This is a genomic window from Kitasatospora sp. NBC_01302 (genome assembly GCF_035976515.1).
In the GTDB taxonomy this organism is placed as follows: Bacteria; Actinomycetota; Actinomycetes; order Streptomycetales; family Streptomycetaceae; genus Kitasatospora.
This window is the reverse complement of record NZ_CP108404.1, coordinates 679,095-735,020: the sequence shown is the minus strand read 5'-3', so window position 1 is coordinate 735,020 and position 55,926 is coordinate 679,095. Positions and strand designations below refer to the sequence as shown.

Genomic DNA, 55,926 nt, shown 5'->3' with positions numbered 1-55,926 from the left:
CTCGCCGACGACCAGCGGCCCCTGGGTCGTGCCGGAACGGTCCCCGGGAGCGGTCGGGTCACCCGCGTCGAGCAGGCCGCCGGGCGCCGCGCACCGCCGCAGCACCGCGGTGAGCCGGGCGACCAGCTGGCCACCGGAGAAAGGTTTCACCAGGTAGTCGTCGGCGCCCGCGTTGAGCAGCTTGATGATCTCCGCGTCGTCGTCGCGGGCGGTGGCCACCAGCACCGGGACCTGGGAGAGACCGCGGATCATCCGCAGCGCATCGGCACCGTCGATGTCGGGCAGCCCCAGGTCGAGCACGACCGCGTCCGGCTGCCACCGGGTGATCTCGCGCAGCGCGCCGAAACCGTCGGGAGAACTGCGCACCAGGAGTTGGTGGCTGGTCAGCACGTCGATCAGCGAGGCGCGGATCGTGGGGTCGTCTTCTACGACGAGGACGGACGTCATGGCGCACACCGTAGCCGAATTCCCGACCGGGCCGAGAGCACTTCCGGCCTGCGGTTTCCGTGGCAATCCGCTCACCTGGGAGGGAACTTAAGCGGAATCTTAGGTGTTCATGTGTGCCAGCTGTGAGAAACGATTCCGGCGCCGGATCGCTGCTACGATCACGCCGGTCGGATATCCGCGAGACGGCCCGCCGCCCGGGTATTACGGCTGCCCGCCTCGGCAATCCCCGGGTTATTCGCGGTGCGAAGCCGGGGGAGCGGGGGAAGCCGGGCGAGGCAGGGCGAACGGGCGGGGCAGGGCGAACCAGACCTGCTTTCCGTAGGCCGTGCGGCGCGAGCCCCAGCGGCCACCGGAGAGCGCGTGCACGATCCGCAGGCCCCGGCCGCTCTCGGCGCAGGCCTCCTCTCGGGTCCCGGCGCGCGTCTTGGTGAGCGGGGGTAAGCGGCCGTCGAGGTCGCTGTGCCAGCGCCCCGGCAGGTGCGGGTCGCCGTCGTGGGCCTCCACCCGGACCGTCGTGGCGGTCACCACCAGGTGCAGCCGCCCGGCCCCCGGGGTGTGCCGGTGGACGTTGGCGACCAGCTCACTGGCCATCAGCACGGCGTCGTCGGCCGTCTCCGCCGGGACGCGCAGCGCGGCGAGCGCCGCGCGCAGCCGCCGCCTGGCCGGCGCGGCCGGGTTCGGCTCCGCCGCCGTCCACGCGTACAGGGTGCGGTGGAGCTGCCGGTGCCGGTGCCGGGGGCGGTCGGGCGACTCACCGGTGGCCGGGTCCGCGCCCCGCACCGCGGCCCGGGCGGGGCCGGGCGCGGGGCGCGGTGATGGTCCGATCAGCATGCTCACCTCTCCTGGCGGAAGCGGATGATCAGATCAGGGAGCGGGGCGTCAGGGCCGGTCGGTTCTGACGTCGGTGGCGCGGGTGGCGGTGCCGACGGTGCGGACCGCGGTGCCGGTGCCTCCGGCGGTCGCGGGCGCCGGTGCCTTGCTCGGCGGCATCGGCGTCGCGGTCAGCAGGACCTGGGCGTAGAGGCCGCCGGAGGCCATCACCAGGCCGACGATGACCGGCCAGCGCACATTGCGGCGCGCGGGCAGGCTGAGCAGTCGGTGCAGTTCGCCGCCACGGGTGCGAGTGGCGGCCCGGCGGCGACGGGGTGCGGCACGGCGGCTCAACGGCGCCTCCTCCTTGAGGTCAGGGTGCGCGGCATCGGCCCGATCCGGCCGATGGCGTCGCGGTAGTCGAGTAGTTGACGCGGCCGGTCGAAGGCCACGGCGGCCACCAGCTGGCTGCCGGTCGCGGTGTCCCGGTGGTAGGTCGCCACGAAGCTCTCCGTGCGCAGCGATCCCTCGACCACCTCCATCCGCTCGCCCAGCGCCGGCATGCCGACCGCCTGCAGCCGGGTGCCGTGCTGCTCCGACCAGAACCGCGGGACGGGGGTGAAGCGCGCTGCCTGCTCGGGGCCCGCGAGCAGCGCGTCGGCGGCGTGCTGGCCCATCTCGACCGCGTGGATCAGGTGCTCCACCCGCCGCGGTGTGGCGTCGAAGCGTGCGTTGGGCCAGCGGGCCACGTCGCCTGCCGCCACGACGCCCGGCACCGGGCGGCCCGCCACGTCCAGCGCGTGGCAGGTGGTGTCGCACAGTACGCCGTCGGCCGTGTCCAGTGTGCTGCCGCGCAGCCACTCGGTGCGCGGCACACTGCCCAGCCCCAGGACCACGAAGTCCGCCTCCAGCAGCTCGCCGTCGTCCAGCTGCAGGCGCAGCCCGGTGCCGGTGTCGCGCCAGTGGCTGATCCGGGTGCCGAGCCGCACGTCCACCCCGGCCCGGGCCTGGATCCGGCCCACCACCTCGCCCAGCTTGCTGCCCAGCACCCGCCGCAGCAGCGGCGCGCTGTGCACGACGAGGGTGACCTCCATGCCGAGATCCCGCGCGGTGCAGGCCAGTTCGCAGCCGACGAAGCCGCCGCCCAGGATCACCACGTGGTGCGCCCGGGCCTGCTGCAGGGCCTGCTGGATCGCCGCGGCGTCCGCCAGGGTGCGCACCGTGCGGACCCGGTCGCTGACCACCGGCGTGCTGGGCAGCCGCCTGGCGTCGACCCCGGTCGCGACCACCAGGCCGTCGTAGGGCAGCCGTTCACCGCCGCGCAGCTCCACGGACCTGCTCTCCGTGTCCAGGCCGAGCAGCTGGGTGCCCAGCAGCCAGTGGGCGTCGAGCGTGTCGTCGGCCCGGAAGGTGAGGTCCTCGGCGCCCAACTCGCCGGCCAGGAACTGCTTGGACAGCGGGGGACGACTGTACGGGCGGCGCAACTCCTCGCCGATCAGCACGAGTTCGCCGTCATAACCCCGTTCGCGCAACCGGCCGGCCGCGCTCAGCCCGGCCAGGCCGCCGCCGGCGACCACGATGCGCCGGTATTCCGCCGGCCGCTCCGCCGCCGGGGTGCGGCGGCGCCGGGCGCCGGGCGGGGCTGCGTCGCTGATCGCGATGGCCTGCATCGGGCAGCAGCGCACCGCCTGGCGGGCCCGGGCGGCGAGCCGGGCCGGGACGGCGCCCGTGTAGTGCAGGGAGCCGCCCTCGGAGATGCGGAAGACCTCGGGGGCCTCCTGCTGGCAGATGCCGTAGATGTGGCAGCGGTTGTTGTCGACGCTGACCTTCACCGGCCGGGACTCGGGGACGAGCCGGTCGACCGGCAGCGGCAGCTCCTCGGTTGTGGGCGGCTCGGCGGTCGGCTGCCCGGTGGGCGGTGCCGGTGGGTGCTCGCCGATGACCGGCGGCCCGGGGAGGGCCGCGGGCGGGGCCCAGGCCTCGGCGGTCGGCTGGAGCCAGGCCTCGTGCGCGGCCGGTGGCTGGGCGGGCGGCAGCAGTTGGGCGGGCGCCTGCCAGTCGGCCGCCGGCGCCTGCGGTGGCCACACCGTCGGCCGTGCGAACTGCGGTGGCGTCCACCACTCCTGCGCCGGCTGTTGGTCCTGCGGCCACCAGGCCTGGTTCGACCAGGCGCCCGGAATCGTCGTCATCGGATGCCGTCCACGCTGTTGGTGAAGCTGCCCTGGCGCAGCCGGGAGGGAGAGGGGAGCGCGCGGATGAGGAAGGCGAGCAGGCAGCCCAGGGCGCCGGCCGCGATCCCGAGCGCGACGAGGTTGAGGTGCCGCGGCTCGGGGTGCACGGTGATGATGTGCAGCCAGATCAACGCGAAGGCCGGATAGGCGAACTGATGGAACCTCAGCCATCGTCGGTAGCCGAGCCGTTGCTGCAGCCACACCGAGCAGCCCACCGCGACGGCGAGTTCGGTGCCGAGGATCCCGAAGCCGACCGGCAGCCGTTGCAGGCCGCCGGTGAACGGCACCAGCAGGTTGGCGAGTCGCAGGTCCCAGACCGGCTGGTAGGCGAAGGTCAGGCCGTGCAGCGCACCGAAGGTCAGGGTGGAGAGGGCGAGCGTCATGTGGGCGCCGTACACCGTCCTGCGGTTGACCTGCCGCTGGAAGTACCGCATGCGGAGCACCACGCCCAGCACCATCGTGGCCACCATCAAGGTGTACGCGATCATCGCGGCGAGCCGGGCGATCTTGTGCACGCCCACGTCGTACACGATCCCCTTGTCGTAGGCGTCCAGCGGGGAGCCGGGGATGGGTGCGGTGGCCGAGGCCGGCTGGGCCAGGAGCAGGACCAGCGCCAGGGCGAGGACCGCCGCCACGACAGCCGCGACAACCGCCGGCACGGGCGGGCGGACGCGGATCCGGACGCGGTCTGACGGAGTGCCGGCGTCGACGGGGGGCACTGCGTCGGAAAGCAGGGTCATGGGCTCCTGACTCCGTGGTTCTTGCGAGGGGTGGTCTCTTGCCGCAGTGGCGCGAGGGCCGGGGAGGGGGGGAGGAAGCCGGCCCTCCCGGGCGGGGGAGGGCCGACAGCGCTGATCGTAGGGGCGCTCCCGGGGCCCGATCGGCGTGTGCAAGAGCCGCTAATCAATCCCTAAGGTTGCGCTGACTCGGGCCCGGGCGGCTCGGTCGGGCCGGGTGAGCGCAACCTTAGGCGCTCCTTAGGGCGCTGCGCGGAGGCTGTTCCGGCCCGTGCGCGCTCCTACGATCACTGCATCCCCGTCGCTCGGCCAGGGCCGCCAGGCCTGGCGCTGCCCTTTCCAGGAGAGTACGTATGGAACAGAGTTCACGTCGGCACCACCGGGCCCGCGGTCGTGGCCGCCGGGTGCTCGCACTCAGTCTCGGCCTCGGTGGTGTGCTCAGCGCCGGCGTCGCCGTGCTGGGCGTCTCGTTCGCCGCGACCGCGCCGCCGACCCCGCCCGCACCGCCGGCCCAGCCGGACCCGAACTGCACCCTGACGGTGCCGGCCGACCCGCTCACCGCCCAAGGTCTGGCTACCCCTTACGTGTTGGCCGCCACCGACCCGGCCAAGGGCCCCTGTCAGGAGACGAACGCCAACCAGTCGGCCTTCGTCCAGGCCACCGTGCTCGACCCGGCCACCGGCGCGGTCTCCGTCTACGACCCGCTGGTCGTCGACCAGGGAACGCCACCGGCGATCGCACCCGTCCGACCCGCGCTGCCGCAGAACGCGGTGGTCGGCATCTGGTTCGGCTTCAACGGCGATGTGCTCTCGCTGAACGGTCGGACGGGCGACGGGAGTTGCATTGGCGGGGCGCCGGGCGGCCAGCCCTTCGGCCAGTTCGCCTACTGCAACGCGCCGGCCTTCTTCACCGCCGCCAACACCGCCGAGCAGGCCGGGAAGCTCACCGTACCGCCGCTCGGCACCGGCAAGGACGGCCAACCCTGCCTCACCACCCGGGACTTCGGCCTGGTCGACCAGGACCAGAGCGACAACGTCACCGCCGAGTACCTGGCCACCCCGCAGGGGCGGACCGCCCAGAAGACCAAGCGGAACGCCGCCCGGCTCGGCCGCACCCGGACCATGGGCAACACCACCGCGCTGCTGAACGGCAGCGACAACCTGCTGCTGGACAACTTCGAGGACCCGGCGCTCGGTTGCACCCCCTGGACGGCCCCCGACCTGGCCGACCCCGGCAGCAGTGTCACCGCGCTGGCCCTCAACGAGCTGCAGGCGGCCAAGGACCAGGCCGCCCCGGTCGCGGTGGTGCCGCTGAACGACCCCATGGTGCTGGAGAACGGCAGGCAGAGCCGCAGCAAGACCAACCTCTACCGGGCCGGAGTGGACCAACCGCAGCTCGGCGCGGGCGCCAACGGGGACCCGAGGGCCTACTGCGCCGCCATCGCCACCGTGGGGGCCAGGCGCATCGCGTTGGACCGGCCGTTCACCGCCACCGCCGCCTCGCCGCAGGCGGGTCAGAGCCTGTTCGACTTCCTCAGCCAGCGGCTGGCCGCCTCGCTCACCAATCTGGGCTGCCCGCAGGCCGGTTCGCCACCGAAGGGACAGTAGTGCGGGTTTCCTAGTGCCGGGTCAGGCAACCTTCGCCCCGTCGCGACGCCCGGCACGCCCTCTCGCCGCACCGGCCGAAAGCCCAAGTACGTCCAGTACGAGGACTTCCGGCCGGCACGCCGACAGCACGCACCGGACGCCGCTCCTTGACGGGCAAAGGCTGCCTGACCCGGCACTAGGGCGGTCCAGGCGGCGGAGTCAGCAGACCATGAACCAACCCTTAGCGGAACCGAAAATCGCTTGAGACCGCTGGCCCGACCACCCGACCGCGGCCTACGCTCGTCGCTACCCGGCCGGCGGAGCCCCTCCTCGTGCCGCGTTCCCACTGCGGCCCTTCTGATCGACAACTTCCAACAGAGAGTGGACCGTTATGCCCGATGACATCGAGACCGCTGCGATCGCCGAGAGCTCCCCGCAGTCCCCGGGCGCCCAGCCCCTGGTCACCACCCGCCGTGTCGTGCTGTGCGGAGCGGGTGGTGCGGCCGCGCTGGCGCTGGCCGGGTGCTCCTCCTCCGGATCGACGGCCTCCGGCTCGTCGGCCGCCTCCGCCGGGACGATGACCTCGGGCGCGGGAACGGGTGCCGACCCGGGCTCGGGAATGGCCTCCGGCGCCGGCCCGGGCGCCGGCTCCAGCTCGAGCGCCGATGCGGGCTCCGGCTCGGGCGCGGGCACCGTGCTGGGCAAGGCCGCCGACGTCCCGGTCGGCGGCGGCACCGTCTTCGCCGCCGCCAAGGTGGTCGTCACGCAGTCGACGGCGGGCCAGTACAAGGGCTTCAGTGCGGTCTGCACGCACCGCGGGTGCACCGTCTCCCAGGTGGCCGACGGGGTGATCATCTGCCCGTGCCACGGCAGTCAGTTCAGGGCCGAGGACGGCTCGGTGGCCAAGGGCCCGGCGACCTCCGCGCTGGCCCCGGTCCCGGTCAAGGTGCAGAACGGCACGCTGGTCGCCGGCGCCTGACCCCCACAGCGACCGACCGGCGCACCCCACTGCGCCGGTCGGTTCCCCCCGCCGTGCTCAACTCCCGCCCCGTATCCCCCTGGAAGGCAGACCCGTGACGACCCCTCGCCCCGTGGACGGCACCGCCGCCCGCCTCCTCCGGCGCCGCCGCCCCGCCGCCCGCGTGGCCACCGCCCTCCTGCCCAGGTTCCTCGCCGCCCGCCCCGACGTCGCCTACCCGCGGTTGCGCGGCGACGAGCCGTGCCGGCGCCGCGACGTCAACCCCGACGTCTTCTGGCCCAAGGGCGCGGACGCCCTCGCCCGGACCGCCACCGCCAAGCGCCTGTGCTGGGCGTGCCGGCCCACCACCCGCGCCGAGTGCCTGCGCTGGGCGCTCGCCAACCCGGTCCTGGCGGGCGAGGCGATCTGGGCCGGCCTGACCGAGCCGGAGCGCCGCGCGGAGGCGTCGGCCGCGTCGGCCGCGCCGGCCACGTCGACCGCCCCGACGATCTGACGAGCTGACGCAGCGTGGGCAGGGGAGGGGAATCAGCGCTCTTCGCGGAAGAGGGTGTGCTTGCGGGCGACGGGGTCGTACTTGCGCAGGACGAGCCGGTCGGGGTCGTTGCGGCGGTTCTTGCGGGTGACGTAGGTGTAGCCGGTGCCCTCGGTCGAGCGGAGCTTGATGATCGGGCGCAGTTCGTTGCGGGCCATGCGGTGTCCCTTCCAGGGCGTGGTGGGTCGGTGTGGAGCCCATCATAGCGTAATGGTTTTCGTTTTCATCTAGGGTAGTGTCAGGTCAACGCCGGCGGCAGCCACGGCATTCCCCGCTGCCGCCGTTCTCCTCACGCTGCTCGGAGTCACCATGTCCGCACACTGCCAACTGACCGGTCGCAAGCCCGGCTTCGGCAACGCGATCTCGCACTCGCACCGCCGCACCAAGCGCCGCTTCGACCCGAACATCCAGTCCAAGCGCTACTGGCTGCCGAGCGAGGGCCGCTTCGTGCGCCTGACGCTCAGCGCCAAGGGCATCAAGACCGTCGACAGGCTCGGCATCGAGAAGGCCGTCGCCGTCGTGCGCGCCCGGGGCGGGCGGGTCTGATGGCCAAGCGCAGCAAGATCGCCAGGAACGACCAGCGCCGGGCCGTCGTCGCCCGGTACGCCGAGCGCCGCGCCGAGCTCAAGCGCGTGATCGCCGGCCCCGCCACCTCGCCGGAGGAGCGCCGGGCCGCCTTGGACGAGCTGCAGCGCCAGCCCCGCGACGCCAGCCCCACCCGGGTGCGCAACCGCGACGCGGTCGACGGCCGCCCGCGCGGCTACCTGCGCGCCTTCGGGCTCTCCCGGATCGGGGTGCGTCAGCAGGCGCATGCCGGGTTCCTGCCCGGTGTCCGCAAGGCCAGCTGGTAGCGCCCACGAAGCCGGCCGCGTCCCGCGTCGCCGCGTTGGCTCTCCCGGTCCGCGCGACCCGGGGCGCGGCCCCGAACCTGCTGAACACCCGATCCCGAGGAGGGAAGAACCGGTGCCCGAATCCGGTCTGTTGCCCGTGGTGGTGGTCGGCGGCCTGCACGAGGCCGCGCGCCGCCAGGCGGTCCTGGAACTGCTCGAAAGCCGCGAGGGCGCTGTCGTCCTGCACCACGACCTGGCCTCGGCCGCGCACGGCCGCGTGCACCGCCGGGTCCGCGACGCCGCGGGCTCGCTGAACGAGACCCACGTGCCGCTCACCAACGACTGCCCGTGCTGCGCCCTGCGCGAGGACCTGCTGCCCGAGCTGCTGCGGATCGCGGACGCGGGCCGCCACCGGTTCGCCGTGGTGGAGCTCTGGGGCGGCAGCGACCCGCATCCGCTGGTGGAGGTGATGGCGGGCGGTGAGGTCGGCGACCGCTGCATGCACGAGGCGGTGGAGGTGGTCGCGGTGGTGACCGCCGTGGATCCGCTGCGGATCGTCCCGCAACTGTCGGTCGCCGACCAGCTCCTGGAGCACGGCCTGCACACCTGCGCCGAGGACGAGCGGACCCTGGCCGAGGCCCTCTCCCACCAGATCGAGTACGCGGGCGTGCTCGCCGTCGCACCCGCCCAGGAGGCGGCCGGCAGCGCCGAGGTGCAGGCCGGACTGGCGATGCTGCGCCAGCTCCACCCGACCGCCCGCCTCGTGCGCCTCGGCTCTGGAGCGCTCGCGGGCGCGGTGCTCGCGGGCTTCGACGTGGCGGCCGCCCGGGACCGCGTCAACCCGTCGCTGGCGCTGCTGCCGCAGTGCGCCGACGAGGCGGGCGTGGCCACGCTGGTCTGGGAGCGGCGCCGGCCGCTGCACCCCGGGCGGCTGTACGAGGCGCTCGACGAGCTAATTCCGGCCGCCCAGCGCAGCCGGGGGCGCTTCTGGCTGGCCAACCGCCCCGAGCTGATGCTGGCCTGGGACGCGGCGGGGGCCAGCCTGGCGGTGGAGGAGTGCGGCCCCTGGCTGGCCACCCTGCCGGACGCGGTCTGGGAGCTCTACCCGCCCTCCCGCCGGGCCGCCGCGGCGCTCGACTGGGACGCCGAGCACGGCGACCGGGTGCAGCAACTCATCTTCACCGCCGAGGGACTGGACGCGGACGGGATCACCGGGCTGCTCGACTCCTGCCTGCTCACCGACGCGGAGCTCGCGGGCGGCGAGTCGAGCTGGAGGTCGCTGCCGGACGCTTTCGAGGAGCTCCTCGCCCCGGTCGCCTGACCAGCCCCGCCGACTCCACCGAACGACCGAACGACGCTGAACGTCGTCGAGCGATGCCGAGCGACGTCGAGCGACGAAGGACAGCAAGGACAGAAGGACGCCATGACCAAGATCGCCGCGGCCCGCCGGGACCGCAAGCCGCGCCCCAACCCTCCCCCAGCCTTCGGCCGGGGGCGCCCCCATCACGAGGCACGGATCACGTACATCGACTACAAGGACACCAACCTCCTGCGGAAGTTCATCTCCGACCGAGGCAAGATCAGGAGCCGCCGGGTCACCAGGCTCACCGTCCAGCAGCAGCGCGCGATGGCCCGGGCGATCAAGAACGCCCGCGAGATGGCCTTGCTGCCCTACGTCTCCGGCGCCACGTCCGCCGCGAAGGCGGGCCGGTGAGCGGGCGGCTCCCGGTCACGGTGCTCTCCGGGTTCCTCGGCGCCGGCAAGACCACGTTGCTCAACCACCTGCTGAACAACCGGGACGGGCTGCGGGTCGCGGTGATCGTCAATGACATGAGCGAGGTCAACATCGACGCGGCCCTGGTCCGCGAGGGCGGCGGAGCGCTCTCCCGGACCGAGGAGCGGCTGGTCGAGATGACCAACGGCTGCATCTGCTGCACGCTGCGCGACGACCTGTTGGAGGAGGTCGACCGCCTCGCCCGCGAAGGCCGCTTCGACTACCTGCTGATCGAGTCCAGCGGCATCTCCGAGCCGATGCCGGTCGCGGCCACCTTCGCGTTCGCCCGCGACGACGGTGCCACGCTCGGCGACCTCGCCCGGCTGGACACCATGGTCACGGTGGTGGACGCGGCCAACTTCCTGCCCGAGCTGCGCGGTGGGGACGAGCTGGCGGCCCGCGGGCTCGACCAGTACCAGGACGACGAACGCACGGTCAGCGACCTGCTGATGGACCAGGTGGAGTTCGCCGACGTCCTGGTCCTCAACAAGACCGACCTGGTCACCGCCGCGGAGGCGGACCGCCTGGCCGCCGCGCTCGGCCGCCTCAACCCCGCCGCCCGGATCGTGCGGGCGACCGGCGGCCGGGTCGCGCCCGCCGAACTGCTGGGCACCTGGCTCTTCGACCTGACCAAGGCCCAGCAGGCCCCCGGCTGGGTGGCCGAACTCAACGGCGACCACGTGCCGGAGACCGAGGAGTACGGCATCAGCAGCCTGGTCTTCCGCGCCGAACGGCCCTTCCACCCGGGCCGGCTCTGGGAGTTGGTGAGCAGGCGGCTCGACGCGGGGGAGTTCGGCACGGTGCTGCGCTCGAAGGGCTTCTTCTGGCTCGCCTCCCGGCCGGCCGTCACCGGGCTGTGGTCGCAGGCCGGTTCGGTCGCCCGCTTCGAGCCCGCGGGCCTGCGCGCCGCCCTGACCGCTGCTCCGGTGCCGGTCGACGTCCTGTGGCCGTTCGCTCCGACCGACGCCTCGCTCCTGACCGGCGTCGGCCGGCAGGACGTGCAGAACGGTCAGGAACTGGTCTTCATCGGTACCGGCCTGCGCGAGGCCGAACTGCGCGCCGCGCTCACCGGCTGCCTGCTCGACGACGCCGAGCAGGCAGCCGGCCCGGGCGGCTGGACGGCCTTCGCCGACCCCTTCCCGGAGTGGGACGAGTCCGCGCTCCAGGACGACCTCCACACCCACACCCACACGCACGCCCACGCATAGTCCCGCACCGAACAGCAGGAGAGCCCCGCCATGGCCGTACCCAAGCGCAAGACCTCACGCAGCAACACCCGGCACCGCCGCGCCCAGTGGAAGGCGAGCGCGCCCCAGCTGGTCCCGATCACCGTCGAGGGCCGCGAGCACCTGGTGCCGCGCAACCTGGTCCGCGCCTACGAACGCGGCCTGCTGACGCCGGCCCCGTAGGTCCCCGCGCCCGAGCCCCCCGTACCCGAACAGTGCCGCCGGGTGCCCCGCAGTCGTGCGGGGCACCCGGCGGCACTGGCGTTCCCCGGGACTGACGCCTGGTCAGGCGTGCCGCGAGGCCGGGTCAAGATTCGGCAATGATTTTCATCTCGGCGACGATCGGGGTGGTTTTGAAAATCATTTCCGACTAACGTGCTGCCCGTCCAACCGAGGCGGAGCCCTGTCACAGGGCTCCGCAGCTCTCAGAGGAGTACCCGCACCATGCGCTCCGTCCTTCCCCGCACCGTCCGCAGGCGCCCCGCCCGCCTCGTGCTGAGCACGGCGGCCGTCGCCGCACTCGCGCTCACCAGTGCCTGCTCCACCGCCTCGACGACGAAGACCGGCGCGGCCGGCTCGGCGGCCGGCTCCAAGGTGATCCAGGTGGTGGCCGCGGAGAACTTCTGGGGCAGCATCGCCGCCCAACTCGGCGGCGCCCACGTGAAGGTGACGAGCATCATCACCAACCCGGACACCGACCCGCACTCCTACGAGCCGACCGCGGCCGACGGCCGGACGATCGCGGGCGCGGACTACGTGATCACCAACGGCATCGGCTACGACGCCTGGTCGGACAAGCTGCTGGCGGCCAACCCGGCGCCGAGCCGCACCGCGCTGAAGGTCGGCGACCTGGTGGGGCTGAAGGAGGGCGACAACCCGCACCAGTGGTACTCGCACGACAGCGTGGACAAGGTGATCGACCGGATCACCGCCGACTACAAGAAGATAGACCCGGCCGACGCGGCCTCCTTCGACGCCCAGAAGCAGACCTTCCTGATGCAGACGCTGGCGCCGTACAACCAGCTGGAGTCGGACATCAGGGCGAAGTACGCGGGCACGCCGATCGGAGCCTCGGAGTCGATCGTGACGCCGCTGGCCGAGAGCGTGGGCCTGAAGATGCTCACCCCGGAGAGCTTCCTGGACGCGGAGAGCGAGGGCACCGACCCGACCGCCGCCGACAAGTCGACCATCGACCAGCAGATCGCCGGCAAGCAGATCAAGATCTACGTCTTCAACACCCAGAACTCCGACCCCGACGTGATGGCCCAGGTCAGCGCGGCCAAGGCGCAGGGCATCCCGGTGGCCCAGGTCACCGAGACCCTCGCGCCGGCCAGTGCCACCTTCCAGGACTGGCAGGTCAAGGAGTTGCAGGGCATCGAGGACGCGCTGAAGCAGGCGACCGGCAAGTGAGGGCCTGCCCGACGGGATGACGGGACGCCCGGCGGGCTGCTATTCAAAACGGTTGTCGTTTCCATGTGGCCGCTACGATGGGGAGCCGGAAGAATCGGGTCCGGCGACTTGAGGAGTGGTGCATGGCTGTGGGAACGGCACTGGCGGACACCTGGGTACGGCGCTGGGAGCGCCAGCAGGAGCGGTACGCGGTGGACCGCGAGGAGCGCTTCACGGTGATCGCCGACGTGGTCGAGTCGGTGACCGGGGGACAGCAGGCACCGCTGGTCGTGGACCTCGGCAGCGGCCCCGGCTCGCTCGCACGGCGGATCGCCGCCCGGCTGCCGCAGGCACGGATCCTCGCGGTGGACGTCGATCCGCTGCTGCTGGAGCTCGGCCGCAGCCACGCGCCGGACGCCGCCCGCTACGTCGAGGTGCTGATCGGCGAGGACGGCTGGCTGGCCGAACTGGAGCTGGAGCTGGACGGGCCGGTGGACGCGGTCGTCTCCACCACAGCTCTGCACTACCCGGCGCCGGAGCGGCTGCGCGAGATCTACCGCGAGCTGGCCGCCGTGCTCCGGCCGGGCGGCGTGCTGGTCAACGGCGACCACCTCGCGCCCGCCGACCCGGCTCTGGCCCGCCTCACCGCCGCCGTCGGCCGCGCCCGCGCGCAGCGCCAGGGCACCGGCGGCGGTGAGGACTGGGGACGCTGGTGGGCCGAGGTGCGCCTGGTGCCCGAGTTCGCCGAGCTGCTGGCGGCCCGCGAGCTGCGGCCGGCCCCCGCGAGCGGCGACGGCAACGGTCTCTCGGCGCGGGAGCACGAGGAACTGCTGCGCGAGGCCGGGTTCCGGGAGGTCGGCCCGGTGTGGCAGTGCGGCGACAGCTGCGTCCTGGTGGCGGTGCGCTGACGCGTGGCGCCTGCGGGGCGTGGCACGAGCAGCCGGACGGCCTGACGTTCGGACGGCTGGAAGGCCTGACGTTCGGACGGCTGGATGGCTCGACGATCCGACGGGCTCCGGTGCGCCCTCCAGCGCCTACGCTGGAGGGGGAGCGTCCGAGCAGTCGGGAGCAGAGCTCATGAAGGTCGTCGGCGCGGTCATCCTGATCGGCTGGGCCGCGTTCTGGCTCTACTGGCTGCTGGCGTCCTTCGGTGTGAAGCGGGGGGCCGGTGGCGGGTGGCGCCGCGGGGCGGCCGTCCGCCTGCTGGTCCTGCTCCTCGCCGCCGTCCTGCTGCGCACCCGCGCGCTGCGCGGTCTGGGAGTCGACCGCGATCCGTGGCTGGCGGGCGTCGGCCTGGTCGTGTTCCTGCTGGGGCTGGCGCTCGCCGTGTGGGCCAGGGTGCACATCGGCCGCAACTGGGGGATGCCCATGACGCACAAGGCCGAACCGGAGCTGGTGACCACCGGTCCCTACCGGACCATCCGTCATCCCATCTACTCCGGGGTCCTCCTCGCCCTGATCGGTACGGCGATCGCGATCAGCCTGTACTGGCTGGTGCCGGCCGCGCTGCTCGGCGGGTACTTCGTCTACAGCGCCGTGATGGAGGAGCGCTACCTGACGGAGCGTTTCCCTGACGCCTACCCGGAGTACAAGCGGTCGACCAGGATGCTGATCCCGTTCATCCTCTGACATGATCGCCTGCGATATGTGCAGTGGTGACTTCGGCCGACCCCGCCGCCGCCGACCCGGCGCTGCCGAGGAGCGCCGCACCGCGTCCTCCCCCGATCGGAACACGCTGTAACCGGAGCCGGGAGCGGGCGTTCATCGGCCGGGAGGAGGAACTCGGCCGTTTCGCCGGGGGCAATCCGCTGGCTGCGGGACCTTCCCTTCATGGAGTCCGCACTGCGCGGGTTCTCTCCCCACGACGCCGCGCGCGAGACGCTCGCCCCAGCGAGGCGGTCTTCGCCCGCCGCCGGAGCCACCCGCGAGGACGACGGCTACCCGCTCACCGTTCAGGCTTGTCGGCCGGTCGGCCGGTCGGCCGGTCCGTCGGTCCGTCGGTCGTCCGGGCGGTCCGTCGACGAGCTGCGCGGATCACACCGCGGCGAGCAGTGCGCGGCGCAGGTCGGCGGCGTGCCGGAAGCCGCTCCCGGGCTGCTCGGCGAGCGCGTGGTCGATCACCTCGGCGAGCGGGCCGGGCAGCTGCGGCGTCCGCTCGCGGATCGGCACCGCGGGGGACTGCAGCACGGCCAGCCAGGGGTCCTGCTTCGGCGGGAAGTCGCGCGGGACCAGGCCGGTCAGCGTCCAGTAGAGGCTGGCCGCCATGGACCACAGGTCCATGGCGGGGGTGGCCTCGCGGAAGTCGACGACCTGCAGGCGCGGGACGAAGCTGGGTTTGCCGGCGGTGGCGCCGGTGAGGGTCAGCCCGCTGAGGCCGGCCAGGTCGAAGGCCTTGGCGATGCCGAAGTCGCTGATCTTCGGGGTCAGGGCGCCGTCGGCCGCCCGGTGCAGCAGGATGTTGGACGGGCTCAGGTCACGGTGGACGACGGAGCGCTCGTGCGCGTGGGCCAGACCCTCCAGCGCCGCGGCGAACAGCCGGACCGCCTCGTCGACGGGCAGCCGGCCGCCGCGGCGGGCCACCAGCTGGTCCAGGCTGCCGTCCGGGCAGTACTCGGTGGTGAGGTAGAACGTCCCGCCGGCGAAGCCCGCGTCGTGCAGGGTGGCGATGTTGGGGTGCCGCAGCTCCTGGGTGATGACCACCTCGCGCAGGAAGCGGCCCCGGGCGACCTGGTTGGTGGCGACCTTCGGCAGCATCACCTTCAGTGCCACCTCGCGGCCGGTGACCTGCTGGCGCGCCAGGTAGACGGCGCCCATCCCGCCGCGGCCGAGCTCCCGCAGCAGGGTGTAGCCGGTGATCCCCGCGAGCGCGGGGTCCGACGAGCGCGCGAGGTCGAGCAGCAGCTCCGCCGCGGCCTGCGGATCGGTGCGGCAGCTCGCGCAGAGGTGGTCGCCCGCGCGGGCGTTGAGCTCCGCGCTGTCCTCGCGGCCGCACTTGACGCAGCGCAGCACCGACGGGCTGCCCTGCTCGGCCGTGATGGTCACCCGGAAGACCGTGTTGCCGATCCTGATCTCGTCGCCGTCCCCGAGCACGTGCTCGGGGAACGCGGTGGCGGCGCCCTCCTCCGGCGTCTGGCCCTGCTCGCGCTGCCCGATCTTGCGGTCGTTCAGGAAGGTGCCGTTGCGGCTGCCGAAGTCCCGCACGCAGGCGTCGGGCGGGTTGATGTCCAGCAGGCAGTGGTGGCGGGAGACGGTCTGGTGGTCGGTGTCGCCCGGCAGCTTGGGGTGGCAGTCGCGGGACCGGCCGATCACGCAGGTGGTGCGCTCGTCGAAGACGAACTCGGCAGGCTCCAGCGGCCCTTGGATCACGGTGAGCGTCACGCTGGCCGGTCGGGTCATCGGGCGGCCCTCTCCTCGTCCGTTCCGATCGCCGCCGCGGGTGCGACGGTGAAGGTCAGCGCCTCGCCCGCCGTCCCGACCCGGACGGTCGCTCCCCGGGCGAGCCGCTCGTCGGCCAGCAGCATGCGGCCCAGTGGCTGGACCAGCAGCCGGTCGACGGCCTGTTCGAGACCGCGTGCGCCCGCTCGGCCGACCTCGCGGCCACGGCGCAGCAGCAGCTCGCGGGCGGCGGGGGAGAGCTCCAGCGTGAGGGCCCGGTCGGTGAGCCGGGCCTGCACCTGGCCGATGATCTTGTCGAAGATCCGGCCCGTCGCCGCGTCGTCGAGCGGCTCGAAGACGACGACCTGCCGGATGCGGCCCAGCAGTTCGGGCCGCAGCCGCTCGCGCAGCGCCGCCATCACCCGCTCGTGCGCCGCCGGATCCCGCGGGGGCGCCGCCGCAGGGGCGAAGCCGAGGGTGCGCCGGTCGGGTTCGCGGGGCGCGGCGCCGAGATTGGAGGTGAGGATGACGACGGCGTCGTTGAACGGCACCCGGCGCCCATGGGAGTCGGTGAGGGTGCCCTCGTCGAAGATCTGCAGGAACAGGTCGAGGACCTCCGGGTGCGCCTTCTCCACCTCGTCGAACAGCACCACGCTGTGCGGGTGGTCGCGCAGCGGGCCGCTCAGCTGGCCGTCGCGGTCGTGGCCGATGTAGCCGGGCGGCGCGCCGAGCAGCCGGGAGACCGTGTACCGGTCCTTGTACTCGGACATGTCGATGCGGATCAGCCGCCGCTCGGTCCCGAACAGGAACTCCGCCAGGGCCTTGGCCAGTTCGGTCTTGCCCGTGCCGGTGGGACCGGCGAAGAGGAACACACCGAGCGGGCGCCGCGGATCGGCGAGCCCGCTGCGGGCGGTGCGCACCGCGGCAGCGACGGCGGCCACGGCGGCCTCCTGGCCGATGACCCGGGCGCGCAGCAGCTCCTCCATCCGGAGCAGCCGCTGCGCCTCGTCGGCGCCGACCTGCTCCAGGGGCAGCTTCGCCCGCCGGGCGACCACCGCGCTCACCTGGGCGGGGCCCACCCGTGACGCACCGTCAGAGGCGGAGTGGCCAGCAGACCGGTCGGCGGAGGCCTCGGGGGGCTGCGTCCGGATCCGCACCGCGGCACAGGCCTGGTCCAGCACGTCGATCGCCTTGTCGGGCAGGCGCTGCTCGGGCAGGTACCGGATGGTGAGGTCGACGGCGGCCGTCACGGCCGCCGGATCGATGGTGACGCCGTGATGGCCGGCGAGCGAGCGCGCGGCCCCGCGCACGATGGCGATCGCCTCCGAGCGGGTGGGCTCCTCCAGCCAGACCACCTCGAAACGGCGCTGCAGGGCCGGGTCGGTCTCGATGCTCCGCCGGTACTCGGCCGGAGTCGTCGCGCCGATGCAGCGCAGGTCGCCGCGGGCCAGCGCGGGTTTGAGGATGTTGGCCGCGTCGCTGGCGCCGTGGCCCCCGGCGCCGAGCACCGTGTGGACCTCGTCGACGAAGAGGACCACCTCGGTGCCGCAGGCCTCCGCCAGGACACCCTGCAGGCGTTCCTCGAACTCGCCCCGGTACTTGGTGCCCGCGACCAGCGCCGCCATCGGGAGCTCCACCACCCGCACCCCGGCCAGGCCGGCCGGTGCCTCGGGGGAGGACAGCCACCGGGCGAGCTCCTCCACGAGGCTGGTCTTGCCGACTCCGGCCTCGCCGACCAGGACGCAGTTGGGCTTGTGCCGGCGGATCAGGGTCCGCGCCATCGTGCGGAGCTGCTCCTCGCGGCCGATGAGCTCCGGCAGCTCTCCGGCCAGCGCGAGCGCGGTCAGGTCGCGGCCGAACTTGTCCAGCAGCGGTGTCGGGCGGGCGGCCTCGTTCCTCGCTGCGGCGGCGTTCTTCGCTCCGACGGCACCCTTCGCACCGCGGGCGGGGGCCTCGGCCCGGGAGGCGGGCGGCTGCTCCTTGCCCTCGGGAGCCTCCGGAGCCTGCGGGAAGAGCGCCGCGAGCGGGTCCTCGACGCCGAACTCCGCGAACAGCGCACGGGTGGCCGAGCTGGTCCGCTCCAGGACCGCCTGCAGCAGGTGCACCGCGGTGACGCCCGCGCTCCCGGCCGGTTCGGCGCCGTCGGCGAGTTCGGCCGCGCGAGTGAAGACCGCCCGTGCCGCCGGCGTGCGGCGCGGCGTGGCCGCTGCGGGGCCGGCGACCCGCTCGCCGAGGCCCAGCAGGGCACGCAGCCGGCGGCGGAACCGGCGCGGATCCACGCCGGCGAGCAGGAAGTGCCGCTGCGTCAGCAGCAGGTCGAGCGCCAGCGCCTTCCGTGCTTCGGGGGCCAGCCTCTGCCGGTCGAGCAGCTCCGTGAGGTCGGAGCGGGACAGGACGGCCAGCCCCAGCAGCAGGTGGTCCGGCCCCACCTGGGCGGCGCCGCCCGCCCGCGCCTCCTGCCGTGCCACGGCCAGCGCCAGCACGGCGCTGTCGGCGTAGTCGGTCACGGCCGCTGCTCCCCCCTGGTTGCCTGTGCGCGTTCCCTGCTCCACTGTAGGCAAGCTCCGGTCGCGGGGGTAGATCGTTTGCCAGCTTCTCGCTCCCCGCTCCTGACGCCCCGCTTCTGACGCCCCGCGATCAGCGGCCGATGTGCTCCAGGCGGCGGAACCTCGCGGCGCTCCACGCCTGGTCGACGGAGACGAGACTCACCGCGGCGCCCGGCCCGGGCGCCGCGGCCGTCAGGGGGAGGTCAGCCTCGCGTCAGGGAGGTGGGCCATGGTTGGTGACACAGGGACGGGCCACGGAGAGCAAGGCAGCCGAAGCGGGTCGGTCCCGGGGAGAGGTGCCCGGAGTGGTTGATCGGGGGCCGGGACTCTGGTCCCGGTCGGGCGCAAGCCCACGCAGGTTCGAATCCTGCCTTCTCCGCCCCGGCGGGATCTGCTCAGGCCCGCTCCAGCAGTTGGCCGGCCACCTCGCCCCGGCTTCTCGGGATCGCGAGTTCGATCTCGTGGAACGGGGTGTCGCCGGGGACGAGGACCGTGATGCCGGTGTGCTCGAAGCCGACCTTGCGGTAGAAGGACTGGGCGCGGAGGTTGTCCTCGTGGACGTGGAGGCGGACCCGTTCGATGCGCGGCTCGGCCAGTGACCAGGACCAGGCCAGGGCGGCGCGGAACAACTGCTCGGCGACGCCGGTGCCGCGCCGGGCGGGCTGGACGAAGACGCCGATGACGTGGGTCTGCGGCACCTTCGGGAGCTCGCCGAAGGCCGTTTCGTCGCCGGGCAGTTCGACGCGGGCCATGAGCGTGCCCAACCAGCCGCCGTCCGGGGCCTCCGCCACGAACTGACGTAGCGTCGTGCCCTCGGCGGAGGCCTGCGCGCGGTCCTGCCAGGCCTCGTCGGTCCGGGCGGTGGCCTGCTCCAGCGTCTCCAGGAAGGCGAGGCGCGCGATCGGGTCACGCAGCGCGGTGAGCCGGAACTCCTTGACCTTGCGCCAGTCCTCGCGTCGCACGGTCTTGATGGTGTAGGTCATCCGTGGATCCTCGCACCGGGCCGTACGGCCTTCGCAACCGGATTTCGCCGCGCCTCAGGGGAACGGGTGGGGGTGCGGGTTGACCTCCTCCGGGGTGAGCGGGCGGGCGGTGTGGCCGAGGGTGTGGGGGGCGGTGCGGACGCGGTCCAGGCCGGTGATGCGGCGCAGGTGGTGGCCGAAGGTCATCGGCAGCAGGCCGGGGACCAGGGTCTTGACGCAGGAGAGCCCGGCGGCGGCGTGCACCGGGGTGGTCTGGTCGACGACGATCGCTTCGAGGCCGGTCGCGGCGAAGCGGGCGACGAGTTCGTCGAGGTCGGCGCGCAGGTCGGGGTGGCGGGGCCAGGCGTAGCGGTCGGCGAGATCGCCCAGGTCCCGGCGCTCCTGGGGTGGTTGGCCGCCGGGGGCGAGGAGGAAGTCGAGGCGGCGGGCGGCGATCGGGTCGCAGTGGAGGAGCGCGTGGTCGTCCATCAGCCGGACCTGTTCCGCGTCCTCGCGCATCCGGGCCGCGTCCGCGTGGCGCTGCGGGTAGATGAGCTGGTAGGCCTCGATGGCGGTGACCAGTTCGTGCAGCGCGCCGAAGACGCCGCGTTCCGGGTCGAGCCCGGAGCCGCCGGCACAGAGCACGCGGGGGCGGTGGGCCGTGGCGGTGGCGGGGGAGGTGTCCACGGCCGCGGCCCAGAAGCTGGGGATTCCCTCGGCGCCGGTCACGTCGAAGACTTCGACGCGGTAGCCGGTGCGCGCGTGGATGCGGTCGGCGAGCAGGCCGATCCGGCGGTCGCGTGCGCTGTGCAGGTCGAGGGCGGGGGCTGGCAGTCGGGCGTACCAGGTGAGCAGGAAGGCGTCGCGCTCGGCGAGTTCCAGCAGGCCGTACAGGGCGGCCTCCTCGATGCAGCCGCCGAGCGCGCAGCCGTTGGAGATCTCGGAGACGAAGGGCCGGGTCCCCGGGGTGTGCCGGCCCAGGCGGTAGTAGGCCAGGCTCTCGGGGACCAGCACCGGCCGCTCGCGGGTGAGCGAGTAGCCCCAGACCCAGGGCATCACCAGCTCGGGGTGGTACGGCTGGAACGGGAAGCCGGGCTGCCGGTAGCGGTGCGGCTCGTGGCCGCCCACGCTCGCCGGGTCCAGGACGCCGGCCGGGTCCTGCGCGGCCAGCTCGCGGTGGCTCGCCCGCACCGCGGTGCGGTGGCCGCCCGGGCGGCCACCGCCCAGCCGCTCCAGGGCCTCGGCGATCGCGGTCACCTTGGCGGTGCGGAAGTCGAGGGCGCGCCCGTAGCCGCCGTCGACCGACTCCGGCGGGCCGACCTTGGCCTCGGCGAAGGGCAGCGTGTGCAGGCCGCGGGTCTGCAGGCCCTTGATGACGCCGGTCTCGTCGTCGGCGAACCGGGCTTCGAGGTCGGCTGTCTCGGTGCGCAGGTCGCGCACCCGCAGGACGGCGGGGTCCGGCTTGGGGCGCGCGACGCGGGGGATCACGGCGTCGGCCCGCGAGTCCTCGGGCAGGGTGCCGCAGTGCGGGCAGTGCGGATCGGGCAGGAAGGTGTGGCGGGTGACCTGCAGGTCGGCCAGGCGGAGCACGGTGACGACGCGTCCGGCCGGCTGCCCGGTGCCGGGCCCGGTGCTGGTGCCGGTGCTGGTCCCGGTGCCGGTGCTGGGCTCGGCGGTGATCTCGGCGCCGAGCCGGTGCAGCGTCAGGGCGGCGGCGAGGTCGGCGGCGAGCGGGGTGAGCAGCGGCGAGGCGCTGCCGGTGAGCCGGGCGCCGTGGGTCGCGCGCAGCGCGGCGTCCTCGGCCGCGTCCGCCCGCGCCCCGGCACGGCGGGCGGTGAGGCAGTGGTCGCAGCCCGGGACGCCGGGCCGGACCAGCGGGCCGATGACCACGCGGTCGAGCTCGGCGACCACCGGCAGCCGGGTCGCTCCGGCATCCGTACCGGCTGCGGCGAGCAGGTCTGATCCGCCGTCGGGAGTGTCGGCCGCCAGCAGCAGGACGTCGGGCTGCGGCTGCGGCTGCAGCTGTGGTGCTTCGCCGAGCCGCCGGGCCAGGGCCTGGCCGAGCAGGCCGCCGTCGTGCCGCAGCCGGGTGCCGCTCGGCAGGAGTGTCTCAGTCATCGCAGTGCACGGCCTTCACGAGATAGGGCAGGACCTCGGTGGCGGCCGGGTCGTGGTCGAGCGGGACGATCAGGACGCTGCGGGCGCGGGCCGACGCGGGCAGGCTGCGGCGGGCCGCGGCCACCGCCTCGTCGAAGGTGGCGCCGGAGCCGAGGCCGCGCACCGCGCGCCGGCCGCGCCCGTGGACGGCGGACACCGGCACCAGCCGGGCCGTCCGCTGCTCCGGGGACCAGGCCCACTCGGCCGGGCCGTCGGGCGTCGGGACGGACCGCCGTGGATCGGCGGCGAGGTGGGCGTAGTGCGCGAGGGCGCGTCGTGCCGTTCGCAGGCGGGCCGTGGTGAAGTCCGTTCCGGTGGCGTGGACGCGGTGCCCGGCCCGGCCGGTGAGCGGGTCGCGGACCAGGGCGCTGGAGCTGTGGCGGGGGAACTGCGGCAGCCCGCCCTCGTCCAGCTCGGCGATCAGCCCGCTGCGCGGGTCGATGCAGAGCGCGGCCCGCCGGGAGAACTCCTCGGGGTCGACGGCCGGACCGCCGCGCAGCGCTTCGATCTTGGCCAGGAACGCCGCCTCGCTCTCCGGTGCTGCGGGCCGGGTCGCGGGGTGGGGCCGGTAGCGGTGGTGGGTGGTGGTCAGGGTGGTCGGGTCCAGGCGGACGAGCCGCTCGCCCTCGGCGGTCGGATCCTGGGCGAGGACGGCCTGTTGGAAGTGGTGGGCGAGCAGCGCCGCGACCACCTCGGCACCCTCGCCGGTGTGCTGGGCGCGGCCGTCGGGCGTGCTGCCGTGCACGCGCAGCCAGCCGCCCAGCCAGCCGCCCTCGGCTCGCCCGGCCCCGGGGCCGAGGACCGGGCCGAGCCACCAGGCCTCCGCGTCGCTCACCGCGGCACCGAACCAGAGGCCCTGCTCGCGGCAGTGCTCGTCGAGTTCGGCGACGCGCAGCGGATCGTCGCCCGCGGTGAGCAGCAGCAGGGCGTCGTGACGGTCGGTGGTCGCGGCGGCCAGGGCCTCGGCGGGGTCGGTGACCAGCGTGGTGGTGCGGATGCCGGTGAGCCGCAGCGCGCCGTCCAGGGCGCGAGCGGCGGGCTCGGCGGCGAGGAGCAGCACCCGCAGCCGCGGGTGGGCCGCGGCGCGCCGGGCCGGACCGGGATCGGCCAGGTCCTCCAACAGCCCGTGGGCGTCGAGGCGTTGCAGCACACCGAGGACCAGCGGGCGGCGGGTGTCGTCGAGGCCGTCGAGCAGCTGCGCCACCGTGTGGCTGCCGTCCAGGAAGGGGGCGAGCCGGTCGAGCCAGCCGGCGATGCCGGGGGTGGCGATCAGGTCGGTGCCCCGGCTGGACCGCACGTAGGCGGTGCCGCTGCCGCTCGGCACCAGGAACACGTCCGGGCGCAGGCGGGGGGCGGAGTTCGGTGAGATCACCGGTGGCCTCCGGTGGCGAGGAGGTGGTGGGCGGGTGTGCCGGAGCCGCGCTCCGGCCCGATGAGGACGGTGAGGAGGGTGGTGCGGCCCGGGAGCGTCGCCAGGGCCGGTCCGAGCAGGCGGTCGGTCCCGGTGGTGACGAAGTCGCAGCGGAGCCCGGCGCCGAGGCCGACCCGCGCGGCGGCCAGGCCGATCCGCTGGCCGAGGATGCCGGCGCGCAGGTTGAGCATCCGGTACCAGCGGTCGCCGTGCTCGGGGTAGCCCTGCTCGTAGTCGCCGACCACGAGCAGGGCGCAGGCGGCCTCGAAGCCGGCCAACTCGCCCGGCCCGCCGGGCGGGAAGAGGTCCCGGGGCGTGGCGCCCGGGGTCGGCGCGACCAGCTCCCCGGTGCGCGGATCGCGCCGGTGGCAGCCGGGAGCCAGCCCGGTGACGCGGCCGCCCACGACGTACAGCTCGCAGCCGGGGCCGTCAGGGGCGTTGGGGCCGTCGAGGGGGAACGGGGCCGTGGCCCGGTCGAGGAGCTCGACGAGCTGCGCCAGGGGAACCGGGGCCGGTTCGAAGCCGCCCCGGGCCGAACGGCGGTTCAGCAGCTCGGCGGTGGGCGCGAGCGGGCCGACCGGGTCGGCGGTGACGACCGCGTGGACGCGCTCTGCCCCGGGATCCAGGCCGAGCAGCCCGCCCAGCGCCTGCTCGGCGAAGAGCGCGTGCGCGGTCGGTTCGGCGCCCGCCGCTGCCAGCAGGGTGAGTGCCTGTCCGGTGAGGACGCCGGTGTCGAGTGCCTGCAACCGGTGGCCGAACGGCCCGTAGCGGGCCAGGTTGGCGTCCTGCCGGGTGGTGATCAGCAGGACCAGCTCCGGCCGCCGGACCGGAGGCCGGCCCAGGGCGCGCACGACGTCGGCCCGCAGGTCGGCGGGGGAGAGGAGTTCGAGGGCGTGGGCGGCGGGCAGGTAGTGGCAGAGCCCGGACGCGGTGGCCGCGTAGACCTCGCCGGGGTAGGCGCCGCCCCCGGAGGGCACCGGCCGTCCGCCGCCGACCCCGGCACCGGTCCAGTCGATCCGGGTGACGCCGCACAGCAGGGCCAGGAGCGTGCCGAGGCTGTCGAGGGCGGCCGGATCGGTCCCGTTCGCAGGTGCTGCCGGGGAGCCGGGCGGGAAGGGCAGCGGGACGACCCGGGCGCCGGGGTGGTGCTTGGGCGGGGTGTTGCTCGCCGTGAGGTCGATCGCGGGCAGCACGCTGCCGTACCGGGCGTGGTAGCGGCGCGCGGCGGTGCCGCCGGTGTCGGTGCCGGCGAGCGGGGGGTAGGCGGCGGGGTCCGCAGCCGCCGTGGTGGCGGGCCTCACCCGCGCGCCTGCGGTGCGGCGGCGGCCACGCCCGGCGCGGTGGCGTCGTTCGCGGCGGTGGCGAGCACCAGTTGGAGCGCGCTGACGCCGTACACCTCCTCCACCGCGTTCGCGGCGAGGTGGCAGAGCAGGTAGCGGGTCAGGCCGGGGACGCCGAGCCGGGTGAGGTGGAGGTAGGTGTAGTTGAGCATCAGGCGGTAGCGCAGGAAGCGCGGATCCCGGTACATCATCTGCTTGTACGTGGCGCTGCCGGCGACCGCCTGGTGCAGCGGGCTCGCCGCGAGCAGGTCGCCGATGCCGTTCTCCTCGTCGTCCGGGATCGGCGCCTCGGGGATCTCGCCGGCCTCGTACAGCGCGGTCCACCGCCCGCCCAACGGGTCGATCGCCGCGACCCAGCGGCGCTCCGCCTCGCCCTGCGCCGCGCTCGGGGCATCGGCGGCGCCGGGCTCGAAGGCGGCGACCACGGCGCGGACCTGCGCGGTGAGCACCTCGCGGTTGGCCGCGTACCGCTGCTCGAAGGCCTCGCGGACCTGTGGTCCGGCCGTGCTCAGGTAGCCCTCGGCGTGCGAGCGGAAGGAGACGAAGCCGCGCCGGATCGAGGCGTCCTCCGGGTGCCGGCAGAGCGTGTGCGCGGTGGCGAGCATCAGCCGCAGCGCCAGCGTCTCGCGCGGGACGCCGCCCGCCACGGCTGCCAGGTGGTCGAAGAGCAGCCCGTTGGTCCGCTCGTAGAACAGGGCGAGTTCGTCCGCGCCGACCGGGCAGCCGAGCACCTCGACCCGGCGGTCGTGCTCCTCCCAGCTGATCGAGTTGTCGCGGTGGAACGGCGTGAGCGGACCGGGTTCCCGCTCCACCTCGGCGAGCCGGCGGTGCAGCGGCAGCAGGGCGGCCTCGTCGGGCGCGGGGGCGGTGGACGGGTGCTCGCGCAGCCAGCCGCCGACGAGTTCGGCCACGGCGGGTTCCACCAGTGCGGCGAAGGTCTCGGGGGTGGCCTGGACGACCAGGCGCAGATGCGGCCCGCGGCGCCAGTGCCGCAGCACGTAGACCGACTGGACGTGACCGGTGCAGCGCTCGATCACCGGCCGCACCGCCTGCAGGATCAACTCGTCGGTGCCGTCGCCGAAGTACGCGATGTGGGCCGCGCGCCACTGCGGTTCGGCCGCCGGTGCTGTCTGTGCCATGGCAAGTCCCTCGTTCTTCTCAGTCGTTGCGGTCGGCGTCGTTGCGGTCGACGTTCTCGTGAACGGCGTCGCCGTGACCGTGGTCGTCGTGACCGCCGTCCTTGTGACCGCCGTTCTCGTGACCGCCGTCCTCGCGGTCGGCTTCGCCGGCCGCCTCGGCCGCCGCCAGCCGGGCCAGGCCGCGCAGCATCGCCTCCTGGTCGAGCCGCACGCCCAGGCGGTTGCAGGCCAGGTGGGTCAGGTGGCCGGCCAGCCGGGCGGCGGGGGCGGCGGCGCGGCTGGTGGCGGCAGCCCGGGTGCTGTCCCCGGCGCTGTCCCGGGTGCTGGGCTGGGCGCTGCTCTCTGCGCTCTGCTGGGCGCTGCTCTCTGCGCTCTGCTGGGCGTGTCGCAGGGCGGCGAGCCAGCGCGTGACCGGGTCCGCGTCGGTGCCACCGGCCGCTGCCGCTGCCGCCGTGGCCGTGGCCGAGGCCGAGGCGGCGCGTGCCGCGCGGGCGACGGGGAGCAGGGTGGCCCGCCGCTGCCGGTACAGCTCGGCCACGCCCTGCGGCGCCCGCACCGCCGGACCGGCGCCCGGCTCCTGGCTGCCCACCAGCAGGGCGAAGCAGTGCGCGAGCCGCTGCGACGGGCTCCAGTCGGCCAGGACCGCGGCCACGGCCAGCTCGCTGCAGGTCGCGAAGCACTCCTCCACCGCCCGCAGCGCGGCGTCGTCGCCGTACTTCCCGTGCTCGGGCCGGTAGGGGAGGAACGCCAGACTGTCGTTGGCGGCCAGCGTGCCGGGCTCGCTCTCCGGCTCCAGCGCGGCGAACCGCTCGGCGAGCTCCTGATACTGACGCTCCGTCATGGAGGCTTCGGACGGCAGCGCCTGGAAGAACGCCGTCGCGCGCTCGGTGAGCGCCGCGCGGACCAGCGGCTCGGCCTGCGGCCCGGTCAGCCGGAGCCGCAGGCGCAGGTGCGGCCCGTACTGCCAGTGCCGGAGGAAGAAGAAGCGGTCGGCCAGTGCGCGGTGCCGCAGGTCCTCGACCACGTCGGGCAGCAGCCGGCGCACCACGAGGTCGAGCGGGTGGGCGGTGAACACGTGGGTGCTGACCCAGGAGTTCTCGGGGTCTCGGCTCAGCACGTTGCGGGCCGCCGCTCTGTCGTCGGATCCGGCAACAGGGCCGTCGCGGGGGGAAGTTCGATCAGGAACTCGGCCGCGTGGCGCCGGCCGTCCCGGTGCGCGGGGGCGTCGCGGAGTTCGGGGAGGGCCTCGGTGAGCAGCAGCGGCCGTCCGGTGGCCGCCGCGTGTTCGAAGACGCGCAGCAGGTGGGGGTGGGTGAAGTCGACGTACACGGGCTTGCGGTCCTTGTCGTGCAGCGCCGGGCCCGCGAACCCCTCGGCAGGCCGCGGGGTGAGGGTCCGCAGGAAGCAGCGCAGCGGCACACCGTGCGCCTCGCGCCACGCGTGGACCCGGACCAGGTACCCCGCGTCCGGCTCCCCGGCGGCGCGGGCGGGTGCCTGGCCGCGGTCCGCGAACCAGCACGCCCGGCGCAGCACCACCGACCCGAGGGCGAGCCTGGCCACCCGCCGGACTAGACCCGGGGTCGGGGCCGCGTCCGCCGTCGGTTCCGGTACCGGCGCCTTCTGGTCGCTCTGCCACAGCTGCGGCCAGTCCGACCAGAAGGCGTAGGAGGTCTGCCCGAAGGCCTCCACCAGGAGCCGGGCGGGCAGCGGCAGCAGGGGAGTTGCCAGCAGGCCCAGGTGGAGCGGTCGCACCACCCGGCCGGTGTCGCGGTGGACGAGGTGGAGCCGCTGCGCCTGCCGGTCGTGCACCACCTCCAGGTCGGCGGGCCGGAGCAGGTGGCCCGCCGACCGGTCGGGGTGGGAACCGTCCAGGTCGATCGCGTCAGGCGTCGCGGGCACCCGCTGGTTGAGGGCACTGCCGAAGGCGGCGTCGAACTCGGCGTACAGCGGGGCATCGGCGTCCTGCGGGACGTCGAAGGTGGCGTCAGACGTGGTGTCAATGGTGCCAATGCTTCCAGCGGTGTCAGAAGTACCGCCGAGGGTGCTGCCGAGCAGCCGCGCGATGCGGGTCCGGCCGGTGCCGTGGCCGCAGGTGACCGTGTTGAGCACCAGACCGAGCCCGGCGGGTGTGCCGGGCAGCGCCTGGACGTAGCAGGCGTGGCGGTCGCCCGCGGTGTGCGGGTCGGGCCAGTCGCCGCACAGCGCGCGCACGGCCTGCGGGGAGAGCCGGACCGTGCCGCCGGCGTCCTCGGGCGTGTCCGCGATGAGGCCCCGCAGCGCGGCCTGGCGCCGCGCGTCGCGCTCGGTCGGGGTGGCCGTCGTGGCTTCGGCCCACCAGGAGCCGAAGCCCTGCAGGAAGGCGGTGAGCGGTCGCCGGAAGCCCGGGCCGTGCAGGGTCACCGCGCGCTGCTGGAGCGCCGCGCGGCGTGGGCCGAGCGTGTCGAAGGGGGCGAGCAGGCCGGGGACGAGGGCGAGGTCGGCGAGCGCCGGGCGCCAGGCTTCCCGGTCGAGGGTGGCGGCGGTGCCGGTCACGACGGTGTGGTGGAAGTACCCGGTGCCGCGCTCCGGTTCCTCCGCCGGAGCGAGCAGGCCCAGGCGCCGGGCGGCGTCCGCGGTGCGTGCGTGCAGGATCGCCGCGATGCCGCGGTGCTCGGTCGGGGCGGCCGACCGGGCGGCGTCGATCTGGTCGCGGATCGCCCGCAGGTCGTCCAGCAGACCGGCCAGGCGCTCGCTGCGGACCTGGCCGGGGACCTGCTGGTCGAGCCAGGCGCTCAGCGTCGACGCGGTGAGGCCTTGGTCCGGCAGGTCGGGGTGGACCTCCAGCAGGCCGAGCCGGACGAGCTGCGCCACCACGGCGTCCGCCCGGACCACCCCGTCGGTGGATGCGTCAGGACCACCGAGCAGCGCGCGCAGGCCGGCCGGGGTCCGCGCCTCCCGCGCCGCCGCCAGGATCGCGGTGAGCGCCGCGGTCGCCGGCAGCGAGCGCACCTCGCCCGAGGGGCCCGGGGTGGTGAAGAGCCACCGGTCCCCGTCGGGGGAGGGCACCAGGGTGGCGAACGGATTGACGCGCAGTCGGACCGTCGCGCCGAGCTCGGGCAGGTGGGCGAGGGCGGCGGCGATCCGGGCGAGCGGGAGCAGACCGGCCTCGACCACGGTGGCCCGGTCCGTGCTCTCCAGGCGCACCGCGGCGCCCGCGGCCTCCGCCCAGCCACCGAAACCACTGGCGGCGAAGGTGGTCAGCGGACTGGGCTTGGCCACCGCCCTGGCCGCGTACTTCGCCAGCCGCACGGCCGCCCGGTCCAGCGGCCGTCGCCCGGGCGCGAGGCGCTCGCGGTCCAGCCAGCGCAGCACGTCGTCGTAGAGGTCCGGGCTCGCGTAGCCGAGGCCGACGGCGAACGCGGGGTCCTGTGCGAGCCGGCCCAGGGCCGCGGCGGCGGAGCGCGTCTCCGTGGCCAACTCCGCGGTCAGCTGCGCGAGGAGCTCGCCACGGGCGTCGCGGCGGGCGGCGTGGCGGCGGATCCGCCCGGTGAGCTCCGGACCGATCACCTCCGGTGGCGCCGCCGCGTCCAGCAGGGCGCCGACCAGGGCGCCCCGGTGCACCGCCCGGCGCAGGCCCACCAGCCGCGACTTGAACGGGCGCGCCCCTTCGGTGGCGATCAGCGCGTGCAGCGCGTCGCTGATCCCGGCGGCGTCGGCGCGCATCGTCTCGTCCAACGCGACGATCCGCAGGGCGAGTTCGGTGCTCAGCGGGATCCGGGAGCTGTCCAGGGCGTCGGCGGTCAGCCCGGCCAGGCGCACGCCCACCGGGCCCGTCCCGGTCCCCGCCGTCCCGGCCCCCGCCGTCAGTGCGTCCGCTGTCAGTGTGACCGTCGTCGGCGCGTCCGTGGTCGGCGCATCCGTGGTCAGCGAGCGTGCTGCGCGGGCCGCCATCAGAACACCACCGGGAGTCGGAAGCCGGCCGCCGGTCCCGCCGCGCCGATCGCCACCTGGAACAGGACGGTCTCCTCGTCCGGGGCCAGGTGGAGCAGCCGCTCGGCGGTGGCGGCGTCGTAGCCGTTGTGCACCCGGGCACTCAGTCCGTGGCGCGCCGCGACCACACTCACCAAGTGGGCGGCGGCTCCGGCGACCAGGTGCACTTGGCGGAACGCGTCCGCGCCGAACCGCGCGAGGGCGGTGCCGCGCCGCACGGCCAGGTAGGCGGTGCAGGCGACGCTGCGGAAGTTCAGCGACACGCGCCCCTCGGTCTGCCCGATCTGTTCGAGCATCGGCAGCGGGTCGCCCGCCCGCACCGACTCCAGCCGCTCGCCGGTGTGGACGTAGTGCCCGGGTGGCGCGCCGGTGACCCGGCGCACCAGCAGGTGGCAGGAGAAGTCCGCGAAGGGAGCGGCGGCGAGGGCGGCGCCGAGGTCGACGAGCAGCGCCGCTGGGGCGGCCACCGGGGCGGGGTCGAAGATCGCGGCACCGGAGTGGCGGACGCGCAGCACCGCGGCCAACTCCGGTGGGAGCCACGGCACGGGAGCGCCGGGCTCCGCGGCGCTGTCGATCTCCAGGTATCCCATCGGGTGCTCGGCTTCGCCCGGGGTCCAGCCGTCGCAGAGTTCGAGCAGGGTCTCGCGGTCGCGGCCGGGGCGGGTGCGCAGCCCGAGTGCGGCGGCGACCAGGTGGACGGCGCCGAGCAGCATCCCCGCCTCCTGGGCGCAGAGCCGTGGGGCGTAGTCGCCGTAGAGCTGGGCCGTCCGGGCGAACCGGCTGGTGATCACCAGGAATCGGGCCGATCCAGGGCCGCCCGCCGGCTCCGCCGCAGCGCCGTCTGCCGCGGTGCCGTCCAGTGCAGCGCCGTCCGCCGCAGTGCCGTCGACTGCCCGGTGCAGCAGGGCGAGTTGGTGGTGCACGGGGTCGAAGCGGTACACCGCAGCCGGCCGGTGCCCGTCGGCTGTGGCGGGCACGACCAGCGACAGCTCGCTCGGGTAGCGGCAGCGCGCCGAGGCCACGGCGCGGTGCAACGGCCAGCCGCCCGGGGTCAGGTCGTGCTGGAGCAGGCCGTAGGAGTAGTGCAGCAGCGCGGCGAGCACGGACGGATCGGCCGGCCCGGCGCCTGCGGGCCGCAGGCGCAGCGGCGGCGCGACCAGGGGGAAGCGCCGCTCGTCGGGGAGCGCGGCGGGCTCGGCGGGCTCGGGCGCGGCTGCCCCGGGGGCGTAGGCACCCGCGGCGAGCGTGGCGGGGATCGACCGGCGGGAGTAGACCGCCTCCGACCACAGCTCCAACGGGAACGGGCTCCGGTGGTCCGTCGCGGTCACGCCCGCTCTGCCCGCCCCGCCTCCGCCGCCGGTCACGCCGCCTCCGCCGGTGAGGTGCTCAGGAAGCGCCCGGTGGCCAGCTCCAGCACCGCCGCGCCGGAGGCCGCCGACGGGTCGCCCGCCTGCTCCTGATCGTCCAGCCCCGCCACCCGACGCAGCAGGTGCAGGCAGAGCTGGTTGGCCGCGAGCGCCGCGACCGGGCCGCCCAGGTAGGGGCTCGGCTGCTGTTCCGTGCCCTTCCGGGCAGTTCCGTCCTCAGAACCGTTCCTCGGCCGGGAGGCTGACGTATCGTCGACCCTGTCCACCGAACTGATCAGCACCTGCGTCCCCGAGGCGACCGCCTGCCCGTACCAGGCCCGCGAACGAGCCGCCACCGAGCGGACCCGTGCCGACCCATCCCCGTCGGACACGTCCGCGCCGAGGAGGATCACACCCGTATCCCCGGGCAGTTCTGAAACCTCTCCGTACAGTTCTTCGTAGCGAAAGCGCCCCCCCGCTTCACGGAGGAGTCCGACGCATTCGCGCAGGCGCGGCAAATCCAGGCCTCCTGGTCCGCTGCGTTCGTCGTTTCGTGCGACGAGGAGACGGACGTGCTCAATTCCCGAAGCGAGCAGAGCACAAACCAGCGCACTCGCCAGTCGGCCGGAGCCGGTCACCACGGGTGCGCATTTCCGATAGCGCTCGAAACGGTACTCGGGGGAGTCGGTGCGCAACGCGATGAAGTCGATCATCGAGGCGTGCCGGGTGCGGACCTCCGGGCTCAGCGTGTGCGGCAGATCGGCGGCGGCATCACGCACGAACCCTTCCCGCGCGAGCAGTTCGACCAGCGTGCGGACGTGCTGCGCCGCCTGCGGCGGCAGGTCGGCGACGAGTTCGCCGGTGCTCCGGCTGCCGTCCAGGAACGGTCGCAGCCGTTCGAGCCAGGGGTAGAGGCCGGGCGCCGGAAGCGCCACCGTGTGCCGCGGGCCGCGGATCACCACACCCTGATCGCCGGGCAGCAGATGCGTGTCGGGAAGCAGCCTGGGCCTCATCACCACTCCCCTCGGGATTACGGCAGTATTGCGCGACGGCGCGCACGGGAACACCGGCCAAAGCTCCGCTCATGGCCTCTCGGTGACCGAGACTAGCCGAGCAAAATGGTCTAGTCCATGCCCTTCCCAGAGCCCGATTCCTCAACTACTGTCCCAACCGGACGCCATTCCGGCGCCCGGTTGTTGACACCACGTCACATAAGAAAAGGAGGGTTCTGATGAACGAGTTCAAGCCGTCGTTGGCCGCTGCGGTCGCCGACCTCGCGTTGGAGCTTGACCTGGCCTCGCTGGCCGGCGACGAGCAGAGCCAGTCGCTCACGGCGGGCCACGGTATGACCGAGGCCAGCGCGTCCTTCTGCTGCGCCCCGCCGCCGAACTGCTGCAACTGCAGCTGTTCCTGATCCGGCTGCGTGCCGGGCGGGGTCAGTCCGCCCGGCACGCGCTGATCCAATCTAGGGCCTGGGCCCGCTCGCTGTCGCGGGTGGGGCCCAGGCCCTGCGGCATGCGCCCCGGGTATCGGCAGGGGTCCCGTTCAGGACCCCGCGCCGCCTCGCCACCAGTGCTCGGCCCGTCCGGACGGTTCCGCGAGTCTCGCACCCGTCGGCGCCCGGGGCGCCCGGGCGGGCGTCAGGGGGTCGGCAGGCCGCCCGGGCGGGCGGGGCGGCCGAAGCGGACCGGTACGCCGGGGGAGTGGAGCACGCTCACCGGCGGCCCGACCGGTGCCGGCAGCCCGGCGGCGGTCACCAGCTCGTCCTCGCAGTGCAGGAGTTCGGCCCGGTGGAGCGGCCAGCGCGGGTGGGTGTTGGGCAGGTACACCGGCCGGCCGAAGAAGGCGTTGTGCATGCCCCAGCGGGCGGTCAGGAAGTGTTCGAGCTCGGTCGGCTGCCCGATCCGCTCACCGATGCGCACCGTGATCCGCGAGTGCGTGCCGCGCGGCCCCGGCCAGCGCCGGCTGCTGGTGTAGCTGATGGTGTCCGCCTCGCGGTCGATCGCCATCTTCGCCCACATGTAGGGCAGTCGGAAGGCGCTGCGGGCGACGGCCACCGGCAGCAGCCGGGAGGCCTCCAGCGAGCGGAACACCACCCCGCGCCGGCCGTGGCGGTCCACCGAGTAGAGCCGCACGTTGGTCTCCGGGAACGTGCCGAGGTACGGGATGCCCGGGACCTTGAACCAGCCCACCCGGTACATCCGGAACGCCACCAGGCCGATGTAGGTGAGGCCCTCGTGGGTGTCCGGCACGGTCCCGGGCGGCAGCAGCGGTGCCACGACCGCGGGGTCGGCGGCCCAGTGCACGAACGACAGGTCGAGCCAGGACTGGGTGAGCAGCGTGTCCGGCACCTCGCGCACGGCGTCGGGCGTTATCGGCTCCCGGGGGGCAGGGGCGAGCGACATCGAAGCAGCATCGCACAGACTGCCGGACGTCGGAACGGCCGCTGCCGCGCTGCTGGTCAGGGCCGCGGCTGCGGCTGCCCGTGGGTCATCCCGGTGATCGTCGCGGTCAGGATCCGGGCCAGGCGCGGCTCGACCTCGACGACCGCGTGTGCCAGGCGCGGGTCGCTGCGGTAGAGGGCGGCGACCTCCGCGGGCGGCGTCGCGATCTGCCACAGTGCCCCGGCCAGCGCGACGGCGGTCGCGATCAGGTCGCCGGTCTCCCGTTCGCCGAGGGCGGGCAGCCGTTCGCGGACGGCGGCGGTGATCGGCACGCGGGCGGCGAGCGTGGCGAGCTTGAAGTCGCGCACCACCTCCAGCGAGACGTTGCGCTCCAGGGTGAGCGGCGCGTGGGCGAGCAGGTCGCAGAAGAGCCCGCGGGCGGCGAGGGTCGCCGCGAACGCCTGCGCCACGCCCGCCGGGCCGGGATCGGGCTCCGCCCGCAGCCGCTCGGTGAGCGCCTGCGACCACTCCTGCCAGCCCTCGGCGGTCAGCAGCAGGAAGATCTCCTCGCGCGTCTCGAAGTAGCGCAGCAGGGCCGACTTGTGCATCCCGACGGCCGCGGCGATGTCGGTCAGCGTGACGCTCCGGATGCCGCGTTCACGGCCCAGTGCCCGGGCGGCCTCCAGGATCGAGGCTTCGCGCAGGCGCTTGGCCTCGGGCGACCTGGCGCGCTGGAACTCGGCGGCGTTCATCCCACGATAGTAGCGGAACGCCGTTGCGTTATTACCGGAACGCTGTTGCGTTATTAGTGCAACAGCGTTTTACTAGAGCCATGCGGCAGACCTGGTTCATCACTGGTTCCTCGCGCGGCTTCGGTCGCGCCCTCGTCAACGCGGCCCTGGTGGCCGGTGACTCGGTGGCGGCGACGGCCCGGCGGCCCGAGCAACTGGCCGACCTGGCCGAGCGCCACGGCTCCCGGATCCGCCCGATCGCCCTCGACGTGACCGACCCCGCGGCCGCCCGCGCCGCCCTCGCCGAGGCGCGGCAGCACTTCGGCGGCATCGACGTCCTGGTGAACAACGCCGGCTACGCCAATGTCTCGCCGATCGAGACCACCGAGGAGAGCGACTTCCGCGCGCAGTTCGAGACGAACTTCTGGGGCGTGTACAACGTCACCAAGGCCGCGATCCCGCTGCTGCGCGAGCAGCAGGGCGGGCTGGTCATGCAGTTCTCCTCGGTGGGCGGCCGGGTCGGCGGTTCCCCCGGCATCGCCTCGTACCAGGCGGCCAAGTTCGCCATCGACGGGTTCAGCCGGGTGCTGCGCGCCGAGCTGGCCCCGTTCGGCGTCAAGGTCCTGGTGGTCGAGCCCAGCGGATTCCGCACCGACTGGGCCGGGCCCTCGATGACCGTCCACGACATCCCGGACGCCTACGCCGAGACGGTCGGTGCCGTCAACGCCCGGCTGCGGCAGAACGACGACGGCGCCGCCGGCGACCCCGTGCGCGCCGCCGAGATCCTCGTGCGGATGGCCAAGCGGGGCGACATCCCGCACCACCTGCCGCTGGGGGCCGGCGCGGCCGAAGCCTCGATCGCCCTGGACCGCCGACTCCTCCAGTCCGACCTGACCTGGCGCGAGGTCTCCCGTTCCGCGGACTTCACCGAGCCCTACCCCGCGCCGTTCCCGCCCGACGACCCCGCCGCCTGAGCGGGCCGGGCCGCGACCCCGGTCACCGCACCCCGCCTCCCTGCACCCCGCCTCCCCGCACCCTGCCTCCCCGCGTCACCCGGCGACGGCGGTGCGCGGGGGAGGCGTGCCCACCCGGAACTCCACCCGCTGCGGCGCCGATCCGGTGCCCTCTACCGCATCGCAGCGGCCACCCGTAGGTAACCGGACAATATTTGTGGAAACCGCCACCAACCCTTGGTCAAGGGTATTTAATCGCGGTGGAGAGCGGGGCCGGTCCGGGGCGGGCGTCGGCGGACGGCGGGTGGCGAATGGGGGGAAGGTGCTGAGTTCCTTATTCATGATCGCGATATCCGGGATCCTGTTCTGGATGGCGGCCCTCACCCTCTGGTGGATGCTGCACGCGTGGCGGACGCCGGAGACCTTGGCCGGCACGAGCTTCGGCGCCGCGGACGGCCGCTGCGGCCTGAACTTCTCGCTGCTGGTGCCCGCGCGGCACGAGCAGGAGGTGCTGGAGCACACGGTCAAACGGCTGTTGGAATCCAGCCACACCGCCTACGAGATCATCGTCGTCGTCGGCCATGACGACCCGCTGACCGCGCAGGTGGCGGCCCGGCTGGCCGAGCAGGCACCGGGCCGGGTGCGGGTGATCACCGACACCCACGTGGTCAAGAACAAGCCGAAGGCCCTCAACACCGCCCTGCCGTACTGCCGGGGCGAGGTGGTCGGTGTCTTCGACGCCGAGGACCAGGTCCACCCCGAGCTGCTCCGGCACGTCGACCACGCCTTCCGGGCCAGTGGCGCCGCCGTGGTGCAGGGCGGCGTCCAGCTGATCAACTTCCACTCCAGCTGGTACAGCCTGCGCAACTGCCTGGAGTACTTCTTCTGGTTCCGCAGCCGCCTGCACCTGCACGCCCGGCAGGGCTTCATCCCGCTCGGCGGCAACACCGTCTTCGTCCGCACCGAGGTGCTGCGCGCGGCCGGCGGCTGGGACCAGAACTGCCTGGCCGAGGACTGCGACCTGGGCGTGCGGCTGTCCAGCCAGGGCGCCAAGGTGGTGGTCGCCTACGACTCCTCGATGGTGACCCGGGAGGAGACCCCGGACACCCTCTACAGCCTGCTGCGGCAGCGCACCCGCTGGAACCAGGGCTTCCTGCAGGTCTACCGCAAGAAGGACTGGCAGCAGCTGCCCTCCCTGCGCCAGCGGCTGCTGGCCCGCTGGACCCTCACCACGCCCTTCCTGCAGGCGTTCTCGGGCGTGGTGATCCCGATCGACCTGGCGCTCGCGCTGACCGTGAAGCTGCCGGTCTCGGTGGCGCTGTTCTCCTTCGTCCCGGCCGTCCCGGCGCTGGCCACCTTCGCCTTCGAGGCCGTCGCCCTGCACGACTTCGGCGTGCAGTACGGCCTGCGGGTGCGCCCCGCGCACTACGTCAAGCTGATCGCCGGCGGACCGCTCTACCAGGTGGTGCTGGCAGGGGCGGCGCTGCGCGCGGTCTGGCGCGAGCACCGCGGGCAGCGCGGCTGGGAGTTGACGAGACACGTCGGCGCGCATCTGGGCTGACGGCCCGCGGAGAAATCCGCCGCCGCCGGCCCCGGGAATTCCACGGTGCGGGTACGGCAGATCGTCCGCGGGCCGAAACCTCCCGCCGAATCCTCCGGGGCCGAACCTGTCGCACCAGCTATTCCGGACCCCCTTTCGCCCGTCTTTCGTCCACCGGCCCTGCCATCCGTCGAGAAGGAAGAACCCTTGACCGCGCTTGTGGGCACGGCCTCCCGCGCGCCGATCACCCCACGGGAGATCCGGCCACCCCTCCTGAAGCGCCCGCTGCGCCGGCTGCGCTCGCTGCGAAGGCTCGGCCCGGACGGCCCGCTCGCCCTGGCCGTCACAGCCGCCGTCCTCGCGGTGCAGGCCTGCAACATCGCCGGATTCCCCGCCGTCAGCGACGACGAGGGGACCTACCTGGCCCAGGCCTGGGCCGTCCAGCACCACCACGGACTGGCCCCCTACACCTACTGGTACGACCACCCGCCGCTCGGCTGGCTGCAGTTGGCCGTGCTCTCCTGGCTGCCCGGCCTGTTCGCCTCGCCGGACCACCTCTTCACCGCCGAGCTGCGCATCGCGATGCTCCCGGTCACCGCCGTCAGCGCCCTGCTGCTCCACCTGCTGGCCCGCCGGCTCGGCCTGCCCCGCTGGTCCGCCGCGCTCGCGGTGCTGCTCTTCGGGCTGAGCCCGCTGGCGGTGGGCCTGCAGCGCGAACTCTTCCTGGACAACTTCGCGGTGCTCTGGCTGCTCGCGGCCTTCGTGCTGGCCGCCTCCCCGCGCAAGCACCTGTGGCACCACGTCGCCGCGGGCGTGTGCGCCGGGGTCGCGGTGCTCTCCAAGGAGACCGTCGCGGTGGTGCTGCCCGCGGTGGTGCTCCTGCTGTGGCAGCACTGCGACCGGACCACCCGCAAGTTCTCGCTGGTCGGCTTCGGCACCGCGCTGGCCCTGGTGGGCCTGGGCTACCCGCTGTACGCCCTCCTCAAGGGCGAGCTGATCCCCGGGCCGGGCCATGTCTCGCTGCTCGGCGGGCTGCTCTTCCAGCTCCAACGGGCGGGCTCCGGCTCGGTGCTGAGCCCCGGCTCCGGGGCCCACCAGGTGCTGGAGTCCTGGCTCTACTACGACCGGGTGCTGCTCCTCGGCGGCCTGGCCGTCACCCTGCCGCTGCTCTGCTCGCGCCGGCTGCGCGCCCCCGCGCTGGCCGTGCTGCTGCTGGCACTGGTGGTGCTGCGGCCGGGCGCCGGCTACCTGCCGGCGATGTACGTGATCCAGGCGCTGCCGTTCCTGGCGCTCGCGCTGGCGGGCGCGGCTCACCTGGGCGTGCGCCTGGTGCTGCACGCCGTCCCACGCCTTCGCCTGCGCCCGGTGCGCTGGGCCGTCGTGGTGCTGGCCGCCGCGCTCGCGGCCGGCTGGACGGTGCCGCGCTGGTACGCCGGCGACCGCACCGCGCTGACCGCCCACGCCAACGCGCCGTACGACGCCGCGGCCCGCTGGATCCGCGCCAACGTCCCCGATCCGGCGCACACCCGGATCACCGTGGACGACGCCCTCTGGCTGGACCTGGTCCACGACGGTTTCGAACCCGGCACCGGGGTGATCTGGTTCTACAAGGTCGACCTCGACCCGGCGGTCTCCCGCACCCTGCCGCAGGGCTGGCGCAGCCTCGACTACATCGTCTCCACCCCCACCCTGCGCCAGGACCCGGGCGACCTGCCCACCGTCCGCGCGGCCCTCGCCCACTCCACCGTCCTGGCCTCCTTCGGCGACTCGGCGGCGGACCGGGTCGAGGTCCGACGGATCGTCAAGGACGCCTCGCCGTAGCGGAACCGGCCGTCCGACCGCCCCCGACCCCCGGAGGAGCCCGCCTGTGACCCACCCGTCCGTGACACACCCGCCCGTGACCCGCCCACCGCTGGCACGCGCCCGCCGCCTGCGGTCCTCCGTGCCGATCCACGTCGCGGTGCTCGCGCTGCTGGCGCTGATGCTCGGCGCGCAGCCGGCCTTCGCCGGCGCCAACCTGCTGGTCGACCCCGGACTCGAGACGCTGGACGCCAACGGGTTCCCGGTCTGCTGGGAGCAGTCCGGCTGGGGCAACGGCACCGTGAACTACTCCGTCACCTCCGACGCGCACAGCGGCACCCGTGCCATGCGGATCACCGTCGCGGGCGTCACCACCGGCGACCGCAAGGCGATGATGGTGGAGAACCCGTCCTGCGCGCCCTCGGTGACCCCGAACCACCAGTACGACCTGGGTCTCTGGTACACCACCACGACCCCCAACACGGTGGTCACCGCCTTCCGGCACGACATCGCCGGCGGCTGGCAGTACTGGACCGACCTGGAGACCCTGCCGGTCACCGGCAGCTACACGCACACCAGCGTGCGCACCCCGGCCGTCCCGCCGCACACCGACCAGATCAGCTGGGGCGTCACGGTCTACGGCAACGGCACGCTGACCACCGACGACTACACCATGGAGGACGCCACCGTCCCGGCCACCGGCACCGCCTGCACGGCCGGCGACGCCTGCACCGCCGGCTCCTGGCAGGTGATGCCGTTCCTCAACCCGGTGCGGAGCATGCACGCGATCGTGCTGCACAACGGCAAGGTGCTGCTGATGGCCGGCTCGGGCAACGACCCGATGGCCTTCGCCGCCGGCACCTTCACCTCGGCCGTCTACGACCCGGTGACCGCCACCTTCACCCAGGTCCCCACGCCCGCCGACATGTTCTGCTCCGGCCACGTGCAACTGCCCGACGGCCGGGTGCTGATCGTGGGCGGCACCAAGTCCTACCCGGCCGCCGACGCCAGCCACGGCTACGAGGGGCTCAACACCGGGTACGTCTTCGACCCGGCGACCCAGACCTACACCCGCACCAACGACATGAACGACGGGCACTGGTACCCCTCGGCCACCGAGATGGGCGACGGCGACATCATCAGCTTCGGCGGCCTGCGCGGGGACTCCAGCGGCAGCGTCACCACCGAGCTGTACTCCACCGCCGCACAGGCCTGGCAGCCGACCTCGCAGGTGCACCAGAGCTGGAACTTCTGGGGCCTGTACCCCTCGATGGTGCTGATGCAGGACGGGCGGCTCTTCTACACCGGCAGCCACGTCTTCGGCAACGGCACCCCCGGCAGCGGCGCCTCGATCTACGACTACAACGCCAACACCATCACCGACGTCCCCGGCCTGCAGAGCAAGGACACCCGCGACCAGTCGATGAGCGTCATGCTGCCGCCCGCCCAGGACCAGCGGGTGCTCACCGTGGGCGGCGGCAACATCGTCAGCAACGTGGACGCCGGCCGGCAGACCGACATCATCGACCTCAAGGCCGCCAGCCCCGCCTACACGCCCGGCCCGCTGCTGCCGCAGGGCAGGATGAGCGACGGCAGCATGGAGACCGGCAGCCAGGGCAAGATGTACGTCTCCACCGTGCTGCTGCCCAACGGCCAGGTCTTCGAGACCAACGGCGGCCTGCACAACCGGGCCGACCCGGTCTTCGAGGCCTCGATGTTCGACCCGGCCACCAACACCTTCACGCCCGCGATGGCCACCGACCCGATCCCGCGGACCTACCACTCCGCGTCCTTCCTGCTGCCCGACGGCCGGGTGATGACGGTCGGCGACAACCCGGGCAACGGCAGCTTCGACATGCACGTCTCGCTCTACACCCCGCCGTACCTCTACCACGGCGCCCGCCCGCAGATCACCGGCGTCGCCAGCACCATGTGGTCCTACGGCTCCAGCCAGCACATCACGGTGGACGCCCCGATCGTGCGCGCCGAGCTGATCCGCCCGGCCGCCGTCACGCACTCCTCCGACCCCAACCAGCGCTTCGTCGACCTGCCGCTGAGCGTCAACGGGGACGGCAGCGTCAACCTCAACGTGACCAGCAACCCGAACCTCGCGCCGCCCGGGTACTACATGCTCTTCGCGGTCAACGCGAACGGCGTGCCGTCGGTCGCGCAGTGGATCCACCTGATGTGACGCCACCCCCTCCCACGGAAAGGAGAACCGTGTGACCACCAGGACCCCGCGCCGCCGCGCCGCCGGCCCGCTGACCGTCGCGCTCGCGGCGTTGGGCACCGCCGCCGCAGGACTGACCCTGGCCCTGACGCTGCCCGCCACCACCGCCCGGTCCCATCCGGCGCCGTCGGGCACGGTGCTGACCGGTGCCGCACCGGCGGGCGCGGCTGCCCAGCAGCAGGGGCCGCAGCAGCGGCCCGCCCCGCACGTCATGGACTTCGCCCAGGGCCTGGACGACCCGGCGAAGCAGCCGCCCCCGCAGGCCGACAGCACGCCCGTGCCGGCCACCGCCGACGGCTGCGACCACGCCTACGGCGACATCAACGTCTGCGTCCCGTGGACCTTCCCGCCCGCCGCGGGCACCGCCCCGGGCGCCGGCTGCCGCTGGCTGCTCGCCCATGGCTACCCGCCGCTGGCCGTCCACGGCCGCGACCGCCTCGGCCTGGACACCGACCACGACGGCACCGCCTGCGACCACGGCGACGCGGGAGCCGCCGGCTGAGCCGCTGCTGATCCGGCCGAACGAGCGGTGCCCCGGGCGCAGTTGCCCGGGGCACCGCTCGTCGGCGCCCCGGGGCCCTTCCGAAGCGCCGAGAAGTACGATCGACTTCGTGCCTGCGCAGCCGAACGTCGCTGCCGGACAAGGAACTCCTGGGGGTACTCGTCACATGGTCCAGCTCTCCGGCGAACCGATGACCTGGGTGATGACCGGCGACAGCATCACCCAGGCCGTCCTGCACACCCACGGCGCGCGGGGCTGGGTGGAGCACGTCCACGAGCGCGTCCGCTGGCAGCTCGACCGACTGACCGACGTCGTCGTCAACACCGGGGTGTCCGCCTGGCGCGCCTCGGACGTCCTCGCCGCGTACGACCACCTCATCGGCCGCTTCGAGCCCGACGTCCTGTCCATCTCACTGGGCACCAACGACGCCCGCGCCGGGCTGGCGGGCCTCGCCGAGTTCCGCGAGTCGATGAGCGCGATCATCGCCAGGGCGGACGGCGCGCAGATCGTGCTCCACACGCCCGTCCTGGTGAGCCTGGCCGGGCGCGCCGCCCGGGCCGAACTGCCCGCCTACTGCCAGGCCGTGCGGGAGATCGCCGCGGAGACCGGCGCGCTGCTCGTCGACCACGAGGCGTACTGGCTGGCCCGGTTCCCCGACAGCGACCCCATCGCGTGGCTCGACGACCCGGCCCACCCCAACGCCGTCGGCCACCGGCACATGGCCGACCACACCCTGCGCACCCTGGGCCTGGGCGAACTCACCGAGCTCTGAGCACCGGGCCCCCATCGGCCCGAGCGCCCACCCGGCTCACTTGCTCTGCAGCGTCCCCAGCGGCTCGGGGTCGTCCGCCAGCGCGGCGGCCGCCGCCTGCCAGCCGGTGTCCCCGGGGTGGAGGGCGCTGCGCAGGAAGGCCGTGGTGAGCCGCTGGAGCAGGGCGACGCGGGCGGGGCTCTCGTCCGTCGTCTCGGCGGCCTCGTAGCCGGGGATCCCGCCGAGCGAGTGCTCCGCCCCGAACAGCGTGAGCAGGCTCTTGCCCCCCGGGCTGTGGGTGTAGGGGTCGGTGAACCAGTCCGGTCCGCGGGTGGACAGGTGGGACCGGTCGTTGTCACCGGCGACGATGAGCGCCGGGGCGGTCATGGTGTCGAAGGACGGCCGCATGAAGGGGAAGTGCTCGGCGGCGAACGGGGTCAGGTCGTCGCCCAGGCCGGTCAGGGCGAGCAGCACACCCGCCTTGACCCGGGGGTCGGACAGGTCCTCGGCGGCCGCGCCGTCGGCGTCGAGGACGCGCGCGCCCAGCAGCGTGCTCGCGCTCTGGGCTCCCCAGGAGTGGCCCGCCACGGCGATGCGGTCGTGATCCAGGCGCCCGGCGAGGCCCGGCACGGCGGCCTCCAGCGTGTCGAGTCCGTCCAGCACGCGCTTGAGGTCCTCGATGCGCAGGCGCCAGATCCGCGGCGTACGGGGATCCTCGGCAGGGAGGCCGAGGGTCCTGGAGTCGAGGTGGGTGGGCTGCAGGACCACGAAGCCGTGGGCGGCCCAGAAGTCCGCCAGCGGGGCGTAGCCGTTCATCGAGGAGCCGAAGCCGTGCGAGAAGACGACGACGGGCAGGCCGTTGCCGGTCGCGGGGGCGGATATGCGGACCTGGAGGTCCTCGCCCCGGCCCGGGGCGGACAGGAGGACCGGCTTGGCGGACAGCACCAGGGCGGGTGCGCCCCCGGTCTCGTGCGGGTTCGGGGTGTTCGAGTCGGACATGGAAGTGCCTTCCATTTCTTCGCGCTCGTGGATCGGTGGGCCCGGGGACGGCAAACAGTGGCAAGGGCGGCAAGGGGCGGCCCGGTCCTCGGGTCTGCCATCATGGGCTAAACGGAACCTTGCTCCGCTCACGATACGGAGCAGTGTTCCGCTTTGCAACCTCGTGGTGGAACCCCCGTATCGGCACCCTCGTGGAAGGAACGTCGCGTTGGACGACAGCGGACAGAGCACGGCAAGCGCAGCCGGATCCAGGCGCAAGGACGCCCAGCGCAACCGCCAGGCCCTGCTGGAGGCTGCCGCGGCGGTCTTCGTCACCTCGGGCGTGGAGGCGCCGGTGCGCGACATCGCAGCCAGGGCCGGCGTCGGGATGGGCACGATCTACCGGCACTTCCCCACCCGGGCGGACCTCGTCATCGCCGTCTACCGCCACCAGGTCGACGCCTGCGCGGAAGCCGGGCCCGCCCTGCTCGCGGCCGGCCCGACACCGCACGCCGCCCTCGGGCGCTGGGTCGACCTCTTCGTCGACTTCCTGGTCACCAAGCACGGCCTCGCAGCCGCGATGCAGAACGACAACGCCGGCTTCGAGACCCTGCACGCCTACTTCCTCGACCGCCTCGTGCCGGTGTGCGCCCACCTGCTCGACGCCGCCGTCGCCGCCGGCGAGATCCGCCCCGACCTCGACGCCCTCCAGCTCATGCGGGGCATCGGAAACCTCTGCATCGGCGCCGACAGCGACCCGCGGTACGACGCGCGCCGCCTGGTCGCGCTCCTCGTCACGGGACTGCGCGAGCCGTGCGAGCGCGAGGACTGACGGGACCGGCGCCGCGCGCCCGGCGGGAGCCGTCGGACAGGCCTATGCCCGGTCCGCGGTCCGGGTCTGCTGTCCGGCGGCGGGGGCCCAGCGGTGCTCGGTGACCGCGCCGCCGTGGATGGTGAGGGTGCCTTCGGGCGTGTCGGCGGTGCGCCAGAGGGTGTAGTCGCCCTCGGGCAGCGGGGAGATGACCGCGCAGTGGACGGTGCGTCCGGCGAGGTGGCGGGGGCGGACGGCGGCGTGGGTGCGGGTGGCGTCCTGGCCGGTGGGGCTGACCTCGATCTCCAGGCCGTCGGCTTCGGGCCCGGTGTGGATGATCAGCGCGCCGAGCGTGCCGCCGATCTCCAGGACGACGCTGCCCTCGCGGGAGGGCGCCGGCAGCGGGGCGTGGGGGTGGTCGGGCAGCGGGGCGTGGGAGTGGTCGGCGTGCGGGGCGTCGGAGTGCTGGTGCTGGTGCGTCATGGGGGCTTTCGGGTTCCGTGGGAAGGCAGTTGAGGTACCGCAGGCGCTGCCGCGGGTGCGGGGCGCGCCAGGCGCTCGCACCCGCGGCGGTCGGTGTCAGCTGGACGGGTTGTGGTAGCCGTCGTAGGGCAGCCCGAGGTACGGGAAGGTGGTGAGGTACGGGTTCTTGACGTCGGCGGGCGTGAGGCCGTCGGTGATCACGCTGGTCGCGCCGTCGGGGGTGAAGCTCGCGTCGACGAGGTGGTAGATGAGACCGGCGATCACGCGCAGCTCGATGGTCACGACGTCGTCGAAGACCCGGCGCCCGTTGGGGAATCCGGCGGCGTCGCCGGCGACCAGGCCCAGGATGTTGGGGTTGCCGGCCGGCGGGACGGCGACGTTCAGGCGCAGCATGTCGGCCTGGGTGTCGCCGGTGTAGTTCTGGAAGCCGGGGACGATACCGCTGGGGATGCCGGTGAGCAGGACGGCGAGCAGGTCGGCGCGGGGCTTGCCGGAGGCGTCCAGGGCCGCGAGGTTGGGGAAGACGCCCGGGTACAGCGCGGGCAGCAGGTTGGCGAGCTCGGGGTGGGCGACGTACTGGGCGAAGTTCTTGTCGTCCGCCGGCGGCTGGGTGTTCCACAGGTCCTTCTTCCCCATCGGGATGATGACCTCGTTGACGAGCGGGTTGCCCAGCCGGGAGACCTGGACGAAGGGACCGGAGGCGGCGTCGCGGCCGGCCGGGTTGAACACCCGGGCCTGGCGGCGGGCGGCGGTGGTCCACACGCCGATGGTGGCGTGCGGGTCCATCACGTCGGTGGGCTTGCGGTGGTCCCGGGTCAGGTCGGTGATCGGGACCTGCAGGGCGATGCTGTGGACGTTGAGCGCCTTGGTGGTGTTGACGCCGGGAGCGGGCTGGGTGAAGGCGGGCATGACGTGCAGCTGCTGGAAGGGGCGCAGCGTGGCCAGGTCGAAGATGGCGCCGAGGTCGACGTAGAAGCCCTCGGCGCGCTGGCCGGCGAAGACGTGGCGGTTGCCGTCGAGCTGGTGGACGGCCATGCCGGCCAGCGAGGTGTAGTCGGGGGTGGAGAGCGGGCCGATGTTGCACGGCGGGCAGGCGAGGTTCTCGGCCAGGACGCGGCGGCGCTCGCCGGCCTCGACGCGGGTGACGCTGTAGGTCTGGCGCCGGTTCCAGTGGGGGTCGTCCAGTGAGGTGATCGGCCCGGTGTTGTACAGGAAGGAGTCGGGGTTGCGGACCTCGACGCTGAAACGGAACTCGTAACTGACGTCCGGGCGGCCGTCGTTGTCGTTGTCGATGTGGATGCTGTAGAGGACGTCCTCGCCGAACTCGTAGAAGTTCGGGCCGCCGGCCGGCCCCTGCAGGGGGATGTAGTTGGCGATCAGCGTGACGGTGTCGCAGTTGTCGGGGCTGACGAAGGCGTAGACGTCGGTGCTGTCGGCGACCGGGTCCTTGGAGATCTCGGGGGCTTCGCGGTGGGACGACAAGGGAACCTCACAGGGTTGGTGCGTGGGCGGGACGGTGGGCCGGCCGCCCCCGGCGGGTGCCTGCCGGGGACAGCCAGGGTCTTGACAGTGCGTCAGCCGAGCGCGCGGACCAGGGCGGCGGCCAGGGCGGGGTCCTGGACGCGCTGGTGGCGGTCGCCGCTGTACAGGTCCAGGTCGCCGCTGCGGGCGTCCCGCAGGTGGACGATCATCGGCTCGGCGTGATCGGCCCGCACGCCGGCCGGTGCGGGCGCGCCCTCGCCCGCGGCGTGCTGCTCGGCGGGCCGGGCGAGGGCCGTGCCGGTGCCGGCGAGCAGGTTGACGGCCAGGCCCGCGGCTCCGACGGCGGCCGCCTGGCGCATCAGGTGCCGGCGGGAGAGGTTGTCGGGCGGGGTGTCGGCCGCTTGGGCTTCCAGGGACATGGTGTTCCTCCGAATCGATGAAGGGGACGGGGCGCCGCCGGCTCAGCCTGATCTGCCGCGTGCGAGGTGGCCGATCCCACCCCTGGACGCGCCGGGGTGGGAGTGACGATCGAAGAGGCGACGGCCATGGCACCAGGAAATGGCGGGCGGTCAGGGGGAAGTGAAATGCTGCCGGGGCGTCCGCGTCCAGGCGACACGCACCCGGCCGACCGGTGAGCCGCTCAACTGGCCCAACTCTCCGGCGGATCGGCGGCGTCGTGCCCGACCGTTCGAGTGAACATCGCGGTGGCGGCGATCAGGAGCAATCCGCACCGCGGTCGGTGCCGAATTCACGATGCGTGGCGAACTCTCCCGGGCGGTCGGGGCAGACCGCCCGGAGCACCTCAACTCTCGCTGTACGAAAAGGGCCACGGATGTCGACCGTGCAGGACACCACGACCGGTACGGACTCGATACCACCCCCGGGCCCGGCCGCACGGACGCCCGGGCGCGGGGGAGTCGACCTTCGCGCCCGGGCGTCCGGGTGTGTCGTCAGACGGTCAGCAGCGAGGGGCTGGCGGCCTTGTCGACGGGCAGGAAGTCGTCGGGGACGGGGTATTGGCCGAGCACGTAGTTGAGGATGGCGGCGTGCATGGCCTCCACCGGCGCGATGGTCGCGGCGGTGGCGATCCCGGCCGGGCTCGTGACGTTGTAGGTCGCGAAGAGGTAGGTCTGCGCGGCCTGGTCCTCCAACTGCAGGGCGAGCTTGGCCACATCGCCGACGTTGGCGGCCTTGCCGAGGGCGGCGAGGGTGGCCGGCTGGTTGGACAGCGGCACGTCGGTGATGGCGGGCTTGCCGGCGCTGGTGAGGACGGCGTTCCAGGCCTGGGCGTGGTCGGCGTGCTGGGCCATCGCGGTGGTGACGAAGCCGGCGACCGCCGGAGGGACGGTGCCGAGCTTGCCGGCCTTGGCCGCGGCCAGGGTGGCCTGGTAGGCGCCCACGGCCTGGTTCTCCAGCGCGGTGGCCAGCGCGACCACCTTCAGGTCGCCGGTGTAGCGCCCGCCGGTCGCACCGGAGGACGCCGTCGAAGCACCGCCGGCGGCGGACGAGGAGGAACTGGACGAGGTGCTGCCGGAGGAGCAGGCGGCCAGCGTCAGCGCGACCGCCGTCCCGCCGGCGCCGAGCAGGAAGCGCCGCCGCCCGCTGTCGCGCGGCTCGCCCGTCCGGCGCGCACCCTCGCGCGGCTCGCCCGTCTCCCGGGCACCGTCGCGCGGCTCGCCCTGCTGCCGGGCCCGGATCTCCTCGCTGAGGTCCCGGGCGCTCGCCCGCATCGCGGGCAGCGTCTCCTGGTGCGCCTCGTGCAGGTCACGGGTGAGGCGGGTCAGCTCGCCCTCGCTGAGGGGCAGGTCCCAGCCGTCCTTGGTGGTCGTCACTTCACGGCCCCTTCGCTGATCGGGGAGGCGCTGTCGGTCTTGTAGAAGGCGTCGGGGAAGCCGACGCTGCCCGCGGCGGCCGGCAGCTTGGCCGGGTCCACCGGGATGGTGATCAGATCGGCCGCGTTGCCGGCCAGCAGGGCCTGGACGGCGAGCAGGGTGGCCCGGTGCTGCGCCTCCACCGGCGCCACGGAGGCGAAGAGCTTGCGCAGTTGGGCGTCGCTGACCTGCGCGACGTTCTTGGTGTAGGTCTGCGCGGCCACGTCCTCCAGGGTGATCGCCAGCTTCACCACGTCCGCCGGGCCCTGGATGGTGGGCAGCGCCTGGTCGACGACGGCCTTGTACTTCGGGTCGGGGCCGTTCTGCGCCTGCCCGCCGGCCTGGGTCGCGGCGGCGTTGAACGCCTTCGCGTGCGCCTGGTGCTGCATGGTGGTCTTGGCGATGAACGCCGCCACCGTGGGGTTGCCGCTCTTGATGAACGACAGCCCCGCGGCGGTCTGGTAGACCGCCACCGCCAGGTTCTCGATCGAGGCGGCGGTCTGCAGCGCCATGATGTCGTCCGTCGCGACCGAGCCCGAGCCCGAGTTCGAGCCCGAGGCCGCGGCCGACGGGGAGGCCGAGTCGGCGAAGGCACGACCGCCGGCCAGTGCCGCCACCCCGGCGGCACCCGCCAGCACGGTGCCGCGCTGCCACCAGCGGCGCCGGACCGGTTCGTTCGCCTGCCCGAAGTCGATCAGGGCGCTGCGCGTGATGCGCACCGCGTCGCTGTTCAAGTCCTCGGACTGCTCGGTCAGTTCCTCGAGCAGTCGGGTGTCGATGTGCTCTGTGGCCATCATGTCCCGTCTCACGTCGTGAACCCGCGATCGGTGCGGGCTCTCACGCCGTCGATTCGGTGTGACCCCCGGGGTGGATTGGTCGCCGGGCCGACCGGTTCCGGATTCACCCAAGGGGGTGACACGAGCGGACACGCATCCGAAGAGGCGGGCGAGAGCATCGCCGTACCCTGGGTGTCGACCACCACGATCAAGGAGCTCCGAGCATGCCGGTCCACCCCTAGGACGCCGTGCTCTGCGACATCGACGGGGTGCTGCGGCACTGGCCCGCCCCCGGTCACGCCGATCTCGACCGCGCCCACGGCCTGCCCGCCGGCACGCTCGCGGCAGCCGCCTTCGCCCCGTCCCGCCTGCACCCCGCCATCACGGGGGAGACCACTGACGAGCAGTGGCGCGCAGCGGTGGCCGCGGACATCGCCGACGCCTGTGGGTCGGTGGACGTCGCCCGGGCGATCGTCGCTGCCTGGTCCGAGCTCATGCCGCGCGTCGACCACGAGGTGGTCTCCCTGCTCACCCGGGTTCGCGACGTCATGCCCGTCGCCCTGGTCTCCAACGCGACCACGCGCTTGGAACAGGACCTCGCCCGGCAGGACCTGCACAACCTTGCCCACACCGTCGTCAACACCGCCCGCATCGGCGTCGCGAAGCCCGACCCGCGGGTCTGCCTCATCGCCGCCGAACGCGTCGGAGTCCCGGTCGAGCGCTGCCTGTTCGTCGACGACACCGCCGCCAACGTCGCCGCCGCACGCGCGCTGGGCATGCCCGCCGTCCACCACCGCCGACCCGAAGACCTCCGCGACGCCCTCGCACCCGTCCTCGACCCGAAGCACCCATGCACACAGGGGTGTTGACCCGCCAGTCGGCTCACCGACGGCCGCCGGCGTTGCGGTCCGGGCGCACCGGGTGCACCGGGCGGACTCCGGTACGGGTGGCGACCGTTGCCGGGTCGGTCCGGCCGTGGGGGTGGAAAACACAGTTGGCTGGGGGTCAGGTTTCCTGAAATCCTGACCCGCATGACCCCGGATCCCGTCGACCAGGCTCGACGTCTCGTGTGTGACCGTTTCCCCGATGCGCTTGCCGTGGTCCTCGCCGGGTCGACGGCTGCGGGGCGAGCCACGGTGAGCAGTGACCTGGACGTCGCGGTGCTCATCGGGGACGGTGGCGAGACCGGCCGGGAGACGATCCGGTTCGAGGGACGAGTCGTGGAGCTCTTCATCCACACGCGTGCCGGTCTGGTGGACCTCTTCGCCGCGGATACGGCCGCACGTCGCGCGGTCCTGCAGAGCATGTACGCCACCGGTCTCGTCCTGGTCGACACCGATGGTGAGGCCGGCCGCGCCCGTGCCCTGGCCGAGGCGGACCTCCGCGCGGGGCCGCCGCCGCTCGGACCGGAGACGGTCGAGACGAAGAGGTACGCGCTGACGGACGCTCTGGACGATCTCGCCGATGCGGGCGACCCCGTCGAGTGCCTGGCGGTGGCGGGGTTCGTCCTCAACGCTGCGGCCGATCTGCTCTGCGACCACCAGCGCGCGTGGATCGGCGGCGGGAAGTGGCTGCCGCGGCGCCTTCTGGAGGCGGACGCCGAGCGTGGGTCCGCCCTGCTCGAAGCGCACCTGCACCTGTGCAGGTCGGGAGAGCCGGGGCCGATGATCGACGCGGTATCCGAGGTCCTCGACCTGGTCGGCGGGCCTCTTCGCGAGGGCTATCGCAGGACCTGGCACGGTGTGATCGAATCGCTTGCCGCGACTCCCAGGAGCTGACGGGCTGCGCTGGTGACCGCCTCGGTCGCGCGGCCGGGGCGCGCCGCTCGGACGCGCGGCCAGGCCGCGCCACTCACGCGTGCGGCAGCACCAGGCGGAAGGTGCAGCCCTGGCCGGGGCGGGTGTCGAGTTCGAGGCGTCCGCCGTGTCCTTCGGCGATGGAGGCGGCGATGGACAGGCCCAGGCCGCTGCCGCCGTGCAGCCGGGAGCGGGAGGGATCGGCGCGGTAGAAGCGTTCGAAGACCTTCTCCGCATGGCCGCGGTCCATGCCCGGGCCTTCGTCGGCGACCTCGATGACGTTGATGCGGGTGTCGGGCGGCAGACCGGGCGAGGCGCTGGTGCGGCCGGGGCGGTCGGTGCCGCCGGTGCCATCGCCGGCCCGGGTGGTGCCGACCCGCAGGTGGATCCGGGTGCCGGGCGGCGTGTGGGTGTGGGCGTTGGCGAGCAGCGCGGCGACCACCTGCCGCAGCCGGTGGCCGTCGCCGACGGTCTCGACCACCTCCAGCTCGCGGCAGCCGGTCGGATCGCCGGGAGTCCGCAGCGGGCCGAGGTCGATCGGGTGGGAGGGGCGGTGGAGCGCGGCGGTGCTCACCGCGTCCGCGCCGACGGAGAGCAGGTCGACCGGCTCGCGCTCGTAGCTGGGCTCGCGGTCGAGGGTGGCCAGCAGTTGGAGGTCGTCCACGATCAGGCTCATGCGCTCGGCGTTCTGGGCGACCAGGCGGTGCGCCTCGCGCTGCTGGTCGGGTGGCTGCGGATGGCGCAGCGCGAGTTCGGCGAAGCCCTTGATGGCGGTGAGCGGGGTGCGCAGCTCGTGCCCGGCGTCGGCGACGAAGCGGCGCAGCCGGTCCTCGGAGGCCTCGTGGGCGCGCAGGGCCTGTTGGAGTCGGTCGAGCATGGTGTTGAGGACGTGGCCGAGCCGGCCGATCTCGGTGCGCGGGTGGGTGTCCGGCAGCCGCAGGTCCAGTTCGCCGTCGGTGATGGCCTGGGCGGTGGCCTGCATCCGGGTGAGCGGCAGCAGGCCCAGGCGCACCACCCAGCCGCCCGCCGCGATCAGCACCAGGGCGGTCACACCGAGCACGGCCACGTCCAGCCACCGCAGTTTGGACATCGCGCCCTCGACGGTGTCGAGCGGGAGGGCGGCCAGCCGGCTGGAGCCGTCGGGGCCGTTCTGCAGCAGGACCCGCCAGTGACCGGAACCGGACTCCGCGGCCAGGGTGGTCGGCCGGCCCACGCTCAGGTCCAGGTCCGTGCGCCGGTCGGGCAGCCGGGGCCCGGCCTTGTCGGGGTCGCCGATCTTCTGGCCGAGCAACTGGCCGGAGGCGTCGTAGAAGTAGATCCGGAAGTCGGAGGGCAGCGGATCGCTCGCGCCGGTGGCCGGCGGCCCGGGCGGGTGGGCAGCCAGGGCCGACGGGTCGTGGAACATGGTGGGCGGCGGCTGCAGGCCGCGCAGCTGCTGGTCCACCCGGCCGGTCAGCCAGGAGCCCAGCACCTGGTAACCGATGAACTGGGAGACGAGCACGGCGATGGTGGCGAGCAGGGTCACGCCGATGATCAGACGGCCGCGCAGCGAGCGGCTGACGGAGATGCTCACGAGGGTTCCGTTCCCGCCTGGTCCCGGGGCAGCCGCAGGCAGTAGCCGACGCCCCACACGGTCTGGATCAGCGGGGGATCGAAGCAGTCGATCTTGCGGCGCAGGTACTTGACGTAGGTGAGGACGATGCGGTCGTCCCCGGCGAAGTCGTAGGACCACACGTGGTCCAGGATCTGCGCCTTGCTCACGACCCGCCCGGCGTTGGCCATCAGATAGGCGAGCAGCTTGAACTCGGTGGGGGAGAGCGGGATGTACTGCCCGGCCCGGTGGACCTCGTGGGCCTCGGTGTTCAGGTCGAGGTCGGCGTAGCGCAGGATCTCCGGGGCCGGCGCGGTGTCGCCCTCGGCCCCGGAGACCCGGCGCAGGATGGCGTCGATCCGCAGCAGCACCTCCTCGATGCTGAACGGCTTGCTCACGTAGTCGTCCCCGCCGACCCGCAGCCCGGCGATGCGGTCGCCGAGGTCGGTGCGGGCGGTCAGGAAGAGGACGGGCGTGTCGTCGCCGGTGGCGCGCAGTTGCCGGGTCACCTCGAAGCCGTCCAGGTCCGGCAGCATCACGTCCATCAGGACCAGGGCCGGGGCCTGGCGCTCGATCTCCACCAGGGCGGAGCGTCCGGTGTCCGTACTGCTGACGGTGTGGCCGGCCAGGCGCAGCGCGGACTCCAGCAGCGCCCGGATCGCGGGCTCGTCCTCCACCACCAGCAGGCGGTACCCGTTCTTCTGTGCGTGGTGTTCCGCCATGCCCGGCGATGACCTCCTCGTGCCCGTTCATCTGACAGGATCCGCCGGACCGGCCGTGGTTCTGGCCCTGATCATGGCCCCGGCCCATGTTGTGGCTCCGCCCCCGGCCATGGCTCCGGCCCTGACCGGGCCGGCAGGGGCAGCGGGCCGCGGCGAGCCAACACTGTAACCGCACGATCTGAGGACGGGCTGTGCGTGCGGCGGGTGCCGACCCGGGGTGGGCCGGCACCCGCCGGTGCGCCTCAGGCGCCCGCGTCGCAGCGGTAGAGCGTGCCCGCACTGTCGCCGCCGAACAGGCCGCCGAAGCCGCCCGCCGCCCCCGACCGGGCGCTGCCCGAGGCCGTGGTGCCCCCGTAGTCCTGCGCGGGCACCTCGGTGCAGTGCGCCTTGGCCCACGTGGTGATCCGGGCGCTGCTGCTCTCGGCCGCCGAGCCGCCGCCCATCGCGCCCATGCCTCCCATGCCGCCCATTCCCGGTCCGCCGGTCAGCAGGAAGTGGAGCCTGCCCTGCTGGACGAGGGCGGTGAAGGCACCAGGGGTGGGCTGCGGAATCTGTCCGGAGAAGCCGCCGATCGGCAGCACCTTCTGGCCGGTGGCCAGGATGTAGGGCTGGGCCTGCGACCAGCCGGTGGTGGCCAGCGGGTACTCGGCGCCGTCCTGGTGGGCCTTGACGTAGTTCCACAGCTTGAGCTGGTCGCCGGTGAGCGTGCCGTTCGGGTCCATGCCGCCCGGGCCGCCGGGACCCCCGAAGCCACCGCCATCGCCGGAGCCGCCGCGAGCACCGGCCCGGGTGCTGCCGTCCGCGCCGGAGACGTCCTTGAACTCCTTCGCGAGGGCGCTCGCCACGCCCGGACCTATGCCCATGCCCGAACTCTGCGGGCCGGCACCGGCGTCGAAGGCGCTGCCGTCGTACGTGGCGTCGAAGCCCGAACCGGCCCACGCGGCCGAGCCGATCCCCACCGTGGCCAGGCCGAGTACGGCGCCGACCGCGGCCACCCGGGCACGGGTGCGCCCGCCGAGCCGCCCGAGGACCAGGACCGCGACGCCGGCCGCCGCGGCGAGCAGGCCCAGCCAGCGCAGCCACGGCGCGAAGCTCGTGAAGCCGGACCACAGGTGCCAGGTCCAGGCCGCCTGCGCGGCGACGGTGGCGGGCAGCAGCCAGGCCGCGCGTCCGCCCTCGCGGTAGCTGCGCCACAGCAGCACCATCCCGGCGCCGCACAGCGCCGCGATCGGGGGCGCCAGGGTGGCCATGTAGGCGGTGTGCGGGATGGTGTTCATGTCACTGAAGATCAGGCCGACCACCACCAGCCAGGCGCCCCAGGTGACGAAACCGCCGCGCAGCACGTCGGTGCGCTCCGCCCGGCGCCGCTGGAGCAGGCCCAGGGCGATCATCAGGGCGGCGAACGGCAGCAGCCAGCCGATCTGCGGAGCGAACCGGCCCTCGAACAGCTTCAGCCAGCGCGAGCCGCCGCCACCGGGACCGCCCGGCATCCCGCCGCCACCGGTGCCGCCGCCGCCCGGCAGGCCCCGCCCGCCGAACCCCGGAGCGCTCCCGCTGCCGGGCTGCGCTGCGCCTGCCTGCGACCCGTTGGCCTGCGTCCCACCCGCCTGCGCCCCGTTGGCCTGCGCACCGCCTGCCTGCGACCCGTTGGCCTGCGACCCGTTGGCCTGCGTCCCACCCGCCTGCGCCCCGCCCGGCATCCCCGAGCCGCCGCCGAACCCGGGCCCCGAGCCGCCGCCGAAGCCCGACGCCCCCGCGCCCGCCGAGCCCCCGGGAACGCCACCGGCACCCGTACCGCCCGCATCGCCCGCGCCACCCGTGCCGCCCGGCGCCCGCCCCTTGGGGGAGCCGCCGGTGAACCCGCTCTCCACCGCGCCCGGGATGTGGATCCCGAACCGGTCCAGGCCGTTGTAGCCGAAGACCATGGCGATGGCGCTGTTGTTGGTCGAACCGTCGACGTACGGCCGGTCCTTGGCGGGCACCAGCTCCATCATGGCCACCCAGGTCACCGACACCGCGGCGCAGACCGCGCCCGCGACCACCGCGTGCCACACGCGACGGCGCAGCGGGCCCGGTGCGACCAGCAGATAGGCCAGGCCGAAGGCGGGCAGCACCATCCACGCCTGCATCATCTTCATCTGGAAGCCGACGCCGACCCACACCCCGGCCCACACCAGCGACCGCAGCCGCCCCTGCGCGACCGCGACCTGGAACCGGTCCACCGCCAGTACCAGGCAGCAGGTCAGCGCGCCGTCCTCCATGGAGTGCCCGAACATCGAGGCGACCACCGGTGTGAGGGCGAAGACGGCCGAGGCGATCAGGCCCGCGGCGGGCCCCGCCCAGCGGCGCACCACGCGGTAGAGCACGAGCACCGCGATGACGCCCTCGATCACCTGCGGCAGCGTCACCGACCACTGGTGGAAACCGAAGAGCCGCACGAACAGCGCCTGGACCGCGAACGAACCGGGGATCTTGTCCAGCGTGATGGTGGCGCCCGGGTCCATCGCCCCGAACAGCCACGCCTTCCAGCTCACCGACATGCTCCGCACGCTGTTGCTGTAGAAGAGCGCGTAGCCGGCGGTGGTGATGTTCCAGGAGTACAGCGCGGTGGCGAAGGCCGCGATGGCCAGCAGGACCGGCCGTGCCCACCGGGGCTGCTCCTCGGGCGATCTCCAGAACTCCCAGCGGGAACGGCCACCGCCGCGCGTCACGGAGGTGCGGGGCAGGGGAGGGGAACCGGAGGCGGCCACGTCCGTGGCCTCGGCGCTGTGCGTCATGACGTCCTTCGCAAGTGGGGAAGACGAGCCGGCGGGCCGTGCGCGGGAATCCCGCTGCCGGAGCGCCGGACCACTCTCGCCGCTGCCCCTGAGCGGGGTGGGGGAACGTGATGAGAAATCTGGGGGAGTTCTGGCGGGTACCTGCCAGGTCCATGGCGGGTACGCGCCAGCCCGGTTGCACGGGTGCGCCTGCGGTCAGCCCGGGAGCGAGGCCGGATCCCGCCTGCCACCGGGGCGGGAGCCGACACGATGTCAGCGTCGTCTGGGATGTTCGTCCACGACGGTCACCGCGCACCTTCGCCGACCGCCGACCGCCGACCGCCGACCGCCAAGAGGGAGTCCACCGAATGTCGCCCATCCCCGTCACGCAGTCCTGGCAGCGGATCGAGGCGTGGCTCGCCCAGCACGCCCCCAGCACGGCGGCGTTGCTGCTGCCGCCGGCCGCGCGGGAGGAGATCGGGGCCGCCGAGCGTACGCTCGGGCTGAGGTTTCCGCCGGACCTCGTCGATCTGCTGCGGCTGTGCGGCGGTTCGGCCGAGGGCCCGTTCGACTTCGGACTCGGCGGTCCGTACCGGCTCCACACCGTCGCGGAGATGACGGAGAAGCAGCTGACGATGACCGAGGTCGTCGGCGCGGTCGGCGAGGAGGTCATGGACGGCTCCTACTGGCACCGGCAGTTCCTGCCGATCGGCAACTGGACCGGGACGTACCTGCTGGTCCTCGACTGCCGGCCGGGCCCCGGCTACGGGCGGGTGGGCCGGCTCGCCGAGGGCAGCGGCACGTCGTTCGGCATCTGGGACTCGCTCGCCGACCTGCTCGCCGCCCAGGCGGAGGCACTGGCGAACCTCACCGCGCTGGACCACTGGGCCCCGGTGGCGTTCGACGGACGGCTGTCCTGGGGGATCGTCACGAACCAGCACCCGGCGCCGCGTTCGCTGCTCCGGCTCGCCGCGGCGGCGGAG

At 73.8% G+C, this 55,926-nt stretch carries 51 protein-coding genes and 1 tRNA gene (2 of these 52 running past the window's edge); 24 read left to right on the top strand and 28 right to left on the bottom strand.

Annotation, left to right across the window (positions count from 1 at the left end; genetic code table 11):
* The 5 genes from OG294_RS03495 to OG294_RS03475 all read right to left on the bottom strand — a co-directional run.
* Positions 1-447: the 5' portion of a response regulator transcription factor gene (locus OG294_RS03495; RefSeq protein WP_327064884.1), read on the bottom strand. The gene continues 282 nt to the left of window position 1, outside the view; only the first 447 of its 729 coding nucleotides appear in the window; it begins with the start codon at positions 445-447; its stop codon lies off the left edge, out of view.
* Positions 448-678: 231 nt separating this feature from the next.
* Positions 679-1,278: an ATP-binding protein gene (locus OG294_RS03490; protein WP_327064883.1), complete on the bottom strand. Its 600-nt coding sequence runs from the start codon at positions 1,276-1,278 to the stop codon at positions 679-681.
* Between the two features lie 48 nt (positions 1,279-1,326).
* Positions 1,327-1,611, bottom strand: a complete 285-nt coding sequence (locus tag OG294_RS03485; protein WP_327064881.1) for a hypothetical protein — start codon at positions 1,609-1,611, stop codon at positions 1,327-1,329.
* Positions 1,608-3,446, bottom strand: coding sequence for an FAD-dependent oxidoreductase (locus tag OG294_RS03480; RefSeq protein ID WP_327064880.1), 1,839 nt, complete (start codon positions 3,444-3,446; stop codon positions 1,608-1,610). The genes OG294_RS03485 and OG294_RS03480 overlap by 4 nt, the downstream gene beginning before the upstream one ends.
* Positions 3,443-4,147 carry a ferric reductase-like transmembrane domain-containing protein gene (locus tag OG294_RS03475; RefSeq protein ID WP_327064879.1) on the bottom strand — a complete coding sequence of 235 codons (705 nt, stop codon included), beginning with the start codon at positions 4,145-4,147 and terminating at the stop codon, positions 3,443-3,445. The genes OG294_RS03480 and OG294_RS03475 overlap by 4 nt, the downstream gene beginning before the upstream one ends.
* Positions 4,148-4,578: 431 nt before the next feature.
* Between OG294_RS03475 and OG294_RS03470 the strand changes: the two genes are divergently transcribed.
* The 3 genes from OG294_RS03470 (at position 4,579) to OG294_RS03460 (ending at position 7,283) form a co-directional block, all read left to right on the top strand.
* Positions 4,579-5,832 carry a hypothetical protein gene (locus tag OG294_RS03470; RefSeq protein ID WP_327064878.1) on the top strand — a complete coding sequence of 418 codons (1,254 nt, stop codon included), beginning with the start codon at positions 4,579-4,581 and terminating at the stop codon, positions 5,830-5,832.
* A gap of 370 nt (positions 5,833-6,202) precedes the next feature.
* Positions 6,203-6,790, top strand: coding sequence for a Rieske (2Fe-2S) protein (locus OG294_RS03465; RefSeq protein WP_327064877.1), 588 nt, complete (start codon positions 6,203-6,205; stop codon positions 6,788-6,790).
* Between the two features lie 94 nt (positions 6,791-6,884).
* Positions 6,885-7,283: a WhiB family transcriptional regulator gene (locus tag OG294_RS03460; RefSeq protein ID WP_327064876.1), complete on the top strand. Its 399-nt coding sequence runs from the start codon at positions 6,885-6,887 to the stop codon at positions 7,281-7,283.
* 32 nt (positions 7,284-7,315) lie between these two features.
* Here the strand turns inward: OG294_RS03460 and rpmG are convergent, their stop codons facing one another.
* Entirely contained in the window at positions 7,316-7,480 is a 165-nt protein-coding gene (gene rpmG / locus OG294_RS03455) for a 50S ribosomal protein L33 (protein WP_327064875.1), read from the bottom strand.
* Between the two features lie 151 nt (positions 7,481-7,631).
* Between rpmG and rpmB the strand changes: the two genes are divergently transcribed.
* The 9 genes from rpmB (at position 7,632) to OG294_RS03410 (ending at position 14,170) form a co-directional block, all read left to right on the top strand.
* Positions 7,632-7,868, top strand: coding sequence for a 50S ribosomal protein L28 (rpmB, locus tag OG294_RS03450; protein WP_327064874.1), 237 nt, complete (start codon positions 7,632-7,634; stop codon positions 7,866-7,868).
* On the top strand, positions 7,868-8,173 hold the full coding sequence (gene rpsN, locus OG294_RS03445; protein ID WP_327064873.1) for a 30S ribosomal protein S14: 306 nt from the start codon (positions 7,868-7,870) through the stop codon (positions 8,171-8,173). The genes rpmB and rpsN overlap by 1 nt, the downstream gene beginning before the upstream one ends.
* Positions 8,174-8,285: 112 nt before the next feature.
* A complete protein-coding gene (locus OG294_RS03440; RefSeq protein ID WP_327064872.1) occupies positions 8,286-9,473 on the top strand; it encodes a CobW family GTP-binding protein in 1,188 nt (395 codons plus the stop codon).
* A 102-nt stretch (positions 9,474-9,575) separates the two neighbouring features.
* Complete coding sequence (rpsR, locus tag OG294_RS03435) at positions 9,576-9,866, top strand: 30S ribosomal protein S18 (protein WP_327064871.1); 291 nt, start codon at positions 9,576-9,578, stop codon at positions 9,864-9,866.
* On the top strand, positions 9,863-11,134 hold the full coding sequence (locus OG294_RS03430) for a GTP-binding protein (protein ID WP_327064870.1): 1,272 nt from the start codon (positions 9,863-9,865) through the stop codon (positions 11,132-11,134). Before rpsR ends, OG294_RS03430 begins: the two co-directional genes overlap by 4 nt.
* Positions 11,135-11,164: 30 nt before the next feature.
* The gene (gene rpmF, locus OG294_RS03425) at positions 11,165-11,335 is read left to right on the top strand and encodes a 50S ribosomal protein L32 (protein WP_327064869.1); all 171 of its coding nucleotides are present in this window, start codon (positions 11,165-11,167) and stop codon (positions 11,333-11,335) included.
* 261 nt (positions 11,336-11,596) lie between these two features.
* On the top strand, positions 11,597-12,562 hold the full coding sequence (locus tag OG294_RS03420) for a metal ABC transporter solute-binding protein, Zn/Mn family (protein WP_327064868.1): 966 nt from the start codon (positions 11,597-11,599) through the stop codon (positions 12,560-12,562).
* A 122-nt stretch (positions 12,563-12,684) separates the two neighbouring features.
* On the top strand, positions 12,685-13,449 hold the full coding sequence (locus tag OG294_RS03415) for a class I SAM-dependent methyltransferase (RefSeq protein WP_327064867.1): 765 nt from the start codon (positions 12,685-12,687) through the stop codon (positions 13,447-13,449).
* A 169-nt stretch (positions 13,450-13,618) separates the two neighbouring features.
* The gene (locus tag OG294_RS03410; RefSeq protein WP_327064866.1) at positions 13,619-14,170 is read left to right on the top strand and encodes a methyltransferase family protein; all 552 of its coding nucleotides are present in this window, start codon (positions 13,619-13,621) and stop codon (positions 14,168-14,170) included.
* Between the two features lie 405 nt (positions 14,171-14,575).
* On the opposite strand, the gene OG294_RS03405 is transcribed toward OG294_RS03410, so the two are convergent.
* Complete coding sequence (locus OG294_RS03405) at positions 14,576-15,937, bottom strand: protein kinase domain-containing protein (RefSeq protein ID WP_327064865.1); 1,362 nt, start codon at positions 15,935-15,937, stop codon at positions 14,576-14,578.
* Positions 15,934-18,423 carry an ATP-dependent Clp protease ATP-binding subunit gene (locus tag OG294_RS03400; RefSeq protein ID WP_327064864.1) on the bottom strand — a complete coding sequence of 830 codons (2,490 nt, stop codon included), beginning with the start codon at positions 18,421-18,423 and terminating at the stop codon, positions 15,934-15,936. The genes OG294_RS03405 and OG294_RS03400 overlap by 4 nt, the downstream gene beginning before the upstream one ends.
* Before the next feature lie 329 nt (positions 18,424-18,752).
* Here OG294_RS03400 and OG294_RS03395 point away from each other — a divergent pair.
* A tRNA-OTHER gene (locus OG294_RS03395) sits at positions 18,753-18,841 on the top strand.
* A gap of 16 nt (positions 18,842-18,857) precedes the next feature.
* On the opposite strand, the gene OG294_RS03390 is transcribed toward OG294_RS03395, so the two are convergent.
* From OG294_RS03390 to OG294_RS03350, 9 genes are read right to left on the bottom strand one after another with little or no spacing between them, the layout of a single operon-like run.
* Positions 18,858-19,445 (bottom strand): GNAT family N-acetyltransferase, encoded by a 588-nt coding sequence (locus tag OG294_RS03390; RefSeq protein WP_327064863.1) that lies wholly within the window; start codon positions 19,443-19,445, stop codon positions 18,858-18,860.
* 54 nt (positions 19,446-19,499) lie between these two features.
* On the bottom strand, positions 19,500-21,542 hold the full coding sequence (locus tag OG294_RS03385; protein ID WP_327064862.1) for a TOMM precursor leader peptide-binding protein: 2,043 nt from the start codon (positions 21,540-21,542) through the stop codon (positions 19,500-19,502).
* Complete coding sequence (locus OG294_RS03380; RefSeq protein WP_327064861.1) at positions 21,535-22,953, bottom strand: hypothetical protein; 1,419 nt, start codon at positions 22,951-22,953, stop codon at positions 21,535-21,537. Before OG294_RS03380 ends, OG294_RS03385 begins: the two co-directional genes overlap by 8 nt.
* The gene (locus OG294_RS03375; RefSeq protein ID WP_327064860.1) at positions 22,950-24,293 is read right to left on the bottom strand and encodes a nitroreductase family protein; all 1,344 of its coding nucleotides are present in this window, start codon (positions 24,291-24,293) and stop codon (positions 22,950-22,952) included. The genes OG294_RS03380 and OG294_RS03375 overlap by 4 nt, the downstream gene beginning before the upstream one ends.
* The gene (locus OG294_RS03370; RefSeq protein WP_327064859.1) at positions 24,290-25,471 is read right to left on the bottom strand and encodes a thiopeptide maturation pyridine synthase; all 1,182 of its coding nucleotides are present in this window, start codon (positions 25,469-25,471) and stop codon (positions 24,290-24,292) included. Before OG294_RS03370 ends, OG294_RS03375 begins: the two co-directional genes overlap by 4 nt.
* 19 nt (positions 25,472-25,490) lie before the next feature.
* Positions 25,491-26,588 carry a lantibiotic dehydratase C-terminal domain-containing protein gene (locus tag OG294_RS03365; protein WP_327064858.1) on the bottom strand — a complete coding sequence of 366 codons (1,098 nt, stop codon included), beginning with the start codon at positions 26,586-26,588 and terminating at the stop codon, positions 25,491-25,493.
* Complete coding sequence (locus tag OG294_RS03360; protein WP_327064857.1) at positions 26,582-29,401, bottom strand: hypothetical protein; 2,820 nt, start codon at positions 29,399-29,401, stop codon at positions 26,582-26,584. Before OG294_RS03360 ends, OG294_RS03365 begins: the two co-directional genes overlap by 7 nt.
* On the bottom strand, positions 29,401-30,768 hold the full coding sequence (locus OG294_RS03355) for a hypothetical protein (RefSeq protein ID WP_327064856.1): 1,368 nt from the start codon (positions 30,766-30,768) through the stop codon (positions 29,401-29,403). The genes OG294_RS03360 and OG294_RS03355 overlap by 1 nt, the downstream gene beginning before the upstream one ends.
* Before the next feature lie 32 nt (positions 30,769-30,800).
* Positions 30,801-31,799, bottom strand: a complete 999-nt coding sequence (locus OG294_RS03350; protein WP_327064855.1) for a hypothetical protein — start codon at positions 31,797-31,799, stop codon at positions 30,801-30,803.
* Between the two features lie 218 nt (positions 31,800-32,017).
* Between OG294_RS03350 and OG294_RS03345 the strand changes: the two genes are divergently transcribed.
* Positions 32,018-32,200, top strand: coding sequence for a thiomuracin/GE37468 family thiazolyl RiPP peptide (locus OG294_RS03345; protein WP_327064854.1), 183 nt, complete (start codon positions 32,018-32,020; stop codon positions 32,198-32,200).
* Between the two features lie 226 nt (positions 32,201-32,426).
* Here OG294_RS03345 and OG294_RS03340 read toward each other — a convergent pair whose 3' ends face one another.
* Both OG294_RS03340 and OG294_RS03335 read right to left on the bottom strand, forming a co-directional pair.
* A complete protein-coding gene (locus OG294_RS03340; RefSeq protein WP_327064853.1) occupies positions 32,427-33,191 on the bottom strand; it encodes a YqjF family protein in 765 nt (254 codons plus the stop codon).
* A 56-nt stretch (positions 33,192-33,247) separates the two neighbouring features.
* Entirely contained in the window at positions 33,248-33,922 is a 675-nt protein-coding gene (locus OG294_RS03335; protein ID WP_327064852.1) for a TetR/AcrR family transcriptional regulator, read from the bottom strand.
* A gap of 80 nt (positions 33,923-34,002) precedes the next feature.
* On the opposite strand from OG294_RS03335, the gene OG294_RS03330 reads away from it, so the two are divergent.
* From OG294_RS03330 to OG294_RS03305, 6 genes are all read left to right on the top strand, one after another.
* Positions 34,003-34,875, top strand: a complete 873-nt coding sequence (locus tag OG294_RS03330; protein WP_327064851.1) for an SDR family NAD(P)-dependent oxidoreductase — start codon at positions 34,003-34,005, stop codon at positions 34,873-34,875.
* A 319-nt stretch (positions 34,876-35,194) separates the two neighbouring features.
* Entirely contained in the window at positions 35,195-36,415 is a 1,221-nt protein-coding gene (locus tag OG294_RS03325; protein ID WP_327064850.1) for a glycosyltransferase, read from the top strand.
* Between the two features lie 186 nt (positions 36,416-36,601).
* The gene (locus OG294_RS03320; RefSeq protein WP_442789101.1) at positions 36,602-38,215 is read left to right on the top strand and encodes an ArnT family glycosyltransferase; all 1,614 of its coding nucleotides are present in this window, start codon (positions 36,602-36,604) and stop codon (positions 38,213-38,215) included.
* A 160-nt stretch (positions 38,216-38,375) separates the two neighbouring features.
* Positions 38,376-40,385, top strand: coding sequence for a galactose oxidase early set domain-containing protein (locus tag OG294_RS03315; RefSeq protein WP_327071430.1), 2,010 nt, complete (start codon positions 38,376-38,378; stop codon positions 40,383-40,385).
* 31 nt (positions 40,386-40,416) lie between these two features.
* Positions 40,417-40,926 carry a hypothetical protein gene (locus OG294_RS03310; protein ID WP_327064849.1) on the top strand — a complete coding sequence of 170 codons (510 nt, stop codon included), beginning with the start codon at positions 40,417-40,419 and terminating at the stop codon, positions 40,924-40,926.
* 166 nt (positions 40,927-41,092) lie between these two features.
* Positions 41,093-41,698, top strand: a complete 606-nt coding sequence (locus tag OG294_RS03305) for an SGNH/GDSL hydrolase family protein (protein ID WP_327064848.1) — start codon at positions 41,093-41,095, stop codon at positions 41,696-41,698.
* A 36-nt stretch (positions 41,699-41,734) separates the two neighbouring features.
* Here OG294_RS03305 and OG294_RS03300 read toward each other — a convergent pair whose 3' ends face one another.
* A complete protein-coding gene (locus OG294_RS03300; protein WP_327064847.1) occupies positions 41,735-42,676 on the bottom strand; it encodes an alpha/beta hydrolase family protein in 942 nt (313 codons plus the stop codon).
* Positions 42,677-42,884: 208 nt separating this feature from the next.
* On the opposite strand from OG294_RS03300, the gene OG294_RS03295 reads away from it, so the two are divergent.
* Positions 42,885-43,487, top strand: coding sequence for a TetR/AcrR family transcriptional regulator (locus OG294_RS03295; RefSeq protein ID WP_327064846.1), 603 nt, complete (start codon positions 42,885-42,887; stop codon positions 43,485-43,487).
* Positions 43,488-43,529: 42 nt separating this feature from the next.
* Here OG294_RS03295 and OG294_RS03290 read toward each other — a convergent pair whose 3' ends face one another.
* The 5 genes from OG294_RS03290 to OG294_RS03270 form a co-directional block, all read right to left on the bottom strand.
* Positions 43,530-43,949, bottom strand: coding sequence for a hypothetical protein (locus OG294_RS03290; RefSeq protein ID WP_327064845.1), 420 nt, complete (start codon positions 43,947-43,949; stop codon positions 43,530-43,532).
* Positions 43,950-44,045: 96 nt separating this feature from the next.
* On the bottom strand, positions 44,046-45,431 hold the full coding sequence (locus tag OG294_RS03285) for a DUF4331 domain-containing protein (RefSeq protein WP_327064844.1): 1,386 nt from the start codon (positions 45,429-45,431) through the stop codon (positions 44,046-44,048).
* A 92-nt stretch (positions 45,432-45,523) separates the two neighbouring features.
* Positions 45,524-45,850 (bottom strand): hypothetical protein, encoded by a 327-nt coding sequence (locus tag OG294_RS03280; protein ID WP_327064843.1) that lies wholly within the window; start codon positions 45,848-45,850, stop codon positions 45,524-45,526.
* Positions 45,851-46,381: 531 nt separating this feature from the next.
* On the bottom strand, positions 46,382-47,263 hold the full coding sequence (locus tag OG294_RS03275; protein ID WP_327064842.1) for a ferritin-like domain-containing protein: 882 nt from the start codon (positions 47,261-47,263) through the stop codon (positions 46,382-46,384).
* A complete protein-coding gene (locus tag OG294_RS03270; RefSeq protein ID WP_327064841.1) occupies positions 47,260-48,099 on the bottom strand; it encodes a ferritin-like domain-containing protein in 840 nt (279 codons plus the stop codon). The genes OG294_RS03275 and OG294_RS03270 overlap by 4 nt, the downstream gene beginning before the upstream one ends.
* A 227-nt stretch (positions 48,100-48,326) precedes the next feature.
* On the opposite strand from OG294_RS03270, the gene OG294_RS03265 reads away from it, so the two are divergent.
* Positions 48,327-48,947, top strand: coding sequence for an HAD family hydrolase (locus tag OG294_RS03265; protein ID WP_327064840.1), 621 nt, complete (start codon positions 48,327-48,329; stop codon positions 48,945-48,947).
* Positions 48,948-49,109: 162 nt separating this feature from the next.
* Entirely contained in the window at positions 49,110-49,856 is a 747-nt protein-coding gene (locus tag OG294_RS03260) for a nucleotidyltransferase domain-containing protein (RefSeq protein ID WP_327064839.1), read from the top strand.
* A 73-nt stretch (positions 49,857-49,929) separates the two neighbouring features.
* On the opposite strand, the gene OG294_RS03255 is transcribed toward OG294_RS03260, so the two are convergent.
* The 3 genes from OG294_RS03255 to OG294_RS03245 all read right to left on the bottom strand — a co-directional run bounded on the left by OG294_RS03255 (position 49,930) and on the right by OG294_RS03245 (position 54,964).
* The gene (locus OG294_RS03255; RefSeq protein WP_327064838.1) at positions 49,930-51,447 is read right to left on the bottom strand and encodes a sensor histidine kinase; all 1,518 of its coding nucleotides are present in this window, start codon (positions 51,445-51,447) and stop codon (positions 49,930-49,932) included.
* Entirely contained in the window at positions 51,444-52,187 is a 744-nt protein-coding gene (locus OG294_RS03250) for a response regulator transcription factor (RefSeq protein WP_327064837.1), read from the bottom strand. Before OG294_RS03250 ends, OG294_RS03255 begins: the two co-directional genes overlap by 4 nt.
* 242 nt (positions 52,188-52,429) lie before the next feature.
* Positions 52,430-54,964: an ArnT family glycosyltransferase gene (locus tag OG294_RS03245; RefSeq protein WP_327064836.1), complete on the bottom strand. Its 2,535-nt coding sequence runs from the start codon at positions 54,962-54,964 to the stop codon at positions 52,430-52,432.
* A 347-nt stretch (positions 54,965-55,311) separates the two neighbouring features.
* Between OG294_RS03245 and OG294_RS03240 the strand changes: the two genes are divergently transcribed.
* Positions 55,312-55,926, top strand: the beginning of a protein-coding gene (locus OG294_RS03240) for an SMI1/KNR4 family protein (RefSeq protein WP_327064835.1). It continues 1,392 nt past the right edge of the window; only the first 615 of its 2,007 coding nucleotides appear in the window; its start codon is at positions 55,312-55,314; its stop codon lies beyond the right edge, outside the window.

What these genes read in the sequence shown, in the direction of transcription:
- OG294_RS03490 (WP_327064883.1), bottom strand. Translation starts at nt 1,278, where the DNA reads ATGCTGATCGGACCATCACCGCGCCCCGCGCCCGGCCCCGCCCGGGCC.
- OG294_RS03480 (WP_327064880.1), bottom strand. Translation starts at nt 3,446, where the DNA reads ATGACGACGATTCCGGGCGCCTGGTCGAACCAGGCCTGGTGGCCGCAG.
- OG294_RS03470 (WP_327064878.1), top strand. Translation starts at nt 4,579, where the DNA reads ATGGAACAGAGTTCACGTCGGCACCACCGGGCCCGCGGTCGTGGCCGC.
- OG294_RS03465 (WP_327064877.1), top strand. Translation starts at nt 6,203, where the DNA reads ATGCCCGATGACATCGAGACCGCTGCGATCGCCGAGAGCTCCCCGCAG.
- rpmG (WP_327064875.1), bottom strand. Translation starts at nt 7,480, where the DNA reads ATGGCCCGCAACGAACTGCGCCCGATCATCAAGCTCCGCTCGACCGAG.
- rpmB (WP_327064874.1), top strand. Translation starts at nt 7,632, where the DNA reads ATGTCCGCACACTGCCAACTGACCGGTCGCAAGCCCGGCTTCGGCAAC.
- rpsN (WP_327064873.1), top strand. Translation starts at nt 7,868, where the DNA reads ATGGCCAAGCGCAGCAAGATCGCCAGGAACGACCAGCGCCGGGCCGTC.
- rpsR (WP_327064871.1), top strand. Translation starts at nt 9,576, where the DNA reads ATGACCAAGATCGCCGCGGCCCGCCGGGACCGCAAGCCGCGCCCCAAC.
- rpmF (WP_327064869.1), top strand. Translation starts at nt 11,165, where the DNA reads ATGGCCGTACCCAAGCGCAAGACCTCACGCAGCAACACCCGGCACCGC.
- OG294_RS03420 (WP_327064868.1), top strand. Translation starts at nt 11,597, where the DNA reads ATGCGCTCCGTCCTTCCCCGCACCGTCCGCAGGCGCCCCGCCCGCCTC.
- OG294_RS03415 (WP_327064867.1), top strand. Translation starts at nt 12,685, where the DNA reads ATGGCTGTGGGAACGGCACTGGCGGACACCTGGGTACGGCGCTGGGAG.
- OG294_RS03410 (WP_327064866.1), top strand. Translation starts at nt 13,619, where the DNA reads ATGAAGGTCGTCGGCGCGGTCATCCTGATCGGCTGGGCCGCGTTCTGG.
- OG294_RS03405 (WP_327064865.1), bottom strand. Translation starts at nt 15,937, where the DNA reads ATGACCCGACCGGCCAGCGTGACGCTCACCGTGATCCAAGGGCCGCTG.
- OG294_RS03390 (WP_327064863.1), bottom strand. Translation starts at nt 19,445, where the DNA reads ATGACCTACACCATCAAGACCGTGCGACGCGAGGACTGGCGCAAGGTC.
- OG294_RS03385 (WP_327064862.1), bottom strand. Translation starts at nt 21,542, where the DNA reads ATGACTGAGACACTCCTGCCGAGCGGCACCCGGCTGCGGCACGACGGC.
- OG294_RS03370 (WP_327064859.1), bottom strand. Translation starts at nt 25,471, where the DNA reads ATGGCACAGACAGCACCGGCGGCCGAACCGCAGTGGCGCGCGGCCCAC.
- OG294_RS03360 (WP_327064857.1), bottom strand. Translation starts at nt 29,401, where the DNA reads ATGGCGGCCCGCGCAGCACGCTCGCTGACCACGGATGCGCCGACCACG.
- OG294_RS03350 (WP_327064855.1), bottom strand. Translation starts at nt 31,799, where the DNA reads ATGAGGCCCAGGCTGCTTCCCGACACGCATCTGCTGCCCGGCGATCAG.
- OG294_RS03345 (WP_327064854.1), top strand. Translation starts at nt 32,018, where the DNA reads ATGAACGAGTTCAAGCCGTCGTTGGCCGCTGCGGTCGCCGACCTCGCG.
- OG294_RS03340 (WP_327064853.1), bottom strand. Translation starts at nt 33,191, where the DNA reads ATGTCGCTCGCCCCTGCCCCCCGGGAGCCGATAACGCCCGACGCCGTG.
- OG294_RS03335 (WP_327064852.1), bottom strand. Translation starts at nt 33,922, where the DNA reads ATGAACGCCGCCGAGTTCCAGCGCGCCAGGTCGCCCGAGGCCAAGCGC.
- OG294_RS03330 (WP_327064851.1), top strand. Translation starts at nt 34,003, where the DNA reads ATGCGGCAGACCTGGTTCATCACTGGTTCCTCGCGCGGCTTCGGTCGC.
- OG294_RS03325 (WP_327064850.1), top strand. Translation starts at nt 35,195, where the DNA reads ATGATCGCGATATCCGGGATCCTGTTCTGGATGGCGGCCCTCACCCTC.
- OG294_RS03315 (WP_327071430.1), top strand. Translation starts at nt 38,376, where the DNA reads ATGCTCGGCGCGCAGCCGGCCTTCGCCGGCGCCAACCTGCTGGTCGAC.
- OG294_RS03305 (WP_327064848.1), top strand. Translation starts at nt 41,093, where the DNA reads ATGGTCCAGCTCTCCGGCGAACCGATGACCTGGGTGATGACCGGCGAC.
- OG294_RS03300 (WP_327064847.1), bottom strand. Translation starts at nt 42,676, where the DNA reads ATGTCCGACTCGAACACCCCGAACCCGCACGAGACCGGGGGCGCACCC.
- OG294_RS03290 (WP_327064845.1), bottom strand. Translation starts at nt 43,949, where the DNA reads ATGACGCACCAGCACCAGCACTCCGACGCCCCGCACGCCGACCACTCC.
- OG294_RS03280 (WP_327064843.1), bottom strand. Translation starts at nt 45,850, where the DNA reads ATGTCCCTGGAAGCCCAAGCGGCCGACACCCCGCCCGACAACCTCTCC.
- OG294_RS03270 (WP_327064841.1), bottom strand. Translation starts at nt 48,099, where the DNA reads ATGATGGCCACAGAGCACATCGACACCCGACTGCTCGAGGAACTGACC.
- OG294_RS03260 (WP_327064839.1), top strand. Translation starts at nt 49,110, where the DNA reads ATGACCCCGGATCCCGTCGACCAGGCTCGACGTCTCGTGTGTGACCGT.
- OG294_RS03250 (WP_327064837.1), bottom strand. Translation starts at nt 52,187, where the DNA reads ATGGCGGAACACCACGCACAGAAGAACGGGTACCGCCTGCTGGTGGTG.
- OG294_RS03245 (WP_327064836.1), bottom strand. Translation starts at nt 54,964, where the DNA reads ATGACGCACAGCGCCGAGGCCACGGACGTGGCCGCCTCCGGTTCCCCT.